47 protein-coding genes and 1 tRNA gene (1 of these 48 cut by a window edge) are annotated in these 43,063 nt (G+C 67.3%); 14 read left to right on the top strand and 34 right to left on the bottom strand.

Features of this window, described 5'->3' with window-relative positions:
- Nucleotides 1–408: hypothetical protein (locus tag F3J15_RS37570; protein ID WP_205190803.1), on the top strand; the 408-nt coding region annotated here is incomplete at its 5' end.
- 166 nt (nt 409–574) lie between these two features.
- On the opposite strand, the gene F3J15_RS13950 is transcribed toward F3J15_RS37570, so the two are convergent.
- Together F3J15_RS13950 and F3J15_RS13945 are read right to left on the bottom strand one after the other, a co-directional pair.
- The gene (locus F3J15_RS13950) at nt 575–1,105 is read right to left on the bottom strand and encodes a cytochrome b (protein ID WP_166891703.1); all 531 of its coding nucleotides are present in this window, start codon (nt 1,103–1,105) and stop codon (nt 575–577) included.
- Nucleotides 1,105–2,199, bottom strand: a complete 1,095-nt coding sequence (locus F3J15_RS13945; protein WP_166891701.1) for a catalase family peroxidase — start codon at nt 2,197–2,199, stop codon at nt 1,105–1,107. Before F3J15_RS13945 ends, F3J15_RS13950 begins: the two co-directional genes overlap by 1 nt.
- 156 nt (nt 2,200–2,355) lie before the next feature.
- Here F3J15_RS13945 and F3J15_RS13940 point away from each other — a divergent pair, with 156 nt between their 5' ends.
- Together F3J15_RS13940 and F3J15_RS13935 are read left to right on the top strand one after the other, a co-directional pair.
- The gene (locus tag F3J15_RS13940; RefSeq protein WP_021162275.1) at nt 2,356–2,877 is read left to right on the top strand and encodes a sigma-70 family RNA polymerase sigma factor; all 522 of its coding nucleotides are present in this window, start codon (nt 2,356–2,358) and stop codon (nt 2,875–2,877) included.
- Entirely contained in the window at nt 2,874–3,632 is a 759-nt protein-coding gene (locus tag F3J15_RS13935; RefSeq protein WP_166891699.1) for an anti-sigma factor, read from the top strand. The genes F3J15_RS13940 and F3J15_RS13935 overlap by 4 nt, the downstream gene beginning before the upstream one ends.
- Before the next feature lie 248 nt (nt 3,633–3,880).
- Here the strand turns inward: F3J15_RS13935 and F3J15_RS13930 are convergent, their stop codons facing one another.
- The 3 genes from F3J15_RS13930 to F3J15_RS13920 form a co-directional block, all read right to left on the bottom strand.
- Nucleotides 3,881–4,441, bottom strand: a complete 561-nt coding sequence (locus tag F3J15_RS13930; RefSeq protein WP_240159074.1) for a hypothetical protein — start codon at nt 4,439–4,441, stop codon at nt 3,881–3,883.
- A 662-nt stretch (nt 4,442–5,103) separates the two neighbouring features.
- A complete protein-coding gene (locus F3J15_RS13925) occupies nt 5,104–5,301 on the bottom strand; it encodes a hypothetical protein (RefSeq protein ID WP_240159072.1) in 198 nt (65 codons plus the stop codon).
- A gap of 30 nt (nt 5,302–5,331) precedes the next feature.
- Nucleotides 5,332–5,592: a hypothetical protein gene (locus F3J15_RS13920; RefSeq protein ID WP_166891695.1), complete on the bottom strand. Its 261-nt coding sequence runs from the start codon at nt 5,590–5,592 to the stop codon at nt 5,332–5,334.
- Nucleotides 5,593–6,179: 587 nt separating this feature from the next.
- Here F3J15_RS13920 and F3J15_RS13915 point away from each other — a divergent pair.
- Together F3J15_RS13915 and F3J15_RS13910 are read left to right on the top strand one after the other, a co-directional pair.
- A tRNA-Val gene (locus F3J15_RS13915) sits at nt 6,180–6,256 on the top strand.
- Between the two features lie 308 nt (nt 6,257–6,564).
- Nucleotides 6,565–7,068, top strand: coding sequence for a DUF2628 domain-containing protein (locus F3J15_RS13910; RefSeq protein ID WP_166891693.1), 504 nt, complete (start codon nt 6,565–6,567; stop codon nt 7,066–7,068).
- A 102-nt stretch (nt 7,069–7,170) separates the two neighbouring features.
- On the opposite strand, the gene F3J15_RS13905 is transcribed toward F3J15_RS13910, so the two are convergent.
- Nucleotides 7,171–8,052, bottom strand: coding sequence for a sigma-70 family RNA polymerase sigma factor (locus F3J15_RS13905; RefSeq protein ID WP_166891691.1), 882 nt, complete (start codon nt 8,050–8,052; stop codon nt 7,171–7,173).
- Nucleotides 8,052–8,528, bottom strand: a complete 477-nt coding sequence (locus F3J15_RS13900; protein WP_166891689.1) for a carboxymuconolactone decarboxylase family protein — start codon at nt 8,526–8,528, stop codon at nt 8,052–8,054. The genes F3J15_RS13905 and F3J15_RS13900 overlap by 1 nt, the downstream gene beginning before the upstream one ends.
- Before the next feature lie 564 nt (nt 8,529–9,092).
- Between F3J15_RS13900 and egtB the strand changes: the two genes are divergently transcribed.
- The 5 genes from egtB to F3J15_RS13875 all read left to right on the top strand — a co-directional run bounded on the left by egtB (nt 9,093) and on the right by F3J15_RS13875 (nt 12,786).
- Nucleotides 9,093–10,316 (top strand): ergothioneine biosynthesis protein EgtB, encoded by a 1,224-nt coding sequence (gene egtB, locus F3J15_RS13895; protein WP_089444706.1) that lies wholly within the window; start codon nt 9,093–9,095, stop codon nt 10,314–10,316.
- Entirely contained in the window at nt 10,300–11,313 is a 1,014-nt protein-coding gene (gene egtD / locus F3J15_RS13890; RefSeq protein WP_089483152.1) for an L-histidine N(alpha)-methyltransferase, read from the top strand. Before egtB ends, egtD begins: the two co-directional genes overlap by 17 nt.
- Before the next feature lie 294 nt (nt 11,314–11,607).
- The gene (locus F3J15_RS13885; RefSeq protein ID WP_069246721.1) at nt 11,608–11,910 is read left to right on the top strand and encodes a hypothetical protein; all 303 of its coding nucleotides are present in this window, start codon (nt 11,608–11,610) and stop codon (nt 11,908–11,910) included.
- A gap of 43 nt (nt 11,911–11,953) precedes the next feature.
- The gene (locus F3J15_RS13880) at nt 11,954–12,208 is read left to right on the top strand and encodes a hypothetical protein (RefSeq protein ID WP_089444709.1); all 255 of its coding nucleotides are present in this window, start codon (nt 11,954–11,956) and stop codon (nt 12,206–12,208) included.
- Between the two features lie 188 nt (nt 12,209–12,396).
- Nucleotides 12,397–12,786, top strand: coding sequence for a hypothetical protein (locus F3J15_RS13875; RefSeq protein ID WP_166891685.1), 390 nt, complete (start codon nt 12,397–12,399; stop codon nt 12,784–12,786).
- 259 nt (nt 12,787–13,045) lie between these two features.
- Here F3J15_RS13875 and F3J15_RS13870 read toward each other — a convergent pair whose 3' ends face one another.
- From F3J15_RS13870 to F3J15_RS13790, 17 genes are all read right to left on the bottom strand, one after another.
- Nucleotides 13,046–16,072, bottom strand: coding sequence for a DEAD/DEAH box helicase family protein (locus tag F3J15_RS13870; protein WP_166891682.1), 3,027 nt, complete (start codon nt 16,070–16,072; stop codon nt 13,046–13,048).
- A complete protein-coding gene (locus tag F3J15_RS13865; protein ID WP_089444712.1) occupies nt 16,072–18,090 on the bottom strand; it encodes a site-specific DNA-methyltransferase in 2,019 nt (672 codons plus the stop codon). The genes F3J15_RS13870 and F3J15_RS13865 overlap by 1 nt, the downstream gene beginning before the upstream one ends.
- Before the next feature lie 336 nt (nt 18,091–18,426).
- Nucleotides 18,427–19,557, bottom strand: a complete 1,131-nt coding sequence (locus F3J15_RS13860) for a porin (RefSeq protein ID WP_069246726.1) — start codon at nt 19,555–19,557, stop codon at nt 18,427–18,429.
- Nucleotides 19,558–19,837: 280 nt separating this feature from the next.
- Nucleotides 19,838–20,515, bottom strand: coding sequence for a response regulator (locus F3J15_RS13855; protein ID WP_069246727.1), 678 nt, complete (start codon nt 20,513–20,515; stop codon nt 19,838–19,840).
- A 13-nt stretch (nt 20,516–20,528) separates the two neighbouring features.
- A complete protein-coding gene (locus F3J15_RS13850; protein ID WP_166891705.1) occupies nt 20,529–21,896 on the bottom strand; it encodes a sensor histidine kinase in 1,368 nt (455 codons plus the stop codon).
- 88 nt (nt 21,897–21,984) lie between these two features.
- Complete coding sequence (locus F3J15_RS13845) at nt 21,985–22,842, bottom strand: ABC transporter permease (protein ID WP_089444714.1); 858 nt, start codon at nt 22,840–22,842, stop codon at nt 21,985–21,987.
- 38 nt (nt 22,843–22,880) lie between these two features.
- Nucleotides 22,881–23,678 carry an ABC transporter ATP-binding protein gene (locus F3J15_RS13840; RefSeq protein ID WP_069246729.1) on the bottom strand — a complete coding sequence of 266 codons (798 nt, stop codon included), beginning with the start codon at nt 23,676–23,678 and terminating at the stop codon, nt 22,881–22,883.
- Between the two features lie 121 nt (nt 23,679–23,799).
- The gene (locus tag F3J15_RS13835; RefSeq protein ID WP_069249187.1) at nt 23,800–24,804 is read right to left on the bottom strand and encodes an ABC transporter substrate-binding protein; all 1,005 of its coding nucleotides are present in this window, start codon (nt 24,802–24,804) and stop codon (nt 23,800–23,802) included.
- Nucleotides 24,805–24,991: 187 nt separating this feature from the next.
- A complete protein-coding gene (fliR, locus tag F3J15_RS13830) occupies nt 24,992–25,774 on the bottom strand; it encodes a flagellar biosynthetic protein FliR (protein WP_166891680.1) in 783 nt (260 codons plus the stop codon).
- A 23-nt stretch (nt 25,775–25,797) separates the two neighbouring features.
- Entirely contained in the window at nt 25,798–26,070 is a 273-nt protein-coding gene (gene fliQ / locus F3J15_RS13825; protein ID WP_166891678.1) for a flagellar biosynthesis protein FliQ, read from the bottom strand.
- A gap of 20 nt (nt 26,071–26,090) precedes the next feature.
- On the bottom strand, nt 26,091–26,852 hold the full coding sequence (gene fliP / locus F3J15_RS13820; protein ID WP_166891676.1) for a flagellar type III secretion system pore protein FliP: 762 nt from the start codon (nt 26,850–26,852) through the stop codon (nt 26,091–26,093).
- 36 nt (nt 26,853–26,888) lie between these two features.
- Nucleotides 26,889–27,449 (bottom strand): flagellar biosynthetic protein FliO, encoded by a 561-nt coding sequence (gene fliO, locus F3J15_RS13815; RefSeq protein ID WP_166891674.1) that lies wholly within the window; start codon nt 27,447–27,449, stop codon nt 26,889–26,891.
- A complete protein-coding gene (gene fliN / locus F3J15_RS13810; protein WP_069246732.1) occupies nt 27,446–27,937 on the bottom strand; it encodes a flagellar motor switch protein FliN in 492 nt (163 codons plus the stop codon). Before fliN ends, fliO begins: the two co-directional genes overlap by 4 nt.
- A complete protein-coding gene (fliM, locus tag F3J15_RS13805; protein WP_166891672.1) occupies nt 27,930–28,928 on the bottom strand; it encodes a flagellar motor switch protein FliM in 999 nt (332 codons plus the stop codon). Before fliM ends, fliN begins: the two co-directional genes overlap by 8 nt.
- A gap of 22 nt (nt 28,929–28,950) precedes the next feature.
- Entirely contained in the window at nt 28,951–29,487 is a 537-nt protein-coding gene (gene fliL, locus F3J15_RS13800; RefSeq protein WP_069246734.1) for a flagellar basal body-associated protein FliL, read from the bottom strand.
- Nucleotides 29,488–29,828: 341 nt separating this feature from the next.
- Complete coding sequence (locus F3J15_RS13795) at nt 29,829–30,551, bottom strand: LrgB family protein (RefSeq protein WP_069246735.1); 723 nt, start codon at nt 30,549–30,551, stop codon at nt 29,829–29,831.
- A gap of 13 nt (nt 30,552–30,564) precedes the next feature.
- Complete coding sequence (locus F3J15_RS13790; RefSeq protein ID WP_069246736.1) at nt 30,565–31,041, bottom strand: CidA/LrgA family protein; 477 nt, start codon at nt 31,039–31,041, stop codon at nt 30,565–30,567.
- Nucleotides 31,042–31,181: 140 nt separating this feature from the next.
- On the opposite strand from F3J15_RS13790, the gene F3J15_RS13785 reads away from it, so the two are divergent.
- Nucleotides 31,182–32,108, top strand: a complete 927-nt coding sequence (locus tag F3J15_RS13785; RefSeq protein WP_166891670.1) for a LysR family transcriptional regulator — start codon at nt 31,182–31,184, stop codon at nt 32,106–32,108.
- A gap of 60 nt (nt 32,109–32,168) precedes the next feature.
- Here F3J15_RS13785 and F3J15_RS13780 read toward each other — a convergent pair whose 3' ends face one another.
- Together F3J15_RS13780 and F3J15_RS13775 are read right to left on the bottom strand one after the other, a co-directional pair.
- Nucleotides 32,169–33,731 (bottom strand): DHA2 family efflux MFS transporter permease subunit, encoded by a 1,563-nt coding sequence (locus F3J15_RS13780; RefSeq protein WP_166891668.1) that lies wholly within the window; start codon nt 33,729–33,731, stop codon nt 32,169–32,171.
- Between the two features lie 177 nt (nt 33,732–33,908).
- On the bottom strand, nt 33,909–34,400 hold the full coding sequence (locus tag F3J15_RS13775; RefSeq protein WP_069246739.1) for a MarR family transcriptional regulator: 492 nt from the start codon (nt 34,398–34,400) through the stop codon (nt 33,909–33,911).
- A 174-nt stretch (nt 34,401–34,574) separates the two neighbouring features.
- Between F3J15_RS13775 and F3J15_RS13770 the strand changes: the two genes are divergently transcribed.
- Both F3J15_RS13770 and F3J15_RS13765 read left to right on the top strand, forming a co-directional pair.
- The gene (locus F3J15_RS13770) at nt 34,575–34,859 is read left to right on the top strand and encodes a multidrug ABC transporter ATPase (RefSeq protein ID WP_011350474.1); all 285 of its coding nucleotides are present in this window, start codon (nt 34,575–34,577) and stop codon (nt 34,857–34,859) included.
- A 276-nt stretch (nt 34,860–35,135) separates the two neighbouring features.
- On the top strand, nt 35,136–36,707 hold the full coding sequence (locus tag F3J15_RS13765; protein WP_166891665.1) for an efflux transporter outer membrane subunit: 1,572 nt from the start codon (nt 35,136–35,138) through the stop codon (nt 36,705–36,707).
- Between the two features lie 30 nt (nt 36,708–36,737).
- Here the strand turns inward: F3J15_RS13765 and F3J15_RS13760 are convergent, their stop codons facing one another.
- Genes F3J15_RS13760 through gspG form a run of 8 tightly spaced genes read right to left on the bottom strand, consistent with a single transcriptional unit; the run spans nt 36,738 to nt 42,698 of the window.
- Nucleotides 36,738–37,526 carry a type II secretion system protein N gene (locus F3J15_RS13760; protein ID WP_166891662.1) on the bottom strand — a complete coding sequence of 263 codons (789 nt, stop codon included), beginning with the start codon at nt 37,524–37,526 and terminating at the stop codon, nt 36,738–36,740.
- A gap of 31 nt (nt 37,527–37,557) precedes the next feature.
- Nucleotides 37,558–38,064, bottom strand: a complete 507-nt coding sequence (locus tag F3J15_RS13755; protein ID WP_069249188.1) for a type II secretion system protein M — start codon at nt 38,062–38,064, stop codon at nt 37,558–37,560.
- A complete protein-coding gene (gspL, locus tag F3J15_RS13750) occupies nt 38,061–39,350 on the bottom strand; it encodes a type II secretion system protein GspL (protein ID WP_166891661.1) in 1,290 nt (429 codons plus the stop codon). The genes F3J15_RS13755 and gspL overlap by 4 nt, the downstream gene beginning before the upstream one ends.
- Before the next feature lie 26 nt (nt 39,351–39,376).
- Entirely contained in the window at nt 39,377–40,516 is a 1,140-nt protein-coding gene (gene gspK, locus F3J15_RS13745; protein ID WP_166891658.1) for a type II secretion system minor pseudopilin GspK, read from the bottom strand.
- Between the two features lie 2 nt (nt 40,517–40,518).
- Nucleotides 40,519–41,208: a prepilin-type N-terminal cleavage/methylation domain-containing protein gene (locus F3J15_RS13740; RefSeq protein WP_166891656.1), complete on the bottom strand. Its 690-nt coding sequence runs from the start codon at nt 41,206–41,208 to the stop codon at nt 40,519–40,521.
- The gene (gspI, locus tag F3J15_RS13735) at nt 41,186–41,620 is read right to left on the bottom strand and encodes a type II secretion system minor pseudopilin GspI (RefSeq protein ID WP_089444793.1); all 435 of its coding nucleotides are present in this window, start codon (nt 41,618–41,620) and stop codon (nt 41,186–41,188) included. Before gspI ends, F3J15_RS13740 begins: the two co-directional genes overlap by 23 nt.
- A 2-nt stretch (nt 41,621–41,622) precedes the next feature.
- Entirely contained in the window at nt 41,623–42,207 is a 585-nt protein-coding gene (locus F3J15_RS13730; protein ID WP_166891653.1) for a GspH/FimT family pseudopilin, read from the bottom strand.
- Between the two features lie 38 nt (nt 42,208–42,245).
- Nucleotides 42,246–42,698 carry a type II secretion system major pseudopilin GspG gene (gene gspG, locus F3J15_RS13725; RefSeq protein WP_166891651.1) on the bottom strand — a complete coding sequence of 151 codons (453 nt, stop codon included), beginning with the start codon at nt 42,696–42,698 and terminating at the stop codon, nt 42,246–42,248.
- A 176-nt stretch (nt 42,699–42,874) separates the two neighbouring features.
- On the opposite strand from gspG, the gene F3J15_RS13720 reads away from it, so the two are divergent.
- Nucleotides 42,875–43,063, top strand: partial view of a type II secretion system protein N gene (locus F3J15_RS13720; protein ID WP_046550055.1) — the beginning only. Its footprint extends 222 nt past the window's final position; only the first 189 of its 411 coding nucleotides appear in the window; it begins with the start codon at nt 42,875–42,877; its stop codon lies beyond the right edge, outside the window.

Genomic DNA, 43,063 nt, shown 5'->3' with positions numbered 1-43,063 from the left:
AACCTGTTACTGTTTTCGGTTCAGTTAAGAACCGGTCGCTCACTCAAAGCTGACAGGAATATGAATCACTTCATAAACCTGACTTACTTTAGTGTGAGACTCTTGATACTTTCGCTATCTGATCCGAAGATCAGCTCGCTTTCATCAAGCGCCCACACTTATCGGCTGTTAATTTTTAAAGAGCATTTCTGCGAGGAACTTCGTGTTTCTCAGCAGCGCTGCGTTTTCAGCAGCAGAGAAGCGAGATTATCAACCGTTTTTTTAAATCCGTCAACAACTTTTTTAACTACTTCGTTGCGACGACTGCGGTTTTATTCCGTTTGCGCTGGAGTCGTTAAAACCGACATCAACAGCACCACTTCTCTTTTTCCCCCGCGCTGCGTTTCCGTTAGCGCGAAAGAGGCGTGATTCTAAGCACCTGCCCCAGTCTCCGCAACCCCTTTTGTGAAATTATTTTGACATGCGGTGCCGGGGGTCGCCGGACCTCTCTAATAGTCTTATATAAGAGACACGGCAGAAGCAGCCTCGGTCGCCCGTGAACCGCCCCGCCGCATCGAGCGCAATCCTCCGCCGCTCACCGCCCCACCATCGCCCTCACTACGCCGTCGCGTCGAATCAGCCCGTGATACAGCGCAGCGGCAAAGTGCGCGAGGAACGTCGCGAAGAACAGATACGCCAGCACCCGGTGCGCGACCCGGAGCCAGGCAAACGTCACCGGATCAGCCGACACCAGCGCCGGCAGCTGCACACCACCGCCCAACGTCACCGGGTACCCGCCTGCCGACAGCATTGCCCACCCGATCAGGGGCATCGCGAGCATCAGCGCATACAGCGCGAGATGCGACCCGCGCGCGGCAACCTTCTGCCACCACGGCAGATCCTCGGGCAATGCCGGCGGCTTCGACAGAACCCGCACCACGATCCGCACGCAAACCAGCACGAGCACGGCAATACCCAGAGGCTTGTGGATCGCCACCAGAAGCGCATGCCGCTCAGAGACAGACGCCACCATACCCACCCCGATGAACAGCATCGCGATGATCATCGCGGCCATCACCCAGTGCAGCACCCGCGCCGGCAAGCCAAACGTCGTCGAAGCCTTCATCACCGTCCCTCCCCACTCAATCGCGCCGCGCCCGCTACCCCGGCCTCTTCACTCGTCCTGCGCAGATACGAATCTGCATAGGCAGCCGACCGCGCCGCCAGCAACGGGTCCCCCGACGCCTGAATCCCCTGCGGCAGCACCGTCGGGTCGTAATTCACATCTCGGCACGGCCCACTGTCCTGCGCCTCCACGCGGTCGAGCACGAGCGTGCCAGCATCGATCGTCGGGCGCTGCGCGGGCCAGACCTTCGTCGCGTCGTCCACCGGGTCGCCTGGCTCCGCCAGCGTGACCAGCAGCTTCCACTTCTGCGGACCGGCCGCGATGCGCTGCGTCACGTCCTGCTGCAACACGTTCGGGTCCGCCGCCGTTGCGACGTCGCCGGCGCCGGCCGTCTGCTCCGGCACGACGCGCCACCGCACCGCCTGGCGCTTGCCCGCCGCGTCGACGAAGTAGAACGCGTTCAATCCGTAATAACTTTCGGTGACGTAGCTCGCGCTCGGTTTCGCACCCTTCACCCATTCGCGGAACGCGGCCGTCTCCGGGTGTGCACCGAAAAACGCCTTCACCTTCGCCGGATCGGGCTTGCCCGTCTTCGGATCGGCTCGCGTCGCCAGCAATTGCGCGTAGAACGCCTGCGGCGTCGCGACCGGAAACACCGGCATCGCGTTCATCCCGGTGCGCCATTGCTCGCCATCGGGCGCGGTGAGCTTCAGCGCGAGGCTGCGGATCGGCACGCTGCTGTCGGGCGCATACGGATTCCCGCCCGGCAACGCGAACCGCCCGACCACCGGCGTGCGCACCGCCTTGAAGAACGGCGCGACCGAATACGCGCTCGCCGCGCCGTTGCCTTCGAAGTAACCGGTCACGCACACGCCCTTCGCGTGATTGCGCCGGAAACCCGGATGAATGCCGCCGCCGGCCGTCTGCAACGTATCGACGATCCGGTGCGGGGTCAGACGCGCCGGCGCAAGCCAGCCGCCGACATACCCAAACGCCACGGCCACGCCGGCCACCGCGCCGCCGATCGCGGCCCAGCGCCACCACCCGCGCCCGGGCTCGCGCTGCGGCGAAGAAGAGGAAGAAGATCGCTCCATATATAGGCTCCCGACCGTCAGGTCATTGTCGAACCCGCGTAGGACGCCGCCCGCACCGCTTTATTCCACGAAAAGTTTTTTCGTATGCTGGTGGAATAAGCGGCGCCGACCGGCGTCCTACGTGGCATCTCGACCCATTCGGCAACCGGCCTAGCCATGCCCTCTACCGCCCTCGACGACGACGCGCTGCGCGAACTCATCCCCCGGCTGCGACGCTTCGCGCTCTGGCTGGCGCGCGACGTCCACGCAGCGGACGATCTCGTCCAGTCGACGCTCGAGCGCGCGCTGTCGCGCTGGACGAGCCGCCGCGACGACGCGTCGCTGCGCAGCTGGCTCTTCACGATCCTGTACCGGCAGTTTCTCGACGGCAAGCGCAGCGCGAAGCGCTACGCGTGGCTGCTTGGGCGCATCCGCGACGACGACGAAGCGCACTGGCCGTCCGCCGAACGCGAATTCGCGGCGCGCGCGACGCTCGAAGCATTCGGCCGGCTCTCCGACGAGCAGCGCAGCCTGCTGCTGCTCGTCGCGGTCGAAGGCTTCACCTATCAGGAAGTCGCCGACCTGCTTGAGGTGCCGATCGGCACCGTGATGTCGCGGCTCTCCCGCGCGCGCCAGGCGCTGCGCCAGTTGAGCGACGGCGAGCTCCCCGCTCCTTCTTTGCGTTTGATGAAAAAATGAACACGCCTCCGAACGAACACGACCTCCAGGCCTATGTCGACGGCCAGCTCGACGACGATGCGCGTGCCGCGGTCGAGCGCTATCTCGCGCTGCATCCTGAACGCGCGGAACAGGTGAAGCAATGGCAGCAGGATGCGCAGCGGTTGCGGGCCGCGCTTGAGAGCGTGCGAATGCCGGCGGACAACCCGGCGCTGGATCCGGCGGCGATTCGCGGCCGGCGGGTGGAGCGCTCGCGGATGCGGTTCGCAATGGCGGCTTCGTTCGTGTTCTGCGTCGGGCTCGGGACGTTCGGCGGATGGCAGGCGCGCGGGTGGAACGCGGCGCCGCCCATCGCGCCGATGAGCGATGCGGTCAAGGCTTATCAGATGATGGTGGTCGATCGGACGGCGAAGGTCGATTACCGGCCGACCGGTGCGGGCGATTTGCAGGGATGGCTCACCAAAGGCGTGGGCGCATCGGCGAAGCTGCCGGATTTGAGTGCGGCGGGGTTCAGGCCGGTCGGTGGGCGGTTGTTCACGACGGACAGCGGCGCTACTGCTGCGATGGTGCTCTATGAGGACGAGGCCGGACGGATGCTGAGCTTCTATCTCCGGCCGGCGGAATCGAAACATCGGCTGTTGCCGGCCGGGCAACGCATGGATGGTGCGTTGCTCGCGCGATATGGATCGGTGAATGGGCTCAACTATGCGGTGGTCGGGCCGGCCGGGAGTCTCGGGGAGAAAGCGGTCGTGCAGGCGCTCGATCAGCAGACTTGAAGTAGCAGGATGCGCGCCCGATTGGCGGTTGGTGGTGGCCGCCAGCGCCTTTGGTGGGGCGGCCCGGCAGGCTTGAACGGGCACATGCTCCCCATTCGAATGCACAGCGTTTCGACTGACTTTCCCTGGCTGTTATTCACATCGAGGCCACGCCGGCGCCCTCACCTTTGGAATCACAGGGTTTCGAGTCGCCGCGGAACAGGATATCCACATCGATCACGGGTAAGCGATCTGGCTTCCAAGGCGGGCTACGATCCTGTCCGTCCAGGTAGAGTCGCCACCGAGACCTGGCTGCCGGCAAGCATCTTGTTCGTCCGGCGCACAAACACCCAGTGCCAAACCCAGAGGAAAACCGCGACGCCGCCAGCGATGGAGCCAATGGTATTGGGTATCAACGAAAGAACCTGGGCAAGACACCACCCGATGCCGCTGATCCGGCCGAACGAGCGCAAACCCGACAGAGCCGGATTGATACGAGACTCCGCTTCCAGAGACTTCGCAACGTTGGAAATAATGAAGAAGTCCTCGATGAAGTTGTAGGGCAAGAGGAACATCAGCCAGACGCTGTTGGGTTCGGCCACACGCGATCCTCGATTGACCGATTTCAGGGTAGTCCTGAGGTCGCTCGCGTAGGCATAGACCAGAGCCAGGAAAACAGCGATGACGACGATGCTTCCGATCGTCCCAAGCACCGCTATTTCGCCGAGAACGCCTCCGTCTTCGGAGGGATAGACAACGGGATAGGCGAGCCCAAAGGCAATGGGGATGCTCAGAATGGCTTTGAGAATGGTCCGTGCAGTTGCGCTCATGTGTCTCGGATGGAATCGGTGCGTTGTCACCGGCAGCATAGCGAACGATCATCCTCGCCGTGCGACTTTGTCCTGCTCTATGCCGCCTTCTCTCGGACGCTAGCCGAGTCGGTGTCTGAACCGCACCGGGAATCGTGGAGTCGAGTTGTATGAAAGTGCAATATCCACGACCCGTGAGGTAACGCGAACGTCCTCGCCGAATTCGCGTACCCTCACCCGTTGAACGCACAGGATTTCGAGTGCGTTGGCTGCTCGATATCCACAAGGCATTCCATCACGACGGATCGCGCGAGCACGCTCCACATCGCCTGCGCTATTCCGGAAAATCCCTGTCAGACAAGACGTTCGGGCTGATTCGCATGGTCGAAGGCATGGCGCTCACCTGTCCGGGGCACAGCGATTCGACTGGTTGGGTGTGCGAGTTGTACACATACGCGCTGTGGACAAGCGCGCGAAACCCGATGCACGCTCCGCATGCACTCCGTTCTCAGGGCTTGCTGCTCTCCGTACAGTCGCGTGCTCGAACACACTGATCGGCTTATCAAGGTCAACATTCGCCGAGATCAGGGCACACGCTCACCTTTTGCCCGCACAGAGTTTCGCATCGTTTTGTGCCGCGGTTATCCACATATGAAGGCTGACCACCTTCATCGTCTCCAAAGTCACTTGTCGAAATCGACAAGCGCAGCAACGAGTGTCTGGCGGTCGGTATCGTCCGCGATCGCGCGTTCCCAGCGATCGGATTGTCGAGCGAAGCCCAGCTGCGTCAGCACATCGGCGGCAGCCATCCCGTCGGTCACGACAACCACGACGTGGCCGGCAATATCCGTCACCAGTATCTCGTCGACCGGTATCTTCATTGATTGCCTCGCCGGTTCCATCCACTGTCATCACCCTGCTTCTTTCACAAGCCATCCGACGATCTTTGCGACGTCCTCGCCGGACAGCTTCCCGACGCGATCGACGAACACTCCATAGTCGAGATCGAACTTCACGTTGAATCGCTCGCCTTTGTAGCGGCAACACAGGACATCGGCTTCGGGCATCGACACGCGTTGCTCGAACACGATGTCGCCCGGGTGTTGCTGCAACCGGCGTATGACAGCATCGATATCAAGTGCGTCGAGCCGGGTCAACGAGGAATCGCTCATCTGTCGTGAGCCTGTGCACCAGGCCTTCGGATCCTGAATGCCGGCGATTCTACAAATACAGCGGCTCGGGCATCGTCCGCTGCCCTCACAGCTCGCCGCTTCGTTCATCCGATCACCGCACGCAGTGCATATCCTGCCCGGATCACAGTCGACGGACTGTGCTTATCCAAAGGTGTTAACAGAGTTCGTATACATACGTAGTGATAGTTAACAAACCCTGTGCCTCACAGTGGATAACGTCCCTAACCCCATGAATTCTCGACGGGAAGCAGAATGCATAACCCTGGGTGCGCGACGTGAACAGCTCCCGGCAGCACAGAACAACTTTTCGTCGATTCACAGCCGCGGCGACATATCCTCAATCGCTCCACTGTGAATCCAGAGGCTTGCCGGATGGTTATCCAGAGGGCAATGTGGATAACATCACAGCGCATCGACGCGTTTTGCTGTGATGCGAACAGGTGAAACCAACGTTCCCGGCATCGCGAGGCAACATCGATCGTCGGCCCTCGCGCACCTCGATTCAAAAAATTTTCACGAAGGGGCTTGTGCTCCTCAAAAACCCTCTCTATAATTCGCGGCTTCTTAGGCTCGTAGCTCAGTTGGTTAGAGCACCACCTTGACATGGTGGGGGTCGTTGGTTCGAATCCAATCGAGCCTACCAACGAACAAATGAAGGGGTCTGGCAGCACAACTTGCCTACAGGCAATGCGGCTCGCCAACATACAAACGCCACGCGGCAACATCGCGTGGCGTTTTTCTTTTTCCGGCCGAAACAACGCATGTCGCCCCGATGCGTTGCGCGATCCGCGGCATCGCATCCTTCCTCACCGACACCTCGATCGGCCATACAACGGCCACTGCGCCGCGCGTAGAATCGTGTGCGCATCGAAGCGGTGGTTCCGACCGTCGCCTGGTTTCCCACACATCAAAACAACGACGCGCGATCCGCGCGACTGAGAGCACACGACCATGTCCGACGTCACGACCGCCACATCATCCGCGAGCAACGACGAGATCGCCGCTTACGTCGGCAAGAAAGCCGCCTGGTTCGAAAAGAAGTGGGAGATCGCCGCGTCGCGAAAGAACCGGCAGTCGTGGAACTGGGCCGCCTGTTTCCTGGGCCCGGTGTGGATGGCATATCGATGCATGTACTGGCAGGCGGCGGCCGTCCTTGGCGCGTCGCTCGCGATCACGCTGGTCGAGCTGCTGTTCTTCCCGAAATACTTCGAATCGAGCACGCTCGACCCGGTCACCATCGGGATCGCGGTCACGCTCGGCTGGTGCGGGAACAGCCTCTACAAGACGCACGTCGAACGCAGGATCGAAAAGCTGCGCCCGAGCGCGACGTCCCGCGAATCGTTGCTCGCGCTGTTGGAAGCGCAGGGCGGCACTAACTGGCTCGCGGCCGCCGGTTTTGCGATCGCAACGCCGTTGCTCGGCTTCCTGATCTACATCGTGGCCGGGACGTATTGATCGCAGGCGCCGGCGGCCGGTAAAGCAGGGCGGCAGGGCGAAGAAACCGGTCGCGTCGCGGCCGCGCACGCGCACGGCACCCGACGCGTGATCCCGCCGCACTCAATGCAGATGCTTCAACTTGTCAGGATTCCGCACGACATAGATCGCGACGATTTTCCCGTCCTCGATCTCGAGCGCCGTGGTCTGCAGCTCGCCGTCCGCTTCTTGCGTAACGAAACCCGGCAGCCCGTTGATGAACCCCGCACGCACGAGCTTCGACGCATGCGTGGCGAACAGCCTGGCCAGGTACTCGTGCACCTTCATCACACGCTCGAAGCCGAGCACCGGTATGCCCGCGGCCGGGCGCTTGCCGCCGCCATCCGCGTGCAGGCTCACGTCCTCGGCGAGCATCGCGCCGAGCGCGCGCATGTCGCCGCTGCGTGATGCCGCAAAAAACGCCTCCGCCAATTCGATCCCGCGCTGCTTCTCGACATGGAAGCGCGGCCGCGCCTCGCGCACATGCGTGCGGGCCCGCGCGGCGAGCTGCCGGCACGCGGCCGGGTCGCGCTGGATCGTCGTGGCCACTTCGTCGAACTCGAGGCCGAACACGTCGTGCAGCAGGAACGCCGCACGTTCGAGCGGCGAGAGCCGTTCGAGCGCGAGCAGCAGCGGCAGCGTGACGTCGTCCTGTTCGTCTTCCTCGACGACCGGCTCGGGCAGCCACGGGCCGACATAGGTCTCGCGCTGGTGCCGTGCGGACTTCAGCTGGTCGAGGCACATGCGCATCACCATGCGGCGCAGGAACGCTTCAGGCACGCGCACCTCGGTGCGGTCGACGTCCATCCAGCGGATGAACGCCTCCTGCACCATGTCCTCGGCATCCGCGACGGAACCGAGCATCCGGTACGCGACGCGGATCAGCGTGCGACGCAGCGGGTCGAAGCTCGCCGCCGCATCGGCCCGTGCTTCGGCGCTGCCGGTGGCCGGGTCGAGGTTCGGCATCAGGCCACCATCTTCGCGGCGGCGGCCTTTGCGTCGGCCGGCTCGATCCACAGCCCGAAGCCGACCGCGAGCCGGTTCCAGCCGTTGATCACGTTGATCATCAGCGTGAGTTTCACCTGTTCCTCCTGGCTGAAGTGGTCGTTCAGCGCCGCGTAGGCCGCTTCGTGCGCCGCGTGGCCCTCCGACAGTCGCGTGAGTGCGTCGGTCCAGCCGAGCGCCGCGCGTTCGCGGTCGGTGTAGCAGGGCGCTTCGCGCCACGCGGACAGCAGGTAGATGCGCTGCTCGGTTTCGCCTTGCTCGCGCGCTTCGGCCGTGTGCATGTTAATGCAGTTCGCACATGCGTTGATCTGCGATGCGCGGATCTTGACCAGCTCGACCAGCGTCGGCTCGAGGCTCTGCGCGGCGGCGACCGAGACGGTCATCCAGTCCTTCATCAGGGCAGGCGCGGCGGCAAACGGGTTGAGTTTCGCAGTCATGGTCCTTCTCCTTTCGTGTGGGTTCCGGTGATATGACGAGCGAGCCCCCCGCGCGTGTGACATCGACGCAAAATTTTTTTCGAAGCCGGCGAGCGGATCGACGTGGAAGGCCGCAGGGCAACGGCGGGCAGGGTGCTCGTCGAACGCAATGAACGCGGCGAGCATGCTCCGCGCGCCCGTGCTGGTCAGACGATTCCGCATTCACGTCCTGGAGACGATCACGGCCGCGCGAACGTCCGCGGCGTGCGTCGATCACAACGGCCGACGCATGCCCCTCCGCATGCCCCTCGATACGCGCTGATGTCAGCAATTGGCAGGTGATCGGTTGCTTTCATTTACATTTATCTGCCGTTTCGTCCGCATCTCGATCTGCAACATTCACATTTCTGGCCCATACTGTTCTGCACGGGCAGATGAAGTGACGCCGCATCCGCGGCCCGGCGCGCGCGCCGGCTGCCCGACGACGCAGCAGCAGGTCGCACGTCAGCCGCGCGCATCACGCGCAAGGCTTTCCTTTTTCCGGCAACACGCAACGCAGCGAATCGCGACGTGGACGGTAAACCGATGAGCCTCCTTGCATCACAGCTTCAGCGCCGTTACCAGGACGTGCGCGCCCATAGCGTCGCGTTGACCGCGACGTTGTCCGCCGAGGACCAGGCCGTGCAGTCGATGCCCGATGCCAGTCCGACGAAATGGCACCTCGCGCATACGACCTGGTTCTTCGAAACCGTCGTGCTGATGCGACGCGTGCCCGGCTACGCGCCATTCAACGCGGCATTCCAGTTCCTCTTCAATTCCTATTACGAAGCGCTCGGCCCGCGCCATCCGCGGCCGCAACGCGGGCTGCTCACGCGCCCGTCGCTCGACGAGGTGCATGCTTACCGGCAATACGTCGACGACGCGATGCTCCGCGCGCTGGCCGGCGCCGATGCGGCGTTGCTCGAGACGATCGCGCCCGAGCTCGTGCTTGGCCTGCATCACGAGCAGCAGCATCAGGAGTTGATCGTCACCGACATGCTGCATGCGTTCTCGTGCAACCCGCTGAAGCCGGCATTCCGGCCACGCAACGGGACGGACACAGGCGCGATGGCCGCGGGCGACGCCGGCGCGCAGCACTGGCTGCATCAGCCGGGCGGGCTCGTCGAGATCGGCCACGACGGCGAGGCGTTCTCGTTCGACAACGAACGGCCGCGCCATACGGCGCTCGTGCGGCCGTACGAGATCGCGAACCGCCTGGTGACCAATGCGGAATTCGCGGCGTTCGTCGCCGATGGCGGCTATACGCGCCCCGAGTTCTGGCTGTCGGACGGCTGGGCCACGGTGCAGCGGGAAGGGTGGCAAGGGCCCGCGTACTGGATGCCCGACGACGACGACGCGGCCGCCACGCGCGTGCGGCGCACGTTCGGCCTGCACGGCGTCGAGCCGCTCGCACCCGACGCGCCGGTGTGCCACGTGAGCTTCTACGAAGCGGCCGCGTATGCGGAATGGGCCGGCGCGCGCCTGCCGACCGAATTCGAATGGGAAGCCGCGTTCCCCGCCGAAGGCATCCGGCAGATGCTCGGTCACGTGTGGCAATGGACGCGCTCGTCCTACGAGCCGTACCCGGGCTTTCGGCCGCTCGTCGGGGTCGCTGCCGAATACAACGGCAAGTTCATGGTCGGCCAGCAAGTCCTGCGCGGCAGCAGCATCGCGACGCCGCCCGGGCACGAACGGCCGACGTACCGCAATTTCTTTCCGCCGGCCGCGCGCTGGCAATTCACGGGAGTGCGACTTGCGCGAGACGTCTGACCGGACGGCCACGAGCGGTGGCCAGCAACCCGCCCGCGATTCGCGGCCGAGCGCGTTCGAGCGCGACCTGATCGACGGGCTGTCGCGTACGCCGCGCAGCATTCCGCCGAAATACTTCTACGATGCGGCCGGCTCCACGCTGTTCGATCGCATCTGCGAGTTGCCCGAGTATTACCCGACCCGCACCGAGCTCGGCATCCTGCGCGATCGCGCAGCCGAGATCGTGCGGCGAGTCGGCCCGCATGCGGAACTCGTCGAATTCGGCGCGGGCTCGCTCGAGAAGATCCGCGTGCTGCTCGACGCGTTCGCGGGCAACTATGCGAACGCGCCGGCGCGCTACGTGCCGGTCGACATCTCGGCCGACTACCTGCACGGCGCCGCCGCGCGGCTGCGTGCCGCGTATCCGTGGCTCGACGTCGCACCGATCGCAGCCGACTACACGAAGGCCGAGCAACTGGCCGAGCTGACCGCGACACCGGCGCGGCGCATCGGCTTCTTTCCCGGTTCGACGATCGGCAACTTCGCGCCGGAAGAAGCCGATGCGTTCCTGCGCGATGCCGCGCGGCTGCTGCGTGGCGGCGGCTTGCTGGTCGGCGCGGATCTCGTGAAGGACGAGCGCACGCTGCACGACGCGTACAACGATGCGCAGGGCGTGACCGCGCAGTTCAACCTGAACCTGCTGGTGCGCGCGAACACCGAGCTCGGTGCGGATTTCAACGTCGACGCGTTCTCGCATTGCGCGTTCTACGACAGCGTGCGGCAGCGCATCGAGATGCATCTCGTCAGCGACATCGCGCAGACCGTGCACGTACGCGGCCACGCGTTCCGCTTCGATGCCGGCGAACGCATCCACACCGAGAATTCGCACAAGTTCACGATCGACGGCTTCCATGCGATCGCGCGCCGCGCAGGATTCGCGCCCGATACCGTGTGGACCGACGCGGACAACCTGTTCAGCGTGCACTGGCTGCGCAGCGTCGACGATATCCGCGCGTGATGCGCGCTTGCGGACCGCTCGCATCAAGTGCGGGCGGTTCGCTTTCGGCGTATCCAGGCACGCGCCTGCGTGTGTCGATTGCGCGGGTTCGTGCCGAAAATCCCATCTTTACCGGTCCGATGCACCGCTGCAACGATGTTTGGAGTGCCGCCTCTTCCTTGTCCCGCAAGGCTTTGCGGGAACCCGTAAACGCCCGTTACCTGTCTCGCATACCCGTTTCACCTGTGTCAGCGTCCGGTGCCTAGACTCCGAACCGTATTCACATGACGCACGACACGTGCAGGGAGTCGCGAGATGAACAAGAAACTCATTCTCGGTGCAGTTCTCGGTGTAGCGGCGCTGGCAGCTTCGGGCGTCGCATCGGCCCACGTCGACCTGTCGGTCGGCATCGGTGTACCCGCCTACGCGGCACCGGCGCCCGTCTACGTGGCGCCGCCTCCGCCCGTCATGTACGCGCCGGTCGGCTATCGCGACGACGGTTGGCGTGACGACGGCTGGCGTCGGCGCGAATGGCGCGAACACGAATGGCGTCGCCATGAATGGCGCGAGCACGAGTGGCGCGATCGCGGCGGCTGGCGTGGCGGCCGCTGGGATTGAGCGGAGCGGCTCGACTTGATCGCCACACGAGGAGAATGAAAACATGATGCCCATTCGACACATCAGGCTGGGTGCCACCGCGGCCATCGTTGCGCTTGCCACCATCGGCAGCGCGCACGCGGCGGGCTGCATGAAGGGCGCGGTGGTCGGCGGTGTGGCCGGCCACTATGCGGGGCACCACGCGGTCGTCGGCGCGGTTGGCGGCTGTATCGTCGGCCACCACATGGCGAAGAAGCAGGCGCAGGAGCAGGCCGCGCAACACAAGGCCGCTGCGCAGGGCATGCAGCCGGCGCAGTAGGCATCATCGTTACCGGGGCGGCGCTGCGGCGCCGCGCCCGCCTGCCTCGTTCCCCCTCCACGCACGATCCGGATTGATCCGACGAATGCGCGCCGCGCGCATCGTTACGATCATTTACAACGTCGCGTGGCGCGAATCTGGCGCATTCATAGAATGCAGTCACACGAACGCGCTCCAGGGAGCACAAGATGAAACAGCAACGATATCTGTCCGTACTGACGGCCGCGCTGCTCGCGCTCGGCACGGTGTCCGCGTATGCCGCAGCCGGCGGCAATGGCGGTGGAAACGGTGGTGGTGGCGGTGGCGGCGGTCACGGTGCAGGTGGTTTGGGCGGCAATGCCGGCGGCATGTCCGCCGGCCACATGAGTGGCCAGGCGATGAGCAACTCGAACGGCATGCACGCGGGCGACCGCGACAAGGGCCTGTCGCGCGCGGCCGACCGCTCCGACACGATCGCCGATCGCGCCGGCGCGCAGCCGGGCCGCGGTCACACGCACGGACATGCGCATGGCCACACCACACACGCGTCGACGTCCACGCATCATTCGCATCACCACGCATTCGGCCGCACGCTTTAAGCGCAGCGTGCAAACGTGATGGAAGGGCGCTTCGGCGCCCTTTTTCCATGGCGGGAATGCAACGCGGCTGTCGCGCGAAAACATCGTGCCGACCCGATTTGCAACCAGCCGTAACCGCGCCTCAAACGGGCGCGCCTACGGATCGCTTACACGCGGTTAACAGATGGGAAATCGGCGCGAGGCGCGCGCATCACGAGTGCGCCCCGGCCGCGTCCGGAAAGCCGATAAAAAAGGGCGGCTCACAACGCCGCCCTTCGTCTTATCGCCCGGCGCCCGCCAGCGGCGCCGCAGGTTCGAACAACGCATCCGCCTGCCTGACGCGCACGAAGCGCGCCGCGCCGTCGCCGTCCACCAGCGCCCGGAAATGCGCTTCGCCGCACGCGAGCTTCGCGCGCTCGTGCTCGCTCGGCACGTGGCCGTCCGCATTCGGCGTATCGACGACGAAGTACAGCCGCTCGCCGCCGTCCTGTTCCGCGAGCACGGCCCAGTCCGGGTGATAGCTGCCGAGCGGCGTCTGCACGCGGAACCACGCGGGCAGCTTCGCGTACAGCTTCACGCCGTCGTGCGCCTCGAGCGCATCGGCGAACGCGCGCTCCGCGTCCGTCTCGCACACGACCGCCTCGTGGATCGACTTTTGCGCATCCGGCCGCAGGTTACGCAGATAGCCGGTCAGCGCTTCGTTCTCGAACGATTCGAGCGCATGCACATGACGCTCGCCGAGCTTGTGGTACGCGATGCCCGCGACGAGCGCAAGCCGCTTGCAGCGGTTGATCGCATCGGCCGCGACCGCGATGAACTGCTGCGGATTCACGCGGAAATCCTCGAGCCGGCCGCTGTCGGCCAGGATCGTCGCCAGCGAACGGCGCGTGAGCTGCGTGCGGTCCTGCAGCTCGGTGAGCAGGTCGGGCAGCGGCAGCTCGCCTTCGTCGAGCAGCACCGTGCCGGCGCCGGCCACCTCGATCGCCTCGATGCCGGCCTTGCCGATGTCGATCTCGGCCTTGCGCCACTGCAGCCGTGCGCGCGCGATGTCCGGCGCGTCGTGCAGCGCGGCCGCGCAGTCACGCACGAGCTTCGCGTTGTCGAACTCGACGCGGTACACGGTGCGATGGCGGATGCGGTCCCACAGCGCGCGGAAATCCTCGCCGAACACGACGGCCTTGCCCGACGCATCGCGCCGCAGCGCGATCGCACGGCGCTCGTCCGCGTTGCGCACGGCGAAGCGGCCCGACAGCTTGCGCAGCGTCGCGACGATCGGTGCACGCAGCATCTCGAACGCCTCCGGCAGCACCAGCGCGCTCTGGCGCAGCGCATCCTTCAGCCGGTCGAGCACCTTGCCCTGCGCATCGACGTAGCCTTGCGCGTGCAGGTGGTTCCACAGCACGCGCGACAGCTCGACGCCGAGCGCATGCGCGGGCCCGTCGCCTTCCTGTACGGGCAGCGCCGCGAACTGGTGTTCCTCGACGATGCCGAAACGGATGCCCGTATCGGCCTCGATTTCCTTCTGCAGGTTCTCGGCGAACGACTCGTAGCGCTCGGTCGCGATCACGGTGAGCGTGTTCACGCCCGGATCGCGCACGCGTTCGCCGTCCTGGTCGACGGCGAGGCGCAGCCCGCGGCCGAGCGTCTGGCGGCGCTCGCGTTCGGTCTGTATGTCGCGCAGCGTGCAGATCTGGAACACGTTCGGGTTGTCCCAGCCTTCCTTCAGCGCCGAGTGCGAGAAGATGAACTTCAGCGGCGTGTCGAACGACAGCAGCGCTTCCTTCTCGCGCATGATCAGGCCGTACGCGCGCTCCGCGTTCTCGCGGGCCGCGGCGCTGCTTTCGCTGGTGTCGGTCCAGCCGCCCTTGCGGTCGATCGAGAAGTAGCCGTTGTGCGCGCGCTCGACTTCGAGCGCGACGTCCACGCCGTCGAACAACGCACGGTAGGCCGGCACGCGCGCCGCGCGTGCATATTCCTCTTCGAAGATCAGCGCGTAGTCGCCCTTCACGGGCATGCCGTTCTCGTCGTAGCGGCGGTAGCGCTCGACCGAGTCGACGAAGAACAGCGACAGCACCTTCACGCCGCGCTCGGCGAGGCGCAGCTCCTTGTCCAGATGCTCGCGGATCGTGCGGCGGATCATCTCGCGCTGCACGGCGAGCGTGTCGATGTCGCCGAACGCCTCGCCGAGCGACAGGAACGCCTCGCCTTCCGGATGGCGCAGCTCGACGTATTCGGCGCCCTTCACCGCATGGACTTCGCCGATCCGCAGCCCCGCGTACAGCGCGCGCTTGGTCAGGCGTTCGAGATCGTCGCCGTCGGTGGCGGTCACGATCTGGCGTTTCACGCCGGCCGTCGTCGCGACGTCGAGCTCGATGCGCGCGCTGATCGCGCCGCGCCGGTTCGACACGCCCACGAGCCGCACGTACGGCTTGTTGTGCGCATCCTCGACGATCGCCGACGCGATCTCGATCTGCTTGACCAGCTTGCGCTCGTACGCGTCGACCGCGTCGAGCCGGTACACCATGTGGTGACGGTCGACGTGCGTGGCCGAATAGCGCAGCGTGCAGAGCGGCGCCATCGCGGCGAGCGCTTCGCGGCCACGGCCTTCGAGCCCGCCGTCGACGCTTTGCGGCTCGTCGACGATCACGATCGGCCGCGTCGCGCGGATCAGGTCGATCGGCTTCTCGCCGCCGGTCTTCTCGCTGTCCTTGTAGAGGTTGTTGATTTCCTTCTTGTTGATCGCGGCCACCGTCATCACCATGATCTGGATCGCCGCGCTCGCCGCGAAGTGGCGCACCTGGCCGAGCTTCGCGGAGTCGTACAGGAAGTAGTCGTACGGCACGCCCGCGTACAGTGCGCGGAAGTGATCCTCGGTGATCGCGAGCGTCTTGTGCACGCCTTCCTTGATCGCGATCGACGGCACGACGATCACGAATTTCGTGAAGCCGTAGCGGCGGTTCAGCTCGAAGATCGTGCGCAGGTACACGTAGGTCTTGCCGGTGCCGGTCTCCATCTCGACGGTGAAGTCGCGCGAGCCGGGCAGGCCGGACGGCGGCAGCCCGCCGCGCAGCTGCACGTCGGCGAGATTGCGCGCGAGCGCGTCGTCGGTCAGCGACAGCCGGTTGCCGACGCCTTGCTCCGACACCGCGAAGCCGAGCGAGCCTTGCGCGGCGGCCGTTGTGCCGGGCGCGGCGTTCGCGAGCACGCTGAAATCGCCGCGATACGATTCCTGGCCGCGAAACAGGTCGCAGACGGCGTCGATCGCCTCGCGCTGGTAGTCGAGATCCGCTTCGAAATGCAGCCGCATCACAGGCTCCGCACGCGCTTCACGCCGTGCTGTTCGAGCAGCGCGGCGAGATTGAGCTTCGCGACGTCGTCGACGAAGCCGCTGTCGCGGAACAGGCACGTGACGTCGTGCGTCGTGCCAGTCGCATCGAGCAGGTCGACGATGCCGTCGGCGAGCGGGCCCGCGTCGTCGCGTGCGATGCGTGCATCGAAGCACGCGACGATCGAGCGGCCGATCAGGTGCACGGTCTTGCCGGCCACCTGGTGATGCTCGACCGGCGTGCACAGGTCGAGGCCGAGCTTCAGCGTCAGCTCGGCGAGCAGGTCGTCCTCGGTGCGGCCGGTCTTCACGTGCTCGACGGACGCGAAGAGCGCGTGGTCGAAGTCGTCGCGGCGCGGGTCCCACTCGATCACGTTGGTCGTGTCGAGCCGGTACACGCGGAAGCCGAGGTCGCCATAGCTTTCCGGATAGTCGCGCGCGACCTGCTGCGCGGCGCGGCGCAGGCGTTCCTTCGTGATTTCGGCGAGCGTCAGCGGCTTCTTCAGCTTCCCGCAGAAATCGGCAGCGGCCGTCTGAGTCTTGTCGCGGCGGTCGAGCGCCTCGGGCAGTTGCACGAGGATGTAGCGGCGCGCGCCGCCGTCGGTCGCGTTCACCTGCATCACCGCGTGGCCGGTCGAGCCGGAGCCGGCGAAGCAGTCGAGCACGATGTCGTCGCCGCGCGTGCACCAGCCGATCACGGCCGCCGCGAAATCGACCGGCTTCGGCAGGTCGAACGGGATGCCGAGCGTCTTCAGCAGCGCATCGTCGGAGCCGGCGAACGGCAGCACCGACGGCACGTTCTCGTACATGTTCTCGTCGAGGTAGTAGATCCGCTGCGGCTGCGTGGTTTCATCCGGGCCGAATTCGATCTGGCCGCGCTCGATCAGCGCCTGCATCGTCGCGGGCGGGTTGCGCCAGCCGCGCGCCGGCATCGCGCACGGCTTGCCGGTGACCGGGTGGATCAGCGGCGTGAAATACTCGTCCGGCGCCTTCTTCTTGTTCGGCCACGCCATCGACACGAGGCGGTACACGCGGCCTTCCGGCGACAGTCGGTCGTACATCACTTCGCCGCCGGACAGGTTGGTCTGCGCCTTCATCCACGCGCGGTACGCCTTCTGCGCATCCTTCGGGTTGCCGCTGCGGTACACGGCGTCGTGCGCGGCGTCCAGCATGCGCTGCGCATTGCGTTTCGGACGCTTGAGCGGCGCGCGCTCGAGCAGCGTCTCGGCGTTGCGCGCGAACAGCACCAGCGATTCGTGCTGGTACGCGACGCCGCGCGCGTCGCCCTTCGGGTTGCGCTTGTCCCATACGGCCACGCCGAGCTCGTTCTCCTCGCCGAAGATCTCGCGCAGCATCAGCACCAGCGCATGCACTTCATGCTCGTCGATGTGCACGGCGATCAGCCCTTCGTCTGACAGCAGCGCGTGCGCGAGCTTCAAGCGCGGATACATCATGTTCAGCCAGTCGGTGTGGAACCGGCCGTTCGCCTCGGTGTTGGTGCTGCGCTTCACGCCGCCCTGGGTCTGTCCGGTCATCGCCAGGTAGTGGCGGATGCTGTCGCTGAAGTCGTCCGGATAGACGAAATCGCTGCCCGTGTTGTACGGCGGGTCGATGTAGACGAGCTTCACCTTGCCGGCGTAGCTCTTGTGCAGCAGCTTCATCACGTCGAGGTTGTCGCCCTCGATCACCAGATGGCGCGTGTCGTCCCACGCGACGCTGTCGTCGGGGCAGGGCCGCAGCGTGCCCGTCGACGGCGTGAGCGCGGCCTGGCGCGCGCTGCGCTTGCCGTGCCAGTGGAAGCCGTAGCGCTCGTCGGCGTCGCCGACCGTGCGGTCGCCGACCAGCGCCTTCAACACGTCGACGTCGACCGACGCGCCGTCGGGGCCTTCGGTCACGAGTTCGGGGAACAGCGCCTTCAGGCGCGCGACGTTGTCGGCGGTGAAATCCGTCGACATCGCCTGCGGGCTGGCCGCATCGAGTTTCTGCATCGTCTTTTCCATCGGAGCCCGGCCGCGCGCGCCAGGACGTCGGGCGTGCTCACGGCACCGGCGGCAATGGCCGCCCGGGCAAACCCGAAACGCTAGCGAGTCGGTCGGCGCAGGTCAAGCACCGATGTGAGGCGATCGTGCGGGCATCGGCCGCGATTGCCCGCCGGACGGGCCGCAAGCGGCTTCGGGCCGGTTTTCGGATGGCCGGCCGGCGGGTGCCGGGCGAGCGTCCCGGGCGCACTCGGGAAAGGACGAAAAAAAGGGCACGGTCGGCGCCAGGCGCCGGCGTGCCCGCATGGAGAATCCCGGACGGAGGGTGCGGCGGGGCCCGTCGGGCCCCGTTTCAGGTCAGAAGCGCGTGCGGATGCCCGACGTCAGTTCGAGCTGGTTCTTCGCGCCGAACGTCGACGACACCGTGTAGCCGCCATGCAGCTTCATGTAGTCGCCGGCCAGGTAGACCTCGGTGCGCTTGCTCAGGTGGTAGAACACCGACCCGTAGATCGTCTCCTTGAAGCCGTTGGCGACGCCGTTGGTCAGGCTGAACGCGCCGAGGTTGGCGTTCGGCGTGAAGCCGTCCGCGTTGTTCGCGGCGTTCTTGATCCGCATCTGCTGGTAGCCGAGCTCGTAGTCGAGCGCGCCCTTCGGCGCGATCTTCATCGACACCGTCCACGAATCGTCGTGACGCTGGCCGAGCGGGCCCTGGTCGCCGTTGTAGCGGAAGTAGCCGGCATTCAGGCGCACGATGTCGAACGTGTAGTTGCCGCCGACCGAGAACGTCTGGTTCCGGAAGCCGTTGTGGTTCACGTGGTTGTAGAAGCCCGACACGTTGAACGGCCCGCCGTTGTAGCCGAGCGCGGCCTGATACGCGGAGCCGGTCGCGAACGACGTCGAGTTGCTGAACTGGTAGCCGGCGCTCGCGAAGATGCCGTTGCTGAACAGCTTCTTCCACGCGACGCCGTTGTTGTAGCGCGTGCCGGTCGGGCCGGCCGCGTAGAAGATCATCTGCTTGAAGTTGTTCGAGTTGGTCCAGCCGCCTTCCTCGGTCGTCAGCTTCGCGGAACCGTACGCGTCGCCGTAGATTGTCGCCGCGTCGCGCGCGATCGTGTTCTGGAAGCCGGCCGTCAGCTTGCCGAAGCGCTCGTCCTCGACGCCCACCCACGCGTCGCGGTCGAAGATCTGGCCTTCGTCTTCCATCTGGCCGTTCGCGACGACGAATTCGCTTTCGAGGCGGAAGATGATCTTCGTGCCGCCGCCGATGTCTTCAGCGCCGCGCAGGCCCCAGCGGCTGCCGCTGAACCACGGTTCGCCTTCATTGCCCATCCCGATCACGTGTTTGCCGTTCGCGTCGGCGTGGGTCCGGTAGGTCGGAAAGCTCAGGTCCATCAGGCCGTAGAGCTGCACGCTCGACTGCGCATGCGCCTGGGTGCCGGCGCACAGGCCAGCCGCCGCGATGGAAAGGGCAAGGGTTTTTCGTTTCAAGATCGTCTCCTCCGAGCTGCCGCATTGGAATCTGGTCGTTGGCAGTACGCAATGTATGCCGACTCTTGCCGGCCACAGCGAGAGGGCCGACGCGTAGCATCGTAGAGGGGGGAATCCTTCACGACGCTTTCCCGGAGGAAAGAATCGGATCGGTGAAAACACCGAACGCGCAATAATCGCGGATCGGGCAGGCAGGCGGAAGCAGGCAAGCCGGGGGCGCCGGCATGCGTCGATGACGTTCGTGCTGCGAATCGGTATTCAGGGCTCGCAGTGGGGCCCGTCAGTCCTGCGTGCTCTTCATCCGCAGGATGTAACCCAGCCCGCGCAGCGTGATGATCTCGGCCGTGCTGCCCGCGAGATGCTTGCGCAGCCGGTGAATGTAGATGTCGATCGCGTCGGCGCTTGGCTCGTCGTCGAGCGCGAACACGCTGTCCATCAGGCGGGCCTTCGACACCGTCTTGTTCTGCTGCAGCATCAGCGTTTCGAGGATCGCGTGCTCGCGGCGGCGCAGCGCGAGCACCGTTTCGCCGCAGCGGAATTCGCGCGTGCCGAATGCATAGACGAGATCGCCGCACACGAGCTGCGTCGTGCCGACGCCAGCCTGCCGGCGGATCAGCGCGCGGATGCGCGCCACCAGCTCGCGCGATTCGAACGGCTTCACGACGTAATCGTCGGCCCCCGCGCCGAAGCAGTCGACCTTGTCGTCGACCGAGCCGTGCGCGGTCAGCATCAGCACCGGCACGTTGTCGTTGCGGCGCCGCAGCCGCGCGAGCACTTCCTTGCCGCTGATGCCGGGCAGGCGCATGTCGAGCAGCACCGCGTCGTAGCGTTCGGTCTTCAGCACCGTGTCGGCGCGCTCGCCGTCGCCGACGGCATCGACCGCGAAATCCTCGCCGCGCAGCAGGTTCACGATCCAGTGTGCGAGCTCGGCGTTGTCTTCGACCAGCAAAAGTTTCATGACGGCGTTCTCTTCAATCGAAAGCGGGCAACCGCACGGTTACGACGATACCGCGATTGCCGGCCCCCGGCGCAAGCGACGCGCTGCCGCCGTGCGCCTGCGCGATCTCGCGGACGATCGCGAGCCCGAGGCCCGAGCCTTCGGTGTCGGCCGACACGCGGTAGAACCGCTTGAACACGTGCGGCCGTGCTTCGGCCGGGATGCCGGGGCCGTTGTCGACCACGTCGAGCACGACCGCGTCGCCGTCGCGGCGGGCGCAGACCGTCACGCAGCCGCCCGGCTGCGTGTAGCGCACCGCGTTGTCGACGAGGTTCATCACCAGCGCGGTCAGCAGGCTGTCGCTGCCGGCGACGTCGAGCCGTTCGCCAAGATCAGCGCCGAGATCGATATTGCGCCGCTGCGCGAGCACGATCGTCTCTTCCAGCACGCTCGACACCACGGCCGCAAGATCGACGCGATGCGTGAGCAGCGTCGACGGCGTCGCTTCCGCATGCGCGAGCAGCAGCAGCTTGTCGGTCACGTCGGCCATCTTGCGGCTGCTGCGCTGCATGCTGTCGAGCACCGACGCGAGTTCACGATCGTCGTTGCCGCGCTGCTGCGCGTACTGGATCTGCGTGTCGAGCACCGCGATCGGCGTGCGCAGCTGGTGCGCGGCATCCGCGATGAAGCGGCGCTGCGTGGCCGTATGCGTGTTCAGCCGCGCGATGCACTGGTTGATCGCGTCGACGATCGGCCGTAACTCGTGCTGCAGCCGCTCGGGGCGGATCGGCTCCAGCTCCATCGGCCCGCGGTCGGCCACGTCGTCCTTCAGCTTCATCAGCGGGCGCAGCTCGAGGGTGAGGCCGAGATAGACGAGCACCACCGCAAGCACCAGCATCAGCGACAGGCGCACGAGCTGCGGCCGCCAGATCGTCGCGACCATCGCGCCGTACGAACGCGTCGTCTTCGCGACGACCACCGTCACCGTCTCGATCTGCCCCTCGTCGTACAGCTGACGGTCGTAGGCCACCGCGCGCAGCGGCACGCCGTCGAGCGACGTATCGTACAGCGTCGGCTCGATGGCGTGCCGCGCGGGCAGGTCGAGCGCAGGATTGCCGGCGAGCAGGCCGTCGTGGCCGTCGATCACCTTGTAGAACACCGAGTCGCGCGACGGCGATTCGAAGATCTCCAGCGCGGCGGGCGGCACGTCGGCCGCCGGCCGCCCGTTGCGCCATTCGACGTCCTCGCCGATCGTGCGCGCGGACGCGACGAGCGCGCTGTCCTGCACGAGCGCGGCCGTGGTCCGCGCGGTGTCGTACGACATCGCGCCGGCGATCAGCACGAACACCGCGAGCGGCAGCAGCAGCCACCACAGCAGCCGCCCGCGCAGGCTGTGCGCCATCCTGTTGCGCTCCTTCTCCGAAATGCCGAACCGCGCCGGGGTCGCCGGCGCGGTCGGAGGTGTCATGTCAGGCGCCGGCCGGCGGCGTTCAGAACGCCGCGGGGCGCCACTTCAGCAGCCGCTTCTCGATCCGCGTCAGCAGATAGTCGGCGGCCAGCGCGACCACGGCCAGCACGATCATCGCCGCGAACACGCCGCTCGCGTTGAACGCGCCCTGGGCGGTGGAGATTAGCAGGCCGATGCCCTGTTTGGAACCCAGGAATTCGCCGACCACCGCGCCAACCAGCGCGAAGCCGAAGCTCACGTGCAGGCTCGCGAGAATCCAGCTCAGCGCGGACGGGATCACGACCGACGTGGTGATCTGCCGGCGCGACGCGCCGAGGATCTGCGCGTTCGCGATCAGGTAGCGGTCGGCTTCGCGCACGCCCTGGAACGCGTTGCCGAACACGACGAAGAACACCATCACGACGGCCAGCGCGATCTTCGACGCCATCCCGAGGCCGAGCGCGATCACGAACACCGAGCCGAGCACGACGCGCGGAATCGAGTTCGCGATCTGGATGTACAGGCCGAACACGTCGGCCATCAGCTTGTTGCGGCCGAGCACGATCCCGCAGATCACGCCGGCGACCGAGCCGATCAGGAAGCCGATCGTGGTTTCCTCGAGCGTGACCCACACCTGCGTGAGCAGCGGGCCTTGCGACGTGCCGTTCACGAACCAGTCCTGGATCTGCGCGAAGATCAGCGTCGGCTGCGAGAAGAAGAACGGATCGATCCACTTCAGCCGTGCGGCGAGTTCCCACCCGCCGAGCACGATCACGAGTACGGCGATCCGCAGGCCGATGATCAGTTGCCGGCGGCGGCGCAGGCGGGTTTGAGCGGCGCGCGACTCGTCCTCGAGCGTCGTCGCCGGAAGGGCGGTGGGGGGAAGCGTCATGTCGGTCATGCTCCTGTCCTTGCTGTTTCTTGCCTTGAGCGTATGCGTCAGCCGATCTGCACTTCTTCGCGCAGGTCGTGCCAGATGTCCTTGGAAATTTCGATGAAGCGTGTGTGGTAGCGGATCTCGGACGTGACGCGCGGGCGCGGCAGGTCGATCTCGTACACGCGCTTGAGCGTGGCGGGGCGTGCGGTCAGCACGAACACGCGGTCGGCGAGGGCGATTGCCTCTTCCAGATCGTGCGTGACGAACACGACCGAGCCCTTGTTCGCGGACCAGAGCTGCAGCAGCTCGTCCTGCATCAGCGTGCGCGTCTGCATGTCGAGCGCGGAGAACGGCTCGTCCATCAGCAGAATTTCCGGCTGGTTGATGAAGGTCTGCGCGAGCGCGACGCGCTTCCTCATCCCGCCGGAGAGCTGATGCGGGTAGTGCTTCGTGAACTTGTCGAGGCCGACCTTGCGGATCCATTCCTCGGCCTGCGTGTACGCGACGTCCTTCGAGCGGCCGCGAAACAGCGGGCCCGCCGCGACGTTGTCGATCACGTTGCGCCACGGGAACACCGCGTCGGCCTGGAACACGAAGCCGATGCGCGGGTCGATCCCGTCGACCGGGCGGCCCATCACGCGGACTTCGCCCGACGCGGGCTTGAGCAGCCCGGTGATCAGGTTCAGCGTGGTCGACTTGCCGCAGCCGGTCGGCCCGACGATCGCGATGAACTCGCCGCGCGCGACGCTCATGCTGAAGTCGCGCAGCGCGACGGTGGCCTTGCCTTCCGGCGAAATGAAGCGGCACGACACATTGCGAAACTCGATCGCCGGTGTGCTCGGGGAAACTGCCTGATTCATCGCATTGATCCTGCGGGTGAGGAGAGCGTCGCAGCGTGGCGGCGCCGGGCCGGTCAACCGGGCCGGAACGGGGAGCGCACGGCGGCGGGATCGCCGCCGCCGGCGCGACTGCCGAGTTCGATTACTTCGCGTTCACGAAATCGTTCGTGTAGGTGCGCGCCAGGTCGATGTGCTTGCCCTTCACCGACGGGTTGAACGCCGACAGCACCTTCAGCACGGTCGCCGGGCCGTCGGCCGGCATCTTGCCGTCGGCGGTGTACATCGGCAGCGACGCCTTCAGCGCGGACACGTACAGCGCCTTGTCCTTCTGGTAGTCGGCCGGCATCTTCGCGGCGATCTCGTCGGCGCTGTGCGTGTGGATGAACTGCATCGTCTTCGCGAACGCGTGCGCGAGCTTGGTCGCCTGATCCTTGTGCGAATCGGCCCACGCCGACTGCACGTACAGGCTCGCGGCCGGGTAGGTGCCGCCGAGCGCCGCGCGCGTGCCTTCCAGCGTGCGCAGGTCGACCAGCACCTTCGCGTCGCCCATCTTCTCGAGCGCGGACACCGTCGGCTCGGTCGTCATGCCGGCGTCGATACGGCCCTGCTTGATCGCGGCGATGAAGCTCGCGTCGGCGCCGACCGGCAGCATCGTGTACTGGGTCGACTGCACGCCGTGCTGGAGCGCGAGGTATTGGGTGAGGAAGCTCGTCGACGAGCCGAGGCCTGTCACGCCGAGCGTCTTGCCTTTCGAATCGGCCATCGACTTGAAGGTCGGCGCGGCCTTGGTCGACACCATCTCGACTTCGCCCGGCACCTGGCAGAGCACGGCGATCGCTTTCACGTCCTTGCCCTTGCTCTGCAGGTCGACCGTGTGGTCGTAGAAGCCGACGACGCCCTGCACGGCGCCTGCCAGCAGTTCGTTCTCGGCGTCGACGCCGGCCGGCTGCGACAGCAGCTCGACGTCGAGCCCTTCGGCCTTGAAGTTGCCGAGCTCCTGCGTGAGCCGCGCGGGCAGGTAGATCAGCTTCGCGATCCCGCCGACCATGATCGTGATCTTGCCGCCGTCGTCGGCGAAAGCGGGGTGAGCGGCGAGCGCGCAGCTGAGGCTGGCTGCAACGGCGAGGGTGCGCAGGATGGGTCGCATCGGGATCGTCTCCTTCGTTGTATTCGTATGGCGCGATGCTTGCTGCATCGTCCTGACGAGTATAGGGACGCGAAACCTTCTGCAACCTTTCGCGGGTTGGCGGTTCCTTTAGGGGTTTTCCAGCAACGGAGGCGCGAAACGGGGGGCGACAGTCGCCGAAGCGGGTCGAAAGGAGCGGGCAGGGCGCCTACCGCCACCCGGTCAGCACGCGGCCCATCGCATCGAGCCCCATGTCGAACAGATGCGCCACGAACGGCACGAGGTTCGGGATCATCAGCTGCACGAGCAACAGCCCGACGAGCATCGTGACGGGAAAGCCGACCTGGAACACGCCGATCTGCGGCGCCGCGCGGTTCAGGATGCCGAGCGCGAGGTTCGCGATCAGGAGCGCCGCGACCACCGGCAGCGCGAGCAGCAGCCCCATCTCGAACACCGTCGTGCCGAACGACGCGAGCGTGCGCCAGCCGGGCGCGTGCAGGAGGTCGGCCGACACCGGCAGCGACTGGAACGACGCGGCGAGCGCGGCGAACACCTGCAGGTGGCCGTCCACCGCGAGGAACGCGAGCATCGCGACCGCGTTCAGGAAGCGGCCCATCGCGGGCGTCGCGCCGCTCGTGTGCGGATCGAAGAAGGTGGCGAAGCCGAGCCCCATCGACAGCCCGATGAAGTCGCCGGCCGCCTCGACGGCCGCGAACACGATCTGCATCGTGAAGCCCATCGCGGCGCCGATCAGGAACTGCGTGACGAGGATCCAGATGCCCTGCGCGGAGAACACGGTGACGTCCGGCATCGCGCCGAGCGTAGGCGCTACGACCAGCGCCATGAACGCGGCGAGGCCGATCTTCACGCGTATGGGCACCGCTGCATGGCCGACGACGGGCGCGGTCGCGACGAGCGCGAGCATCCGCACGAACGGCCACAGGAACGCCGTGAGCCAGCCGTTGAGCTGCGCGTAGGTAACCGAGAACATCGCCGCCGGGTGGTGCGCGCGGCTCAGCCGACGCCGAGCGTCGCGACGTGCAGCAGCGTCTGCCGCAGGTAGTCGAGCATCGTCGTCATCATCCACGGGCCGGCGATCACGAGTGTCGCGGCCACCGCGAGCAGCTTCGGGATGAACGACAGTGTCGCTTCGTTGATCTGCGTCGCGGCCTGGAACAGGCTCACGACGAGGCCGACCGCGAGCGCGACCAGCAGCAGCGGGGCCGCGAGCAGCAGGCCGACCACCATCGCCTGGTGCGCGAGCGTCATCACTTGTTCGGGCGTCATCGTGCGTGTTCCTCCGCGGCTTACATGAAGCTCTGCGCGAGCGAGCCGATCAGCAGCTGCCAGCCGTCGACCAGCACGAACAGCATCAGCTTGAACGGCAGCGACACGGTGGACGGCGACACCATCATCATCCCCATCGACATCAGCACGCTCGCGACGACCATGTCGATGATCAGGAACGGGATGAAGACCGTGAAGCCGATCTGAAAGCCGGTCTTCAGCTCGCTCGTGACGAACGCCGGCACCAGCAGCGACAGCGGCACGTCTTCGGGCCCCTGCATCGGCGCGGCCTTCGAGATCTTCGCGAACAGCGCGAGATCGGTCTCGCGGGTCTGCTTCAGCATGAAGGTCTTGAACGGCGCGACGCCGCGCTGCACGGCCTGCTCCATCGGCATCGAGCCGTCGGAGAACGGCTTGTAGCCGTCGTTGTACGCGCGGTCGAGCACCGGCGACATCACGAAAAAGGTGAGGAACATCGCGAGGCCGACGAGCACCTGGTTCGGCGGCGTCGTCGCGGTGCCGAGCGCCTGGCGCAGCAGCGACAGCACGATGATGATGCGCGTGAAGCTCGTCATCATCAGCAGCATCGCCGGCAGGAACGACAGCATCGTGAGCAGCAGCATCGTCTGCACGCTCAGCGAATACGTGGTGCCGCCGTGCGGGCCCGGGCTCGCGTTGAACGCGGGCAGGCCGTTCGCCTGCGCGCAGGCGAGCGCGGGCGCGAGGCAGAGGATCAGCACGGGCGCGAAGCGCGCCGCGCGATGCAGGAATGCGTGTTTCATCGGAATGCGGGGTCGGAAGGAGGGCGCGGCGCCATGTCAGCGGTCCTTGCCGCGACCGAGGCGCTTCGCGGCTTCGCCCGCGAGCGCGTCGCGAAACCGCGAGCCGAACGTGCCGGGCAGGCCGCCGTCGGGCGGGGCGGCGCCGGCGGGCGCATCAGCGGAAACCGGGGCCGCCGCTGAACCGGCCGGCAGCGTATGCAGCAATCGCACGTTGCCCGGCGCGACGCCGAGCACAAGCCAGGTGTCGCCGATCTCGACGATCGTCGCGCTTTCCTTCGCGCCGACCGCGACGCTCGACACGACCTTCAGCGGGCCGCCGCGGCGTGCATGCTGGAAGCCGAAGCGGCGCGCGAGCCACGCGCACGCGAACACGAGACCGATCACGACCGCGAGCCCGACCAGCGTCTGCAGTACCGCACCGATGCCGAGCGACGGTGCGGCGGAGCCGACCGTCACGCTCGACGCGATCGAACCGGGGTGGTTCACCGCGTTCATGTCGGCGGCGCCGGCCGATGCGCAGGCGAGCGATACGGCGACGGCAAGCGTCACCGCCGCAATCGCGCTGCACACGCGGCGGCCAGGCTTCACGACGTTCACCGATTCAGCTTCCGGATGCGTTCGGCCGGCGTGATGATGTCGGTGAGGCGAATACCGAACTTGTCGTTGACGACGACGACTTCACCCTGCGCGATCAGGCAGCCGTTCACGAGCACGTCCATCGGCTCGCCGGCCATCCCGTCCAGCTCGACGACCGAACCCTGCGCGAGCTGCAGCAGGTTGCGGATCGCGATCTTCGTGCGGCCGAGCTCCACGGTCATCTTGACCGGGATGTCGAGGATCATCTCGATGTCGTTGTGCGTCGTGTTTGCCGCGGCCTTCGACAGCGGCTGGAACACGCCGGCGCCGGTCGCACCGGCCGGCACCGGCTGCTCGTTCTGCTCGGCGAGCGCGGCCGCCCAGTCGTCCATGCCCGGATCTTCTTCCGCTGCGGCGGGTGCCGCCTGCGCGGCGGCAGCCGATGCCGCGAGGGCCGCGTCGGCCATCGCTTGTGCGTCGTCCTCGGGCGTCTGGTTCAGCTCACTCATATCCACCTTCCTTCATCGAATCGCCCGCGCTGATCATCTTCTGCACGCGCAACGCATATTGACCATTGAAAATTCCGTAGCCGCATTCCATCACCGGCACGCCGTCGACCTTCGCGGTGATCGTGTCCTCGATTTCCAGCGGCAGCACGTCGCCCGCGCGCAGGTTCAGGATCTTCTCGAAGTTCGACGAGATCTCGGCGAGGTTCGCGGTCAGCTCGACCTCGGCGGACTGCACCTGCTGCGACAGCACGCGCACCCAGCGGCGGTCGACTTCGAGCGCCTCGCCCTGGATCGGCGACGCGAGCACGTCGCGGATCGGCTCGACCATCGAGTACGGCATGCAGATGTGCAGCGTGCCGCCCGTCGGCCCGAACTCGATCGAGAACTGCGTGACGATGACGATCTCGTTCGGCGTCGCGACGTTCGCGAATTGCGTGTGCATTTCCGAGCGCACGAACTCGAATTGCAGCGGCCGCACGCTCTTCCACGCGGTCGTGTAGTGCTCGAACACGAGGTTCAGCAGCTTGCCGATGATCCGCTGCTCGGTGGCCGTGAAGTCGCGGCCTTCGACGCGCGTGTGAAAGCGCCCGTCGCCGCCGAACAGGTTGTCGACGACGAAGAACACGAGGTTCGGGTCGAACACGAACAGCGACGTGCCGCGCAGCGGCTTCACGTGCACGAGGTTCAGGTTCGTCGGGATCGGCAGGTTGCGGGTGAATTCGCTGTACTTCTGCACCTTCACCTGGCTGACGGAGATTTCCGCCGTGCGCCGCATGAAGTTGAAGATGCCGATCCGCAGCAGGCGCGCGAAGCGGTCGTTGATGATCTCGAGGCCGGGCATCCGGCCGCGGACGATCCGCTCCTGCGTCGCGATGTTGTAGGGGCGGACGCCCGCTGTGTCGCGCTGCTCGTCGACTGAATCGGCTTCGCCCGTGACGCCCTTCAGGAGGGCATCGACCTCCTCCTGGGACATGAACTCCTGGTGACCCATACGCGCTCCTTTCGCGGCCGCGTTACTGGACGACGAACTCGGTGAACAGCACGTCGTCGACCTTCGCGCGCTGGTTGCCCGGCTGCGTCGGCTGCTCGACCAGCTCCCGCAGTTCCTTCGCGAGCGAATGTTTGCCGTCCGGCGTCGCGAGATCCTCGGGATGCTTGTTCGACAGCGCGAGCAGGATCCGGCTGCGGATCTCCGGCATCCGTGCGGTCAGTTGCTCCTGCGCCTTCGGGTCGGTGAGCTTCAGCGACAGGCCGACGCGCAGGTAATGCTGCGCGCCGTCGTCGGACTGCAGGTTCACGGTCAGCGGGTCGAGCGGGAAGAACACCGGCGCGGCCAGCGGCGCCGGCTCGGCGGGCGCGCTCGCATGGCCGACGCCTTGCTTGCTCAGGAACACGTACATGCCGCCGGCTGCGGCAGCTGCCGCGCCCAGCGCGATGACGGCGATGAGCGCGATGCGCTTGAACTTGCCGGAGGAAGCCGGCTTGTCGGCGGTCGGGTTTGCGGTCGTGGAGGCCATGTGAATGCGTGCGTGATGTCTCGTAGCATGCATTGTTCGGCATCCGGGCCGAGGCCGATGGGCGGAAAAGAGGGGGGATTTGCGGCTATCTCAGCCGATTGTCGGCCGGGTGTCGGCCGGATGCAGGGTAGGCGGGCGGGAGAAGGCGGCCATGCCGGGTGCGGAAAGGCCGCCGGGCCGGCGGACAGAGGAGCGGGCGTGGCCGAGAGGTGGCGCCGTTTCCGCCGCAAGGGGGCTGCCGCGCCGAAGGCGGCCGGTACGATTGCGCGGGGCGAGGCCGGGAGATGGCGCCGATTCCGCCACACGGGGGCGCCGCGCCGAAGGCGGCACGCACGATCGGGCTGGCCGGCGCCTGGCGGGCGGCCGCCGCCCGGTCAGATCGGCAGCAGCGTCAGGAGCGGCGCGATCAGCACCATTGCGACGCCCGCGATCATCATCGTGAGGCTCGACACGACGCCTTCCTCGCTGCCGATCTCGCGCGCCTTCGCGGTGCCCACGCCGTGGGCGGCCGCGCCGAACAGCGCGCCGCGCGCGAGCCGCGTGCGCATCGGCACCAGCGCGAGCACCAGCTCGCCGAGCAGCATCCCGCAGATGCCGGTCGCGATCACGAACAGCGCGGTGAGATCCTTCGGCGCGTGGATCTTGTCCGACACGGCGAGCGCGAACGGGGTCGACACCGAGCGCGTCATCAGCGAGCGCTGCAGCTCGGGCGACAGGTGCAGCAGCTTCGCGAGCAGCAGCGACCCGCACACGCCCGCGCTGATCCCGACCGCGACGCCGACCGACAGCGACAGCCAGTGGCGGCGGATCAGGTCGCGATAGTCGTAGATCGGCACCGCGAACGCGATCGTCGCCGGGCCGAGCAGCCACATCAGCCAGCGCGTGTCGTGGAAGTAGACCGAATACGGGATGCCGGTCAGCAGGACGAGCAGCACCAGCACGCCCGGCACGAACACGAGCGGCGAGAACAGCAGCGTCTTCTTGTACGCGTAGAGCCGCTTCGACGCGAAATACAGCACGACCGTCAGCACGAAGCAGCCGAACGAGATCGCGGTGTTCGCCTGGTCGGCGGACAGGTTCGACAATGCGGCAAGCATGGCAGGCTCCGGCTCAGTGGGCGGACGCGGCGGTGAGGCGCGTGCGGCGGCGTTCGGCGAACACGCGCTGCGCGGCGAGCCGGCGCTCGAGTTTCGCGGCGAGGTCGACCGCGACGGCCACCGCGACCATCACGAACGCGGTGCCGGCGAGCATCACCAGCGCGATGCGCCAGCCGTCCTCGCGGAACAGCCCGCCGTACTGCACGGCCGCGACGGCGGCCGGCACGAAGAACAGCAGCATGTCGGACAGCAGCCAGTTCGCGCCGTCCTTCACCCAGGCGGGCGCGACGCGGCCCGAGAACAGCAGCACGAGGAGCACCGCGAGGCCGATCACGCCGGACGGAATCGGCAGCCCGATCTTGCGCACGGCCCAGTCGACCGCCATCCACAGCGCGCCGAGCGCGGCGGCCTGCAGCGCGATCCGGCCCGTGCGGGCCAGGCTGCCCGAAGCGGCGGGGCGGGCGGCGAGTGCAGCGGTCGGCTTGGTCATGGCGGGCTCCCTACAGATATTCCATTGATGATGGGAGTATAGGGTTTCCCCTAACCATAAATAAAATGACTTGTCTCTATCCTTATCATTCCAATTCGGAATTCGTTTTTTGATCGCCGCACCACTTTGGGGAGTCATCGATGGAATTGCGCGCGTTGCGGTACTTCGTCGAGGTGGTTCGCCAGCAGAGTTTCACGGCGGCCGCCGACAAGCTGTTCGTGACCCAGCCGACCATCAGCAAGATGGTGAAGGCGCTCGAGGACGAGATCGGTTCGCCGCTGCTGCTGCGCGACGGGCGGCAGATGGTGCTGACCGACGCGGGGCGGATCGTGTTCCAGCGCGGCCAGGACGTGCTCGCCGCGCAGGCGCAGCTGCAGTCGGAGCTGAACGATCTCGGCACGCTCGGGCGCGGCGAGCTGACGATCGGGATCCCGCCGCTCGGCGGCTCGCTGTTCACGCCGATCATCGCCGCGTACAAGCAGCGCTATCCGAACATCGAGCTGAAGCTGTTCGAGCAGGGCGCGCGGATGATCGAGGCGGCGCTGACGTCGGGTGAACTGGAGCTGGGCGGGCTGCTGGAGCCGGTCGATCCCGGCACCTTCGAGCGGCTGCCGATGGTGCGCGCGCCGCTGTGGCTCGTCGCGCCGCGCGAATCGCGCTGGGAGGATCACGCGGCCGTGCCGCTCGCGGATCTCGCGCGCGAGTCGTTCGTGTTCTACGCGGAAAGCCTCGCGCTGCACGACGCGGTGCTGGACGCGTGCCGGCAGGTCGGCTTCACGCCGTCGATCGTGAGCCGCAGCGGCCACTGGGATTTCATGGCCGCGCTCGTGCATGCGGGGGTCGGCATCGCGCTGCTGCCCGAACCCTATTGCCGGCGGCTCGATGCAGGCCAGTTCACGTGCCGGCCGATCGTCGAGCCGGAGATCACGTGGGCGATCGCGCTCGGCTGGCTGAAGAAGGGGTATCTGTCGCACGCGGCGCGCGCGTGGCTCGACGTGGCGCGGGCGACGCTGCCGATCGCGCCGGTTGACGATCTGGCGTTCGGCGGGTTGCGGGCGAGGGGGTGATGCCCGCCGAGGCGGGCGGTCAAGCAAACGAGGCGGGCGCAACGGCCGCCCGCCGCGCGGTCAATGCCCCATCGCCGGCCCCGCACCCTTCCTCGGCTTGGTGACCCACACGAGCGCCGCGAGCGCGCCGAACATGAACGCCGACAGCAGGAAGAAGTCGTTGGTCGCCATCATGAAGCCCTGCTGCGTGACGAGCTGGTTGAGCTGCGCGTTGGCCGTCTGGCCGACGATGCCGAGCTGCGACAGCGCGCCCTGATAGTCGGTCGTGCTCTGCGCATACACGCTCACCGATTCCGACAGCCGCGCGTGGTGGTAGATCGCGTCGTTTTCCCAGAACGTCGAACTCGCCGCGGTGCCGATCGCGCCGGACAGCGTGCGCAGGAAGTTCGACAGCCCCGACGCGCTCGCGAGCCGGTCGTCGGAAATGCTCGACAGCGTGATCGTCGTCATCGGCACGAAGAAGCACGCGACGCCGATCCCCTGCACGAGCCGCGGCAGGATCACATGGTTGAACGGCACGTCGAGCGTGAACGTCGAGTTCCAGATCGACACGCCGGCGAACACGATGAACGCGAAGCTCGCGACCATCCGCAGGTCGAGCCGGTGCATGTTGCGGCCGATCAGCGGCGACAGCACGAGCGCGAGCAGCCCGACCGGCGCGGTCGCGAGGCCGGCCTTGCCGGCCGTGTAGCCCATCACCGTCTGCAGCCACAGCGGGAAGATCACGACCGAGCCGAAGAACGCCATGAAGCCGAACGAGATGATCATCGCGCCGAGCGCGAAGTTGCGGTCCTTGAACAGCGACAGGTCGACCACCGGCTCCTTCTCGGTCGCCTCCCACACGAGCATGAACGCGAGCGACACGACCGCGATCAGCGCGAGCGCGACGATGAACGTCGAGTTGAACCAGTCGCGGTCCTTGCCGAGGTCGAGCATCATCTGCAGGCACGACACGCCGATCACGAGCAGTGCCAGGCCGACCGCGTCGATCCGCTGCTTCGTCGTCTTCGTCTCGCGGCCGCGCAGCAGGAAATACGCGCAGGTCGCCGAGAAGATGCCGATCGGCAGGTTGATGTAGAAGATCCACGGCCACGTGTAGTTGTCGCTGATCCAGCCGCCCAGCAACGGGCCGAAGATCGGTGCGACGATCACCGTCATCGCCCATAGCCCGAGCGCGAGCCCGCGCTTCGCGGGCGGGTAGCTGCGCATCAGGATCGTCTGCGACAGCGGCACCATCGGCCCCGACACGAGGCCCTGCAGCAGCCGGAACGCGATCAGCGTCTCGAAATTGGTCGCGAGGCCGCACAGCGCCGACGCGACCGTGAACGCGAGCACCGACAGCGTGAACAGCCGCACCTCGCCGACCCGCCGCGCGAGCCAGCCGGTGAGCGGCACCGCGATCGCGGACGCCACCGAGTACGACGAGATCACCCAGGTGCCTTCGCTCGTCGCGACGCCGAGGCTGCCGGAAATGGTCGGCACCGCGACGTTCGCGATCGACGTGTCGAGCACTTCCATGAAGGTGCCGAGCGCGAGCCCGACCGTGAGCAGCGCGAGTGCGCCGCCGGACAGCGGCGCGGGTTCAGCGGCGGGGGCGGCGGTGGATGCCGTGGTGGCGGACATCGGAATCTCCTAGACGCGGCGCGCGCGACGCGCCGGCACAACGCACGGGTGTGCGCCGCAGCGCAACCCGGCCGGGTGGAACGAATCAGCGGAAAAAGGGAGCGCGTGCCCTGTCATCTTCTGCCCAGACAGATAAATAAGCGAATGTTTAACCTAGACATGGGGCCTCTGCGCACATCAGCTGTCCGCTTCGTCGTCGGGTTTCGGGCAACCGGTCGAGCCGGGCCCGTTGGCGATGAAGCGCTGCAACAGGCCGGTGAGCGTCGCGAGCTCGTCGGCCGAGAAGCCGTCGAGCTGCGCGTTGAGCGCGGTCGCGATCAGCGACGGCAGCGCACGCGCGGCTTCGGCGCCGCGTTCGGTCAGCGTCAGCTCGATCATCCGACGGTCCTGCTCGCTGCGCGAGCGCGCGACCAGCCCCTTGCGTTCGAGCCGGTCGAGCATCCGCGTCATCGACCCACTGTCGTACGACATCTTGCGAGACAGCTCGAACGGCGTGCGCGCGTAGCCGCGCGACAACAGCAGGATCACGCCGATCTGCTGCGCGGTGAGGTCGAGGGGCTCGAGCGCACGGTCCATCCGCTCGACGAGCGCCTGCTTCGCCTTCGACAGGTAATAGCCGAGGCTCGTTTCCAGCGCGATGTTCTCGGGATCGTAGAGGCCGCCGGTCATGCGATTGCGCACGCAGCAATAGTGCGTTTCAGATTTAAACGCGCCCAGTATCTTGAAAATTAATTGCTTAGTCAATATTATTTGAGGCAACCAGTTACGACGTGCATGTTGCACTGCCGGAGACTATGTTCTGACCGATGCGCCCGCGCTGCGGGCACCCCGAGGATGTTCGCGATGCTGTTCCTGAAAAATGCCGCCGGTGCGCTGCGCCGCAACCTGACCGATACCGCTCATCATGCGTTTTCCGGGCCGCACCGCGGCTGGAAGATCGCGCTGTACGTGACGATGCTGGTGGTCCCGGGCGGCTCGCTCGCGGCGCTCGGGTTCGCATGGTTCGATCATCGCCGGCAGCGCAACGCGAAAGACGGCGCTCGCCGCACGGGCCAGCCGGCCGCGACGGAGCCGTCGACATGGCGGTCCGCCGCCGAGCCGCTCCCGCTGCCCGCGCGCTGCCACTGACGTCGCGCGCCGCCCGCCTTCCTGACTGCTCCGACTGAGGACCGAGCGCCGGCCGCGCCCCGCACGGCCGGCGTCGCACACCCGTCTTCCCGCCCGCCAGCCGTAATGGCCGGTAAACCGGCCGCTCGCGCCGGTAACACATTCCTGTCGCCGCGCGCCGTACCCTTGGGGCTGCGCAGCTTTCCCGCCGTCAGTTACCATTTGTCCGCCAGCGGCACGACGACCGCATCGCGCGACGCCGCTCGCCGGACGTCGCGCCCAGACAGGAAAACCACCATGCCGTACGCCCCCCTCCCGCGCGCCCTTCGCCCGCTGAGCGCCGCCGTCGCCATCGCGACGGCCGTGCTGCTCGCCGGCTGCGCCGTCGGGCCCGACTATCACCGGCCCGACACGTCGATCCCCGCCGCCTACAAGGAAGCGCCGGCCGGCTGGAAGGTCGCGCAGCCCGCCGACCGCACCGACCGCGGCGCGTGGTGGACGGTCTACAACGATCCGCAGCTCGATGCGCTGATCGGCAGGCTCAACGCGTCGAACCAGACCATCGCGCAATCGGCGGCCGCGTACCGGCAGGCGCGCGCGCTCGTCACCGAGGCGCGTGCCGCGTATTTCCCGACCGTCGGGCTGACGGCATCGGGCTCGCGCGCCCGTACGCCGCGCACATCGGTGTCGTCGGGTTCGTCGTCGAGCTTCGGCAGCGGATCGACCGGGTCGATCAACAACAGCTACAGCGTCGGCCTCGACGCGAGCTGGGAACCGGACCTGTGGGGCAAGGTGAGCCGTACCGTCAGCGCGCAGCGCGCCGGCGAAGCCGCCGCCGCGGCCGATCTCGCGAACGCGCGGCTGTCGCAGCAGGCGCTGCTCGCGCAGACCTACTTCCAGCTGCGCACGTCCGATGCGCTGCAGAAGCTGCTCGACGACACCGTGAAGTCGTACGAACAGTCGCTGAAGCTCACGCAGAACCAGTACGCGCAGGGCGTTGCCGCGCGCGCGGACGTGATCCAGGCGCAGACGCAGCTGCAGAGCGCGCAGGCCGCATCGATCGACAACGGCGTGGCCCGCGCGCAGTACGAGCATGCGATCGCGACGCTGATCGGCGAACCGGCGTCGACCTTCTCGCTGCCGCCGAATCCGCTCACGGCCGAGCCGCCGATCACGCCGGTCGACGTGCCGTCCGCGATCCTCGAGCGCCGCCCCGACATCGCGGCGGCGGAGCGCCGTGCGGCGGCCGCGAACGAGCAGATCGGCGTCGCGATCGCCGCGTTCTTCCCGACGCTCACGCTGTCGGCCACCGGCGGCTTCCAGAGCTCGGTGTGGTCGCAGCTGTTCACGCTGCCGGCCCGCTTCTGGACGGTCGGCCCGCAGCTCGCGGCCACGCTGTTCGACGCCGGGCTGCGCGCCGCGCAGACCGACGCCGCGCGGGCGACCTACGACCAGGACGTCGCCGCGTACCGCCTCGCGGTGCTCACCGCGTTCCAGGACGTCGAGGACAACCTCGCGTCGCAGCGCATCCTCGCGCAGGAAATCGACGTGCAGCGGCAGGCCGTCGACAGCGCCGAGCATGCGCTCGCGATCGTCACGAACCAGTACAAGGCCGGCACGGTCGCCTACCTGAACGTGCTGACCGCGCAGACCACCGCGTTCACCGCGCAGCAGAAGCTCGCGACGATCGCCGGGCAGCGGATGACGTCGTCGGTCGGGCTCGTGAAGGCGCTCGGCGGCGGCTGGAACGTCGCGGAGATGGCGCGCGAGAACGGCGACGTGGCGGCACCTGCACCCGTGCCGGCGTCCGGCGCGGCCGCGCCCGCGGCCACCGCACCGGCGGTCGCCGCGCCGCTCGCGCAAAAGTAGAAAAGTAGGAAGGAAAGGGTGACGCGCGCGTCAGCGCTGCGCGTCGCCGAAGATCAGCGACACCTCATTGTTGCCGATGGGGTGGCCGAGCAGGTTCAGCAGCCCCGCGAGGTTCGCCTGCTGCTCGGGCGCCGAGTGCGCGGTGCCGCGGAACGATCCCTCGCCCGGGCCGAAGGTGCCGTGGCCGTCGAGAAACAGCGGGCCCTGCGACGTCGACAGGTCCAGATCGGCGCCGGCTCCCTTCGCCTGCAGCACCGCACGGTACGAACCGAGCGGCTTCACGCGCGAGACGCGCGAACTCATCGAATCGATCGTCACCGTCAGCTGGCCGAACGCGTTGTTGCCGATCAGGCGCCAGTCGCTCCAGCCGAGCCGCACGTCGCCCTGCAGGTCGAGCGTGTTGAACGGCGTGCCGAGCCCGGCGAGCAGCGACGCGGGCACGGCCATCGTGCCCGCCGACAGCACCGCGCCGCGCCACGTCGCATCGAGCGTGACCGCCTCGGGCATCGCCTCGGTCTGCCGCATGCGCATCTGCACGCGCCCGGTCAGCAGCGGCCAGAAGCCCGTGGTCCATTCGACCCGGCCCGGCAGCAGCGTCGCCGCGCTCTGGTCGGCCCCCGGCGCGAGCATCAGCGTGCCCGAGCCGTGCCACAGCGACCCGTCGGGATCGACGAGATTCACGTGCCCGCCGGTCGCGCGCGCGAACTGCGGCGCGATCCATGCGGCCGGCGCGAGCGCGACGAGCGTCACCGCCGTCGCCAGGCCACCCGCCAGTACCCACGGCAATGCGGTGGCGAGCCGCTTCAATCCCGGCCTCATCGGCCGACCGCCACTTGCGTCATCCACTGCGTCATTTCTGCGTAGACGGTTGCATCACGGCCGTCAGGTCGACCTGGCCGTCGTCCTTCAGCGCGGTGGCATGCGCCTCGCCGACCTGCACCTTGAACTGCCGGCGCGCATCGTCGAGCCACTGCGTCCACGCCGGGAACGACACGTTCTTCATCTGGATCTGTACGCCGTTGCCGACGATCTGCACCTGCGCGCCCTGCAGCCCGTGATCGGACAGCGACGCGGTCAGCGCGTCCTTCAGCGCGAGGCCGGTCGGCGCGACGCCCTGCGCGGCAGCCGTCAGCGATTTCGCCTCGTTCGCCTGCGCGGTCATCTGCGCCAGCTCGCGGCGCATCGTCGGCAGCTCGCGCTGGATCCGCGCGCGGCCTTCCTGCGCGGGCGACCACAGCACCGAATACGCGATCGCGACCGCCAGCACGGCGCCGCCCCAGCCGAGCAGCATCTTTTCGCGCTGTGAGCGCTCGCCCCAGAACTGGGCCAGCGTCTGGTTCAGTTGTTCCGTCTTCATGAGCGGCTCCGGATCGTCCATTTGCCCGTATTGCTGTCGACTTCGCCGGACAGTCCGTTACGCGCGAGGCGCTGCGTGAAATCGGGATCGACCTTGACCTCCGGCTTGAAGCCGACGTCGAGCTTCCGGTCGTGATAGTCGAGCGACGCGATGCCGTTCAGCGGCAGCGCGCCCATCGAACGCGACAGCCCGCTCGACAGCGCGAGGAAATCGTTCGGCGACAGCTCGCCGGCAGCCAGGCGCAACTGGTCGAGCTGGCGCTGCATCTGCGCGGGCGGATCGAGCACCGTCGTCGTCTTCGGGAATGCGGACAGCAGCGTCTCGGTGATCTGCGCGGACAGCGCATCGCGCTCGCGCGACAGCTTCCACCAGTGCAGGTTCATCCCGATCACCGCCACGCCGAGCGTCGCCGCGACGAGGGCGAGCGGCACGCGCAGGCGCTTCACCGTCGCGCGGTCGAAGCGCCACGGCTGCGATTCGAATTCGAACTGGCACAGGTCGAACTTCTCGGTCAGCGCGCGCCGCGCGAACGCGTCGAACGACAGCGGAGCGGCACCCGGCAGCAGCGGGCCGCCGTCGGTGCGGCCGACCGATGCGAGCCGCGGCTCCGCGCCCGGTTCGCCGAGTTCGTACAGTTCGACGTCGCCGCCACCCGCGAGCGCGGCCAGCGTGCCGGCCGCGCGCGACGCGGGCAAGACCGTGCTCGTGCTCGATACCGTGACGGGCGGCGCCGCCGGCCCGCCCCCCGCGGCCACCGTCGCCGGCCGGGCGGGTGCCCCCTCGACGGCGGCGGCGGCAACCGCGGCGGCGTCGACTTCGCTGTCGGCCGGCGCGGCGGACACGTGCGGCGCCGGCAGGCAGCGGGTCGCGGGCACCGCGCTCAGGTGCCGGTGGCCGGCCGCCGTGAACGCTTCGCAGATCGTGCGGAACCACGCGCGATCGACGACGGCCAGCACGCGGCGCCCGTCGGGCAGCGCGTCCGGATCGAGCGCGATATGGCAGCCGAGCGGATCCTGGATCAGCTGATCCTCGACGATGTTGGGCAGCGCTTGGCGCAGCTTCGGTCCCTTCAGCGGCGGCACGGTCGCGGCCAGCAGCAGCACGTCGCGCGCGGCGACGATCAGCACCGTCGCATTCGCGCGCGGCAGCAACGCAAGCGCGGCGCGGCCGGCGCGCTGCACGTGGCCGGCCTTGTCGACGAGCGTGAACGGCAGCTCGGGCCACTGCCATTCCTGCAACGGCACGGCAGGCTCGCGCGGCGGCAAAGAAACAATCAACGTGCTCACAAGAGCTCCTCTCCCGATTGGCGTCGTTATAGCTGGTCGCGGATGCGCACGACCCGTGTCGAGTGCGTGGTCGGATCACGATACACGAGCGAGGTGCGATCGACCTCCGCCCGGTCATGCTGGATCCGGCCATGCACGATGAAATAGCTCGAATTGACGTCGACGAGGCTCGAGTCGGGCGTCACGTTCGGTGGCGCACCGGCGCCGCGCAGCGCGAGCTGCACGTCGGCGACGTTGCGGAAAAACACGGTCTCGCGGCGCGACACGAGCGCCTGCGCGGACGACACGCTCATCCCCGGCATCAGCGCCGCAATGACCTCGGCCGGCGCGGTGTTCATGTTCACGGGCGTCGTGGTCGGCAGCACGGTGACGAACGGGCGCAACCGCGCGACCATCTCGGGCGTCACGCCGTCGACGTCGAGCAGGCTGTCGACGCCCGTCATCATCAGCGGCGCGGGCCCGCGATCGCCGCCCGTCATGCCGGGATCGTCGGTGAAGCCGCCGCCGCCTTGCTGATCGGTCGTCACCGGCGCGGTGACCGGCGGCGCCGTGCCGCCACCCGGCAGCGTCGGCATCTGGAAGCGCGTCGCCGAATTCAGCAGGCTCGCGCGCACCTGCAGCGCGATGCGCTTCGCGAACGCGCCGTCGTAGCCGAGCGTCGTCAGCAGGCGCTGGAACGCCTGGACCTGCGTGACGTTCAACTGCAGCACGCCGGGCGCCGGCGACGCCACGAGGTTGCGCAGGTTGAACTTCGCCTGCGCATCCTCGATCGAGCCGGAGATATAGGTGTCTTCGCCGCCGGTGTCGTTGGGCGCACCGATCCGGCCGAGGAAGTCCGACAGTTTCGTCTTCGCGATCGGCACGCCCCAGATGCCGCCGAGATACGTGATGCCGGGCGCCGTGTCGCCTTCGGAGCGCAGGATCATCCGCGTCCAGTCGAGCGCGCCGCGCGCGACCCACTGCGCCTGCGCGATCACGCGCTGGTTCTCGATCCGGCGGATCTGCACCTGCTGGCGCCACAGCATCCCCGAGACGAGGATCGCCGACAGCGCGACGACCAGCAACGCGGTGATGATCGCCGCGCCGCGCTGGCGGCCGCGTGCCCGTGCGCGACCGCCGGCGCGGGCGCGGGCGCAAAGCAATGAGCGGGGAGGGCGCGCGCGCATCGTCATTCCCCGACGAGGAAGATGCGCGTGACCGGCACGCGCAGCGACGTCGCGCCGATGCTGACCTGCAGCCCCGTCACCGCGCGAGCAGGCGGCGCGTTGCCGATCTGCGGCACCTTGAGCGCATCGTTGTTCTGCGCGAGCGCTTCGTCGGCCGTCTGCAGGTTGGTGGTCCAGCCCACGCGCGGCACGTACAGCTTCGCGTCGATCGCGCCGACGCCGCCCATCAGGGCGACCCAGCTCCAGCCTTCGACGCTGCTGTCCTTCAGCATGCCGCGCAGCCGGTTCGCGTCGTCGATCGGCGGCGACGCATAGCGCACGACGCGCCCGCCGGCGATCCGGTAGCGGACCACCTGCAGCCGCGGCGCCACACCCGGCACCTCGAGTTCGCGGACGATCTGCAGCGTATTGCCGGCCACGCCGATCGCCGGCTGGCCGGCCTCGTCGTCGGTCGCGGCGAGCCGCGCGTCGATGCGCATCTGGTCGAACATCTGCGCGAACACGCGCTCGTCTTCCATCGCGGCCGCGACCTTGTCGCGACCGCGCATGATCTGGTCGAGCCCGCGCCACGCGAGGATCGCGACCACCGCGAGGATCGCGATCGCGATCATCAGCTCGATCAGCGTGAAGCCGCGGGCGGGGCGGGCGAGCGGGCGTCGCATCGGCGCGTCAGAGCGGGCGGCTGGTTTCATTCGCGACCACCGTCACCATCTGCGCGAGCACGCCGGTGTGCCCGGGCATGCTCACCGAAATCCGCACGCGCCGGAACACCGGGTTGGGCGTGGTGCTCACGCGCTGCGTGCAGACGAGCTGCACGTTGCCTTGCGAGCAGTCGAAACTCTGTTCGCCGATCTCCGGCCACGCGTGCGTGAGCCGCATCTGCGCGAGCGCGTTGTCGGCGCTCCAGCCGGCGAGCAGGCGGCGATGAAGATCGGACGCGTTGGTCGCCATCGTGCCGACCGCGCGGATCGACGCGGCGAGCGCGACCGCGATGATCGCGAGCGCGACCAGCACCTCGATCATCGTGAAACCGCGACGCGAAGAAAGTCCCGTCGGGGAAGGGCGGCGCGATGAAGCAACGGGGAAGGGCAAGCGACGACGCATCGTCATTGCACCTCGTAGCGGCCATTGCCGGTGCTGACGATCGTCGCGCTGCCGACCGCCGAATGCAGCGTCACGCGCACCGGCGTGTCGATGCTCTCGGTACCGAACACGACGCGATTCGCATGCGTATCGGACCCCGGTTGGCCGGCCCCCGGATAGTCGATGTCGGCGCCGGTGACGCCACCGTCCCAGTCGCGCGGGCGCAGCAGGTCATCGCGCAGCGTGCGCCAGCCGTCGGGCGAGCTCACGTCGAAACGGAAGCCGTGCGCGGTCGGCTGCCACGCGATCGGCCGGGCACGCACCTGCGCTTCGTCGCCGGCCGTCTCGAACAGCAGCGCGATGCGCTGCGCTTCCTCGCGCAGGTCGGTGCGCGGATTGCGCGTGAGCGACAGCGACGCGAGCGACACGAGCAGCCCCGCGATCACGAGCACGACCAGCATTTCGAGCAGCGTGAAGCCGCGCGCGCGATGACGCCGCGCACCACGCAATGCCTGCCCGCCGTCGGCACGCACCGGCACGGACGAAGCCGCGCCGCGACGCACACGGCAATCGCGGCCGCAGCGGAAGGTCGTGCGAGTGGCGAGCATGAAGAAGGGAACGAAGCGTCGGGCCGGTCAGTGAGCGCTTATTGCCACGAACCGATGTCGGTGTCGTTGCCTTCGCCGCCTTCCTTGCCGTCGGCGCCGTAGCTGAACACGTCGATCTCGCCGTGCACGCCCGGGTTCAGGTACTTGTAGCTGTTACCCCACGGATCGTTCGGCAGGCGCTCGAGATAGCCGCCGTCCTTCCAGTTGTTCGGAATCGGATCGGTGGACGGCTTCTGGATCAGCGCGTTCAGGCCCTGATCCTGGGTCGGGTAGCGCCCGTTGTCGAGACGGTACAGCTTGAGCGCCTGCATGATCGTGCCGATGTCCTGCTTCGCGGCGATGCGGCGTGCCTCGTCCGGGCGGCTCATGATCTTCGGCACGATCAGCGCCGCCAGGATCCCGAGGATCGCGACCACCACCATGATCTCGATCAGCGTGAAACCGCGCTGACGACGCACGGCCGCGTTGCGGCGAGTGATCCACGTTTGCATGACTGACTACCTCTTTCCAAAAAAATGTCGTGGTTTGAGTGACGCACCCGGCGCACCGGACGATGGCCTGACGGCAACCTTCCGAACCCGCGGGCGCGGAGCACGCATTGTAAGGCGCGCATTGCCGAGGGCTTTCACCCAACGCAAATTTCATATACATCCGTACAATAGCGCGCATGAACGCGCTCTCGATCCGGATCCTCTCCCTAGCCCTCTTCGCGGGTTTGTGCGCGACGGCCACCTACTGGGTCGTCACGCTGTCCGCCCGCGAAGCGCCGCTGCCCGCCGCCGCCGCGCGGCTGCCGATCCGCACCGAGGACGCCGCGGCGCTCTTCGGCGGTCAGCTCGACAAGAATCCCGTGCAG

The organism is Burkholderia sp. Ap-955 (assembly GCF_011753045.1).
GTDB lineage: Bacteria > Pseudomonadota > Gammaproteobacteria > Burkholderiales > Burkholderiaceae > Burkholderia > Burkholderia lata_D.
The sequence above is the reverse complement of the archived record's forward strand: the minus strand, read 5'-3'. Positions and strand labels throughout refer to the sequence as shown.

What these genes read in the sequence shown, in the direction of transcription:
- F3J15_RS13950 (WP_166891703.1), bottom strand. Translation starts at nt 1,105, where the DNA reads ATGAAGGCTTCGACGACGTTTGGCTTGCCGGCGCGGGTGCTGCACTGG.
- F3J15_RS13945 (WP_166891701.1), bottom strand. Translation starts at nt 2,199, where the DNA reads ATGGAGCGATCTTCTTCCTCTTCTTCGCCGCAGCGCGAGCCCGGGCGC.
- F3J15_RS13940 (WP_021162275.1), top strand. Translation starts at nt 2,356, where the DNA reads ATGCCCTCTACCGCCCTCGACGACGACGCGCTGCGCGAACTCATCCCC.
- F3J15_RS13935 (WP_166891699.1), top strand. Translation starts at nt 2,874, where the DNA reads ATGAACACGCCTCCGAACGAACACGACCTCCAGGCCTATGTCGACGGC.
- F3J15_RS13930 (WP_240159074.1), bottom strand. Translation starts at nt 4,441, where the DNA reads ATGAGCGCAACTGCACGGACCATTCTCAAAGCCATTCTGAGCATCCCC.
- F3J15_RS13925 (WP_240159072.1), bottom strand. Translation starts at nt 5,301, where the DNA reads ATGAAGATACCGGTCGACGAGATACTGGTGACGGATATTGCCGGCCAC.
- F3J15_RS13920 (WP_166891695.1), bottom strand. Translation starts at nt 5,592, where the DNA reads ATGAGCGATTCCTCGTTGACCCGGCTCGACGCACTTGATATCGATGCT.
- F3J15_RS13910 (WP_166891693.1), top strand. Translation starts at nt 6,565, where the DNA reads ATGTCCGACGTCACGACCGCCACATCATCCGCGAGCAACGACGAGATC.
- F3J15_RS13905 (WP_166891691.1), bottom strand. Translation starts at nt 8,052, where the DNA reads ATGCCGAACCTCGACCCGGCCACCGGCAGCGCCGAAGCACGGGCCGAT.
- F3J15_RS13900 (WP_166891689.1), bottom strand. Translation starts at nt 8,528, where the DNA reads ATGACTGCGAAACTCAACCCGTTTGCCGCCGCGCCTGCCCTGATGAAG.
- egtB (WP_089444706.1), top strand. Translation starts at nt 9,093, where the DNA reads ATGAGCCTCCTTGCATCACAGCTTCAGCGCCGTTACCAGGACGTGCGC.
- F3J15_RS13885 (WP_069246721.1), top strand. Translation starts at nt 11,608, where the DNA reads ATGAACAAGAAACTCATTCTCGGTGCAGTTCTCGGTGTAGCGGCGCTG.
- F3J15_RS13880 (WP_089444709.1), top strand. Translation starts at nt 11,954, where the DNA reads ATGATGCCCATTCGACACATCAGGCTGGGTGCCACCGCGGCCATCGTT.
- F3J15_RS13875 (WP_166891685.1), top strand. Translation starts at nt 12,397, where the DNA reads ATGAAACAGCAACGATATCTGTCCGTACTGACGGCCGCGCTGCTCGCG.
- F3J15_RS13870 (WP_166891682.1), bottom strand. Translation starts at nt 16,072, where the DNA reads ATGCGGCTGCATTTCGAAGCGGATCTCGACTACCAGCGCGAGGCGATC.
- F3J15_RS13865 (WP_089444712.1), bottom strand. Translation starts at nt 18,090, where the DNA reads ATGGAAAAGACGATGCAGAAACTCGATGCGGCCAGCCCGCAGGCGATG.
- F3J15_RS13855 (WP_069246727.1), bottom strand. Translation starts at nt 20,515, where the DNA reads ATGAAACTTTTGCTGGTCGAAGACAACGCCGAGCTCGCACACTGGATC.
- F3J15_RS13850 (WP_166891705.1), bottom strand. Translation starts at nt 21,896, where the DNA reads ATGGCGCACAGCCTGCGCGGGCGGCTGCTGTGGTGGCTGCTGCTGCCG.
- F3J15_RS13845 (WP_089444714.1), bottom strand. Translation starts at nt 22,842, where the DNA reads ATGACCGACATGACGCTTCCCCCCACCGCCCTTCCGGCGACGACGCTC.
- F3J15_RS13840 (WP_069246729.1), bottom strand. Translation starts at nt 23,678, where the DNA reads ATGAATCAGGCAGTTTCCCCGAGCACACCGGCGATCGAGTTTCGCAAT.
- F3J15_RS13835 (WP_069249187.1), bottom strand. Translation starts at nt 24,804, where the DNA reads ATGCGACCCATCCTGCGCACCCTCGCCGTTGCAGCCAGCCTCAGCTGC.
- fliR (WP_166891680.1), bottom strand. Translation starts at nt 25,774, where the DNA reads ATGTTCTCGGTTACCTACGCGCAGCTCAACGGCTGGCTCACGGCGTTC.
- fliQ (WP_166891678.1), bottom strand. Translation starts at nt 26,070, where the DNA reads ATGACGCCCGAACAAGTGATGACGCTCGCGCACCAGGCGATGGTGGTC.
- fliP (WP_166891676.1), bottom strand. Translation starts at nt 26,852, where the DNA reads ATGAAACACGCATTCCTGCATCGCGCGGCGCGCTTCGCGCCCGTGCTG.
- fliN (WP_069246732.1), bottom strand. Translation starts at nt 27,937, where the DNA reads ATGAGTGAGCTGAACCAGACGCCCGAGGACGACGCACAAGCGATGGCC.
- fliM (WP_166891672.1), bottom strand. Translation starts at nt 28,928, where the DNA reads ATGGGTCACCAGGAGTTCATGTCCCAGGAGGAGGTCGATGCCCTCCTG.
- fliL (WP_069246734.1), bottom strand. Translation starts at nt 29,487, where the DNA reads ATGCATGCTACGAGACATCACGCACGCATTCACATGGCCTCCACGACC.
- F3J15_RS13795 (WP_069246735.1), bottom strand. Translation starts at nt 30,551, where the DNA reads ATGCTTGCCGCATTGTCGAACCTGTCCGCCGACCAGGCGAACACCGCG.
- F3J15_RS13790 (WP_069246736.1), bottom strand. Translation starts at nt 31,041, where the DNA reads ATGACCAAGCCGACCGCTGCACTCGCCGCCCGCCCCGCCGCTTCGGGC.
- F3J15_RS13785 (WP_166891670.1), top strand. Translation starts at nt 31,182, where the DNA reads ATGGAATTGCGCGCGTTGCGGTACTTCGTCGAGGTGGTTCGCCAGCAG.
- F3J15_RS13780 (WP_166891668.1), bottom strand. Translation starts at nt 33,731, where the DNA reads ATGTCCGCCACCACGGCATCCACCGCCGCCCCCGCCGCTGAACCCGCG.
- F3J15_RS13775 (WP_069246739.1), bottom strand. Translation starts at nt 34,400, where the DNA reads ATGACCGGCGGCCTCTACGATCCCGAGAACATCGCGCTGGAAACGAGC.
- F3J15_RS13770 (WP_011350474.1), top strand. Translation starts at nt 34,575, where the DNA reads ATGCTGTTCCTGAAAAATGCCGCCGGTGCGCTGCGCCGCAACCTGACC.
- F3J15_RS13765 (WP_166891665.1), top strand. Translation starts at nt 35,136, where the DNA reads ATGCCGTACGCCCCCCTCCCGCGCGCCCTTCGCCCGCTGAGCGCCGCC.
- F3J15_RS13760 (WP_166891662.1), bottom strand. Translation starts at nt 37,526, where the DNA reads ATGAGGCCGGGATTGAAGCGGCTCGCCACCGCATTGCCGTGGGTACTG.
- F3J15_RS13755 (WP_069249188.1), bottom strand. Translation starts at nt 38,064, where the DNA reads ATGAAGACGGAACAACTGAACCAGACGCTGGCCCAGTTCTGGGGCGAG.
- gspK (WP_166891658.1), bottom strand. Translation starts at nt 40,516, where the DNA reads ATGCGCGCGCGCCCTCCCCGCTCATTGCTTTGCGCCCGCGCCCGCGCC.
- F3J15_RS13740 (WP_166891656.1), bottom strand. Translation starts at nt 41,208, where the DNA reads ATGAAACCAGCCGCCCGCTCTGACGCGCCGATGCGACGCCCGCTCGCC.
- gspI (WP_089444793.1), bottom strand. Translation starts at nt 41,620, where the DNA reads ATGCGTCGTCGCTTGCCCTTCCCCGTTGCTTCATCGCGCCGCCCTTCC.
- F3J15_RS13730 (WP_166891653.1), bottom strand. Translation starts at nt 42,207, where the DNA reads ATGCTCGCCACTCGCACGACCTTCCGCTGCGGCCGCGATTGCCGTGTG.
- gspG (WP_166891651.1), bottom strand. Translation starts at nt 42,698, where the DNA reads ATGCAAACGTGGATCACTCGCCGCAACGCGGCCGTGCGTCGTCAGCGC.